Origin of the sequence: Bradyrhizobium sp. cf659, assembly GCF_900113725.1 — a bacterium.
In the GTDB taxonomy this organism is placed as follows: Bacteria; Pseudomonadota; Alphaproteobacteria; order Rhizobiales; family Xanthobacteraceae; genus Bradyrhizobium.
This window is the reverse complement of record NZ_FOQJ01000001.1, coordinates 281484-338187: the sequence shown is the minus strand read 5'-3', so window position 1 is coordinate 338187 and position 56704 is coordinate 281484. Positions and strand designations below refer to the sequence as shown.

Here is a 56704-nt window from a genome sequence, read left to right as displayed (position 1 = left end):
GCTGAGGTATTTGACCACAAATTGGCTTGCAGCGGACTGGCCGCGAAGGCCATTTTCAGCTGTCCGTTCGCGGAAACGCGCATTGCGTCGATTCACGTTATCTGCGAACGTTTTCTGGAATGGGCAAGGACTCACCGACAATGACCGCGACAGGGCTTTCCGGCCGCTCTGTATTCCTCGTCGAAGACGAGGTGATGATCAGGATGATGGTCGCGGACATGCTCGAAGAGCTCGGCTACAAGATCGCAGCCGAAGCCGGCGATATCCCCGAAGCGATGCGGCTCGCCGAAGCAACCCAGTTCGACATCGCCATCCTCGACGTCAACGTCAACGGCAAGGTGATCTCCCCGGTCGCCGACCTGATCAAGGCCAAGGGCTGCCCTTTCATCTTCGCCACCGGCTACGGCTCCTCCGGCCTGCCCGAGCAGTATCGCGACCGGCCGGCGCTCCAGAAGCCGTTCCAGCTCGACGCGCTCGGCAAGACCATCGAGGCCGCCCTTCGCGGCGGCTAGCCGCTACTTCAGGGCCGCACCCAGCGCTTCGGAAAACGCTTCGTTGGTACGGTCGAGCCTGAGCGGCGTGACCGAGACGTACCGCTCGCGCAGCGCCGCCAGATCGGTGCCCTCGGCGGGCGTATCCATCATCGCCGCGCGCTCGAAGCCGATCCAGAAATAGGGATTGTTGCGGCCGTCCCTGCGCTCGTCGATCCTGAGGAAGCCGAGATTGCGCTTGCCCTGGCGGGTGACGCGAATGCCGAGCACGTCCTCCGGCGCGCAGGACGGGAAGTTGACGTTGATGACGGTCTCCTTCGGGATGCCGGCGGCCATCACCTTGCGCAGGATGTCGGGGCCGAACTTGCGCGCGGTGTCCCACGGCGGCCGCTCGCGGGTCTCGACGCTGAACTCCTGCGACAGCGCAAACGACGGCAGCCCCAGGATGGTGCCCTCCAGCGCGCCGGCGATGGTGCCGGAATAGACCACGTCCTCGGCGACGTTGCGGCCCTTGTTGACGCCCGACAGCACGAGATCCGGCGGCTTGGCGCCCAGGATATGGCGCGCCCCCATGATGACGCAGTCGGTCGGGGTGCCGCGCACGGCGAAGTGCCGCGGCCCGACCTCGCGCAGGCGCAAGGGATCGTTCAGCGACAGCGAATGCGACACGCCGGACTGGTCGAGCTCGGGCGCCACCACCCAGACGTCGTCGGACAACGCCCGTGCGATCTCCTCCACGACCTTGAGGCCGGGAGCGTGAATGCCGTCGTCATTGGTGCAGAGAATGCGCATGCGAAAGGTCGATTCCTGAAGGGGTCTGAGCCGTCTTATCTGGCTGGGACCGATCAGGCAAACCGGCCGCCGCGCAGATCTCGTCTGTGATCTCGCTCATTGCCGCGGCGCAGCAACCGGCCGATGTCGGTTCCCGGGGCCTGCTTCCGGATGACGCCGACCTATTCGCGCCCGATGCCGGACTCGACTAGCAACGGATGCGCCATTGCGGCAGGAAGCGTGCGAGCCTGCCTTCGGCACGCAGCTTCATCGCCGGTACGACCGGACTGACGACAGGAGTCTCGATCACGCCGAGCGCCTCCAGCTCTGCAACGATCGGATCTGACGCCGGCGTCTGCGGAAAACGCTCGCGTGCCACCGTCAGCGCCTTGTCGAAATCCGCAGCATTTACGCCGGGCTTGGCTCGCCGGCTCTGCACGAGATCCTCGTCCCAGAGCCGCGCGATCTCGATGTCAAGCACGCCGCGCAGGCGCTGATCGACGGCCTGGATGCCGGTACCTGTCACCGCCCATTGTCTGCCGATCCAGAAGATATCGCGGTGCAAGGCCATGAACGGTGGTTTCGCATTGACGGGTGGCCGTCAGGATAACCGGCCGCCCGATCTTCGCAACCAAACGTTTCTGCGTCTCGGCGAGCAATACGCCTCAGTCGCGCGAGATCACCTTCAGGCCACCCATGTACGGCTGGAGCACGCTGGGGACGGCGATCGAGCCGTCCTCCTGCTGATAGGTCTCCATCACGGCGATCAGCGCGCGGCCGACCGCGGTGCCGGAGCCGTTCAGCGTATGCACGAAGCGCGGCTTGCCGTCCGGTCCGCGCGAGCGCGCATCCATGCGGCGCGCCTGGAAGTCGCCGCAGACCGAGCAGCTCGAGATCTCGCGGAACATGCCGCCATCGCCCTGCCCGGGCATCCAGACCTCGATGTCATAGGTTTTTTGCGACGAAAAACCCATATCCCCAGCGCAGAGCGTCATCACACGATAATGCAGGTCGAGCTTCTGCAACACCTGCTCGGCGCAGGACAGCATCCGCTCCAGCTCGTCCTTGCTCACTTCCGGCGTCGTGATCGAGACCAGCTCGACCTTGGTGAACTGATGCTGGCGGATCATGCCGCGGGTGTCGCGCCCGGCGGCGCCCGCCTCGGCGCGGAAGCATGGCGTCAGCGCGGTGAGCCGCATCGGCAATTGCTTCTCGTCGAGGATGGACTCGCGCGCGAGGTTGGTCAGCGAGACTTCGGCCGTCGGAATGAGACCGAGGCGCTCTGTCTTCAGCCGCTCATGGTCGGGTGAGGCGAGCAGCTCGCCCTTGATCGCCCAGAACTGATCGTCCTCGAACTTCGGCAACTGCCCGGTGCCGAACATCACCTCGTTGCGCACCAGGAGCGGCGGGTTGATCTCGGTGTAGCCGTGCTCGGTCGTGTGCAGGTCGAGCATGAACTGGCCGATCGCGCGTTCGAGGCGCGCCAGCCCTTTCTTCAGCACGACGAAGCGCGCGCCGGAGAGCTTTGCCGCCGCCTCGAAATCCATGTAGCCGAGCGCGGTGCCGAGATCGTCATGCAGCTTCGGTGTGAACGCGTAGTCGCGCTTGTTGCCGAACACGTGGTGCTGCACGTTGCCGTGCTCGTCGACGCCATCGGGCACTTCGTCGAACGGAATGTTCGGAATCGCGGACAGCTCTTTCGTGAGCTCTTCGTCGGCGGTCTTCGCGGCGGCCTCGAGCTCAGGCATCGTGGTCTTGAGCTCGGCGACCTCGGCCATCAGCTTGGCCGCGCGCGCCTCGTCCTTGGCCTTCTTGGCGTCGCCGATTTCCTTGGAGGCCGCATTGCGCCGCGCCTGCGCCTGCTCGGAGGCGAGGATCGCCGCGCGCCGCCTCTCGTCGATCGCGAGCAGCGACGTCGACAACGGCGTCAGGCCACGCCGGGCGAGACCGGCGTCGAAGGCTTGCGGATTGTCGCGGATCGATTTGATGTCGTGCATGGCCGTGGTCCTGGATCAGCGTGTAAACCTACAACGACTAACGTTGTAAGTTTGCATTAGCGCGTCTCCTAGCACGGCTGTCATCATCCGCGAAGGCGGATGATCCAGTATTCCAGGGACGCCAGCGATTCCCCGATAGGCTGCGGCGTACTGGATTCCCCGCCTGCGCGGGGAATGACACTGAGTCCCTATTCGGCCGGGTTCGCCGGCGTCGATACGTCGGTGCCGGTCGCGGCCTGCGCGGCCGCCGCCTTCTTCTCCACCATCCCCACCGCGATGATCGAGCCCTCGTAGAGCGCCAGCAACGGGATCGCGAGCGAGCACTGGCTCAGCACGTCGGGCGGGGTCAGCACGGCCGCGATCACGAAGGCGATCACGATGAAATAGCGGCGCTTCTCGCGCAGCATCTTCGAGGTGACGATGCCGATGCGACCGAGCAGCGTCAGGATCACCGGAAGCTGGAAGGCGATGCCGAAGGCGAAGATCAGCGACATCATCAGCGACAGGTATTCGCCGACCTTGGGCAGGAGCTGGATCTGCGCGGTCTCGTCGCTGCCGGCCTGCTGCATGCCGAGCGAGAAACGCACCAGCATCGGCAGCACGACGAAATAGACCAGCGCCGCGCCCAGCACGAAGAAGAACGGGGTCGCGACCAGATAGGGCAGGAAGGCCTGCTTCTCGTGCTTGTAGAGCCCGGGCGCCACGAACTTGTAGATCTGCGTCGCGACGATCGGGAACGAGATGAAGCCGGCGCCGAACAGCGCGAGCTTGAGCTGCGTGATGAAATATTCCAGCAGCGCCGTGTAGATGAATTTCGAGTTCTCGGGACCTGCGACCCACACGAACGGCCAGACCAGCACGTTGTAGATCTGCTTGGCGAAGAAGAAGCAGAAGATGAAGGCCACGCCGAAGCCGAGCAGCGCCTTGATCAGCCGCGAGCGCAGCTCGATCAAATGGTCCATCAGCGGGGCTTTGCTGGCCTCGATATCGGCGTCGCTCATGACGCTTTGGCGTCCTTGATCGCTTCGGATGGCGCGGTGTCCTGGGCAACGACCGGCGCCTGCTCGACCTCACGGGTGATGGCGAGCGGCTCGTTCACCGCTGCATGGGCTTCGGCTTCCACGAAGGTTTCCGGCATCGGGGGTTCGGGGGTTGTTGGAGTCGTCGGCGCCTCACTTGAGGTCGCCAGCGCTTCACTTGAAGTCGCTGGTGCTTCGAAGGCGGTCGTTGAGGACGCCTCGGCCGGCTTGTCGAGTGCATCGACGCGGAGCGCGTCGCTGACGTCCTTCTGGAGCGAGCTCAGCGGATTGAAGCCTGTGGCGGCTTCCTTGACCTCGTCGAAGCTCTTCTTGAGGTCGGCCATCTCGGCCTCGCGCATCGCTTCCTGGAACTGGCCCTGGAATTCGGCGGCCATCTTGCGGGCCTTGCCCATCCACTGTCCGACCATGCGCAGCACGCCCGGCAGCTCTTTCGGGCCGATGGCGATCAGGGCTACGACCCCGATCAGGACCAGTTCACTCCACCCGATGTCGAACATGAGGTCTTCCGTTCACGCCAGCCGCAACCGGCCCAATCCCTCGCGCGCAGGATCGGGGGCCGCTACCCGCGTCTCGCGTGCTCTCTGGTTCAGACGGCCTTGCTGCCGACGTCGGAGCGTGCCGCGGTCGGCGCGGCATTGTGCTCGATGGACTTGGCCGGCTCAGGCTTGTCAGCAGGCTTGTCGTCGTCCTGCATGCCCTTCTTGAACGCCTTGATGCCCTGCGCCACGTCGCCCATCAGATCCGAAATCTTGCCGCGGCCGAACAGCAGCAGGACCACTGCGATCACCAAGATCCAGTGCCAAATGCTGAGTGAACCCATCCTGCAACCCTCCAAACGCGCATGGCCGGGGACCCGGCCGATCTTCACCGGAACGTAGGCTTCGCAGGCCTCAAAAACAAGGACCAAGGCAGCGCCAATTCGCTGTTGGCGCTACGCAATCTTGCTAGTGTTAACCGGTCGCAGGGGCCCGCAGCAGGACGGGACGTCAGTCCTCGCTGCCGCCCTCGCCGCCACCCTCATTGCCGCCTTCCGGCGCCTCGGGCTCGACCGCAGGTGCCAGCGCGAGATCGAGGTCCTCGCCCGGCTCCAGCGGATCCTCGTCCTCGCGCAATTGCGGGTCATCGGACGGCGTCGGCACGCTGAATCCGGTGGGCAGGCGCGAATCCAGCAGGCCCGTGCCCTTCAGCTCTTCCAGGCCCGGCAGATCACCCAGCTGTTCCAGGGTGAACTGCGACAGGAAGTCCTCGGTGGTTCCGAAGGTCAAGGGACGGCCCGGCGTCTTGCGCCGGCCGCGCGGCTTGATCCAGCCGGTCTCCAGCAGCACGTCGAGCGTGCCCTTCGAGGTGACGACGCCGCGGATCTCCTCGATCTCGGCGCGCGTCACCGGCTGGTGATAGGCGATGATCGCCAGCACCTCGATCGCCGCGCGCGACAGGCGGCGGGTCTCGGTGCTCTCCCGCGTCATCAGCCAGGCGAGATCGCCGGCGGTGCGGAAGGTCCATTTGTTGGCGACGCGCACGAGGTTCACACCGCGCAAGGCATAATCGGCCTGCAGCTGCTCGAGCGCGGCCTTGACGTCCACGCCATCAGGCATGCGCTTGGCCAGCGTCGCGGTATCCAGCGGCTCACTCGAGGCAAACAGCAGCGCTTCCAGCAGCCGCAATTCTTCAGGACGTGCCTGGGATTCGTTCTCCATCGGCTCGGCCTCGTCTACCCGCACTTCAGCCAGGCTTGCCATGGCAGATTCTCCTTCTTGCACTTAAGCGACCGGCGCATCGGGCGCAGGAGCTGCGTCAGGGACCGGTTTGGGGCGCCCCTTCCGGAAATAGATGGGCGCGAACGCCTCTTTCTGGTTCAGCTCGAGCTGACCTTCCCGCACCAGCTCCAGCGCAGCGGCGAAGCTCGAGGCGAACACCGTCGCCCGCTGCGTCGGATCGGCGACGTGCCGGATCAGGAAGTCGTCGAGCACGCCCCAGTCATCTTGCTCGCTGATGCTGCCGACCAGCCGTTCCAGCGTGGCGCGCGCCTCGGCGAGCGACCACACCGTACGCTTGGCCAGATGCACGCTCGCCAGCACACGCGACTGGCGCTGTGCCGCATAGGCGGTGAGCAGGTCGTACAGCGTCGCGGTGTATTTCGGATGCTTGATCTCGGCGATCTGTTCGGGCTCGCCGCGCGGGAAAATATCGCGCTGCAATTGCGGCCGGTTCATCAGCCGGTTGGCGGCTTCACGAATGGCTTCCAGCCGGCGCAGCCGGTTGGCAAGCGCGGTCGCCATCTCTTCGGCGCTCGGCCCTTCCGCGCTCGGCGGCTCCGGCAGCAGCAGGCGCGATTTCAGGAAGGCGAGCCACGCCGCCATCACGAGATAATCGGCAGCAAGCTCCAGCCGGATCTTTCGCGCGGCCTCGATGAAGTGGAGGTACTGGTCGGCCAGCGCCAGAATCGAGATCTTGGCGAGATCGACCTTCTGCTGCCGCGCCAACGCGAGCAGGAGGTCGAGCGGGCCTTCATAGCCCTCGACGTCCACCACCAACGCCGGCTCACCCTCGGCGAGCTCTGCGGGCCGCCCGGTTTCAAACGATAGGATTTCTGCGGTCATGCGGATGCCGTGTTTGCCCGTGCGATCAATGCGTCCAGTTCGGCGCGTGCAGCCGCCCGGTCGAATGGCTGCGGCGCCTTGCGCGCCGCGAGCGCGGCTGTCGCCCGCTCCAGCGCCCTGCCGGACAGTTCAGGCGTCTGGCCGGCGACTTCGCGCATCTCCTCGATGTTGCCGTTGCAATGCAGAGCCATGTCGCAGCCGGCCGCGAAGAGGGCGCGCGTCCGATCGGCGATGCTTCCCGCCAGCGCGTTCATCGACACGTCATCACTCATTAACAAACCCTGGAACCCAATTGCGCCGCGAATCACCTGAGCAATCATTGTCGCAGATGTCGTCGCCGGATGGGCGGGGTCGACCGCGCTAAACACAACATGTGCAGTCATGGCCATCGGCAGGTCGGCCAGCGGCTTGAATGCGGCGAAATCGGTCCGCTCCAGTTCATCTCTGGGCGTGTCGACGGTCGGCAGCTTGAAATGGGTATCGGCGGTGGCGCGGCCATGGCCGGGAATGTGCTTGAGGACCGGCAGCACGCCGCCCTGCTCCAGGCCCTCGGTCACCGCGCGCGCGATCGCTGCGACCTTGCCGGGTTCGGTGCCATAAGCCCGGTTCCCGATGACGGCATCGGCGCCCGGCACCGGCACGTCAGCCAGCGGCAAGCAATCCACGTTAATGCCGAGGTCGGCGAGATCGGCCGCGATCAGCCGCGCACTGAGGCGCGCCGCGGTGAGCCCGAGCGCCGAATCACTGTCGTACAGATTCGCGAATACGGCGCCCGGCGGATAGACCGGCCAGTGCGGCGGGCCCAGTCGCTGCACCCGTCCGCCCTCCTGATCGATCAGGACGGGAGCGTCGGGCGCGTTCGCAACCGCTCGCAATTCTGCAACCAATGCAGCAACTTGAGCCGGCGTCGCGATGTTGCGCTTGAAGAGGATGAAGCCCCATGGGCGCTCAGCACGGATAAACTCCCGCTCGGCGGCGGTCAGTTCCGTTCCGGATACGCCGGTAATGAAGGCCCGCGTGCTCATAAGGGCCGATTAACCCTGCCCCGCGAGGGGGTCAAGGAATCGGCCGTTAATTCCTCTGGACGAAGCAGGCCGACAGGCCAGCGGACTTGAGGCTGTTGCAAGCCTGCGTCGCTTCTTCGGCCGAGCCATAGGGCCCGGCGAAGGCGCGATAGACGATTCCCTTGCCCTTGTCGGTGAGATCGACCCGCTTGATCACCGGCGAGCGCGATCCGAGCACGCTGCCATATTTGCTCTGAAGCACCCGGTACGACGCGGCGGCGCTGTCCTCGGTCTGCTGCGAGGAGACCTGCACAACGTAGCCGCCACCGCCGCTGCTGGCGGGCGCGAGCTGCGTCGGGTTGGTCGCCGCCATCCGTTGCGGCGGCTCGGCTGCGGGCGCCGATTGCGGAGCAAGCGAGAGCGGCTGGTTGGCGCTGGCATTGGCCGAGGTCGGCGGCGTGCGCGGCGCGGCCGGTGCAGCCGGTGCGGCGACCGGCTTCGGCGAAGTTGCAGTTGCGGGCTTTGCGGCAGCGGCCGATTGCGGCGCGGCGCTATCGGTCTGATCGCCCCTTACGGCCACAGTCCGGATCGCGCGCGGCGAATTGTTCGGCAGCGTGCCGTTGCTCGGAATCGGACCCGCGCTCGACGGCGGGATCGTGGACGGCGAGACGCTCGCCACCGGCGGCGGATTCGCATTCGGGTTCAGCGGCGGAAACACCACGCGGGGACCGCCCGCCTTGGCGTTGACGTCGACAGGCGCTTCCTCGCGCGGCACGATCTTCTCGGTGCCGTCGCCGACGACCATGCGATCCGGCACCTTGGCCGAGGAATCCGTCGGCGCGGGCACGATCTTGGTCGGCGTGTTGTCGGCCTTGATGATCGGCGGCTCGCCGCTGCGGGGCGAGCCGACATAGGTCTTGTAGGCGAAGGCCGCGCCGGTCCCGACCACGGCAAGCGCCAGGATCGCCGCAACCGTCATCATGCCGCCGCGCGCCTTCTTCGGCTCGTCGAGATCGGCCTCGGGATAGTCGCTCTGGAATGCGTAGGGATCGTCCGGATAGGCCGGATCGCGCTGATAGTCCTGCTCGCCCGCCTCCAGCTTGCCGTAGAGCGCATCGTCGTAGCGCGACGGATCGGGCTGCGTGTATGGCTCCTGATAGGCCTGATCCTGCTGATAAGCCTGAGCTTGATAAGGCTGATCCTGATAAGCGTGATCCTGATAGGCCTGCGGCTGATGGAAATCAGGCTCGGGCGCGGTCGGCTGGGCTGAATAGCGATGCAACGGATGAACCGCGTTTACGGAGACTGGATAGTCAGGCTCCGGCGCGGGTGCCGGCTGCGGCTGCACGTTGGCGCGCCGCATCCATGAGGGCGGCCCGGGCGGAGCCGACGGGGCCTGCTCGGCATAGTCCTGCTGGTAGTCGTCCTGGCGATAATCGTCTTCCTGATAGCCTTGCTGATGGCCTTGGGCGGGCGCCGGCACTGCCGGCGGGCGCGCAGTCGGCCGCCCCTGCGCTGCAAACGGATCGGTCTGCCCGATCAGACGGGCGAGCTCGGCCAAGGGATCATTTTCCGCCTTCCCATGCTGATCGCCGCCGCGACCATAGTCATCGGAAGGAAACGGTCTGTCCTGATATCGTTCGGCCATCGTGATGATGCGTCCCTTCGGGAAAGCCGCGCGCCCCTCGACCAAGGCACGGCTTTCGACCCACAAGGCTGTCAACCAAGTCTCAGCGGTCCGGCTTCTGCCGGTTACCCCCACAATCCCCTTAAGTAGTTCGCCCCAAACTACCGCATCTCGTCCGGGGCATGGACGCCGAGGATGGCGAGGCCCGATGCCAGGACCGAGACGACGCCCTGGACCATGGCCAGTCGCGCCTTTGTTAGATCTGCATCATTATTGATAATGAAGCGTAAATAGGGCAAATCGCGCCCCTTCGTCCAAAGTGCGTGAAATTCGCTCGCTAAGTCATAGAGATAAAAGGCAATCCGGTGCGGCTCATGGGCCACGGCGGCGGCTTCCAGCACCCGCGGATAAATTGCGAGGCGCTTGAGAAGGTCGAGCTCCACGGGGTCCGACAGCCGCTCCACCGCCGACTCGCCGAGCCAGGCGATGCGCTTGGCGGTATCATCCGGCAGGTCCGGGAACACCTCGGCCCGCGCGTTGCGGAAGATCGAGTGACCGCGGGCGTGGCCGTACTGGACGTAGAACACCGGATTGTCGCGCGACTGCTCGATGACCTTGGCGAGGTCGAAATCCAGCACTGCGTCGTTCTTGCGGTAGAGCATCATGAAGCGGACGGCGTCCTGGCCGACTTCATCCACCACCTCACGCAAGGTGACGAAGTTGCCGGCCCGCTTGCCCATTTTCACCGGCTCGCCATTACGCAGCAGCTTCACGAGCTGGACGATCTTGACGTCGAGCGCGCCCTTGCCGGAGGTCGTCGCCTTCACCGCCGCCTGCATGCGCTTGATGTAGCCGCCATGGTCGGCGCCCCAGACGTCGATCATCTCCGCAAAGCCACGGTCGAACTTGTTCTTGTGGTAGGCGATGTCGGAGGCGAAGTAGGTGTAGGAATTGTCCGACTTGATCAGCGGACGATCGACGTCGTCGCCGTACGCGGTCGCCTTGAACAGCAGCTGCTCGCGGTCTTCCCAATCCTCGACCGGCGCGCCCTTCGGCGGCGGCAGGCGGCCTTCGTAGATGTCGCCCTTGGCGCGCAGGAAGTCGATGGTCTCGGCAACCTTGTTGTTGCCGCTCTCGATCAGCGAGCGCTCGGAGAAGAACACGTCGTGGCGGATGTTGAGGGCGGCGAGATCGTCCCTGATCTCGTCCATCATCATCGCAATCGCCTTGGCGCGCACCGTCGGCAGCCATTCGGCCTCGTTCATCGCGCGGAGCTTGTCGCCAAACTCCTTAGCGAGCGCCTGCCCGACCGGCTTGAGGTAGTCGCCGGGATAGAATCCTTCCGGAATCGCGCCGATATCCTCGCCCAGCGCCTCGCGGTACCTCAGGAAGGCGGAACGCGCGAGCACGTCGACCTGGGCGCCGGCATCGTTGATGTAGTATTCGCGGGTGACATCGTGGCCGCCGAACTGGAGCAGGCTCGCCAGCGCGTCGCCGAACACGGCGCCGCGGCAATGGCCGACATGCATCGGCCCGGTCGGATTGGCCGAGACATATTCGACGTTGACCTTCGAGCCACCGCGGACGCGACCGTAATCGGCGCCCTCGCGCAGCACCGTCCGCAGCGCCTCGGCCCAGGCGGCGGGCTTCAGCGTCAGGTTGATGAAGCCCGGGCCGGCGACGTCGACCTTGGCGATCAGCGCGTCGGCCCGCAGCCGCTCGGCGATCTGCTCGGCGAGATCGCGGGGCTTTGCCTTTGCCTCTTTCGCAAGCACCATGGCGGCGTTGGTCGCCATGTCGCCATGGGAGGCGTCGCGCGGCGGCTCGACCACCACGCGCGAGAAATCGATGCCCTCGGGCCAGCTGGCATCCGCCGCGAGCGCGCGGCAGGCGGCGTGCACGCGTGCGAGCACGTCAGCGAACAGGTGCAGGGATGAGGATGTGTCGGGCATGGCCGCCGCCTAACGCAAATCCGGGGTCGAGTCAAAGAGCCGCTGATGCTCGGTCAGGGCGAAACGGTCGGTCATTCCGGCAATGAAATTGCCGATCCGCCGGGCCCGGTCGCCCTCATTATCCGCCTCCGCTCCCAGCAGCCATTCCGGCGGCAGCTCGGCCGGCGATTTCAAATATTTCGCGAACAGGTCGAACAGGATCTGTTCGGCCTCCCCCATCACCCGCATCACCCGCTTGTGGCGGTACATGTGCAGGTAGAGGAAGCGCTTGATGGCGGCCTCCTCCTCGGCGACGTCAGCGGGAAACGCGATCAGCGCCCGGCTCTGCTGGCGCACGTCCTGGGCCGATTGCGGCTTGGTGGCGGCAAGGTTCTTCTGCGCCTCCGCAAACACCGCGCCGATCAGGTGCGAGATCAGCTCGCGCACCAGCTCGGCGCCGCGCCTGACGTCTTCGAGATCGGGATAATGCGCCGAGGTTTCGGCAATGATCTCCGCCGTGAGCGGCATCACCTTGAGATCGTCGAGATCGAACAGGCCGGCGCGCAGGCCGTCGTCGATGTCGTGGGCGTCATAAGCGATGTCGTCTGCGATCGCCGCGACTTGTGCTTCGAGCGAGGCGAAGCTCCACAATTCGAGATCGTAGACCTTGATGTAGTCGGCGATGCCGACGGGAATGCCGTGCTCGCGATAGTGTCCGACCGGTGCGCCGCTGCGATCGGTCAGCGGGCCGTTGTGCTTGACGATGCCCTCCAGCGACTCCCAGGTCAGGTTCAGCCCGTCGAATTCGGGATAGCGGTGCTCCAGCGCCGCGACGACGCGCAGGGCCTGGGCATTGTGGTCGAAGCCGCCAAATTCCTTCAGGCAGGCATCCAGCGCCCGCTCGCCGGCGTGCCCGAACGGCGGATGGCCGAGATCGTGCGCGAGCGCCAGGGTTTCCGTGAGATCCTCGTCGAGCCCGAGCTGCCGGGCTAGCGCCCGGGCGATCTGAGCCACCTCGAGCGAATGGGTCAGCCGGGTCCGATAATGGTCGCCCTCGTGGAACACGAAGACCTGGGTCTTGTATTTGAGGCGGCGGAATGCGGTGGAGTGGATCACCCGGTCGCAATCCCGGCGGAACGGGCTGCGGGTCCGGCTCGGGGGCTCGGCGACCAGCCGGCCGCGGCTGCGATCGGGGTCGCAGGCATAGGGCGCGTGGGGGGCTGCCATTCCGACGGACACGGCGAATTTAGTCCCTATCCATTTGATTCTGCGTATGGTGGCACTTAACTATGCCGGATGCGGGATACCAAATGAATTGGGTATGACGCCGCCGACGATCGGAGACCAGAAATGATGACTGCCGTGACCATCAGTGACCGGGCCGCACGCCGGATTGGGGAGATCCTCAAGGGCGAAGGGTCGGGCGCGATGCTGCGCATCTCGGTCGAGGGCGGCGGCTGTTCCGGCTTTCAGTACAAGTTCGACATCGACCGCGACCGCACCGACGACGATCTCGTGATCGAGCAGGACAATGCGGTGGTGCTGGTCGACTCCGCCTCCCAGCCGTTCCTGGCGGGGTCGCAGGTCGATTTCGTCGATGACCTGATCGGCGCCTCGTTCCGCGTCAACAATCCCAACGCGACGGCGTCCTGCGGCTGTGGGACCAGCTTCTCGATCTGAGCGCCTACGCGCCGGTGATCTGCCGTTCTTCCTCGCTCCACTCAACCTCGGCCGGCATCAGCTCCGGCTGAAGCGGCGCATCGTCCGACGCCACGTGGTTTAGCGCCCGCAGCAATGCCGCGACCAGCGCGGGCTTGCGCAGCGGCTTTGCCAAAAAGTCCGACATGCCCGCCTCGCGGCAGATCCTGACGTCTTCGGGGAAGGCGTTGGCGGTGAGCGCGATGATCGGCAGGGCCTCGAAGCGGCCGCCTTGCGCGCGGATCGCACGGGTTGCGGCAAGACCGTCCATGTCGGGCATGCGCACGTCCATCAGCACGACATCGTAATCGCCCTCCGAGGCCGCCGCGACGGCCTCGACGCCGTCGGTGACGACGCGCAGCTCGACATCGAAGGCACCGAGCATCTTGCTCACGACCATGCGGTTGACGGCATCGTCCTCGGCGACCAGCACCTTCAACGGCCGGTCGAGTTCGGCGATACGCACCTTGAGCTCGTCGGCCTCGTCGCGGCCGGCCGCCTGGTCTGATACCGGCGCCTGGCTCCAGGGCAGCACCAGCGTGAAGCGGAAAGTCGAGCCCTCGCCCGGCGTCGAGGTGACGCCGATCGTGCCGCCCATCTGCTCGATGATGCGCCGGGAGATCGCAAGCCCAAGCCCGGTGCCGCCGAAGCGCCGGCTGATCGAGGCATCGGCCTGGGCGAAATCACTGAACAGCTGGCCGAGTTTTTCGGGGGCGATGCCGATGCCGCTGTCCTTGACGGTCCATTCGACGGTCGCCAGCAGGTCGCGCCGCGCCTGGCAGGTGGCCGAGATCGTCACCTCGCCTTCGTCGGTGAACTTCACAGCGTTGGACGCGAGGTTGAGCAGCACCTGACGGATGCGCGCGACGTCGCCGCGCAGTGTCGGCGGCAGGTTCGGATCGAGCTCGACCTTGACCGTGAGCCCCTTGCTCTTGGCGCTCGCGCGCACGACGGTCGCGACTGTCTCGACCAGCGCCTGCGGTGCGAAGTCGATCGCCTCGAATGCGAAGCGGCCGGCCTCGAGCTTGGACAGATCGAGGATGTCGTTGAGGATGCGCTGCAGATTGTCGCCGGACTCGCGGATCGTGGTGACGGCCTCGCGCTGCTCCGGATCGAGCTTGGTTTCGAGCAGCATGCTGGCAAGCCCGAGCACGCCGTTCATGGGCGTACGGATCTCGTGGCTCATCACGGCGAGGAAGTCCGACTTGGCGCGGCTCTCGGCCTCGGCCTTTTCCGCGCGCCAACGCTCGGTCACGTCACGGCCGAAGCCGCGATAGCCGAGGAACTGGCCGTCGCGGTCGTAGGCCGGCTTCGCGGTGAGCGACCACAGCCGCGCCTCGCCGCCGGCAACGACCTTGAGGTTCATCTCGTGCAATGGCTCGGCATGTTCCATCAGGCCGACGATGTTGTAGGCCGCGGTCTTGTCCTCGGGGCTGAGCATGTCGAGCACGTCGGCGAAATGCGAGCCCTTCAGCAGCGGAAGCGGCAGCTGCGCGACATCGGCGAAGCGCTCGGGCACGTTGACCAGGTGTCCCTCGGCGTCGGTCTGCCACAGCCAGTCGCTGGCGTTCTCCTGGAAATCCTTCAGCAGCAGCGAGATGATCTCGGTCTGGCGCTCGAGCTCGAGCTGGGCCTTGAGATTGCCGAGGAACAGGTTGCCTTGCGAGACGATGTTGCGCGCCATGAAGAACGCGAACAGCAGCAGGAACCCTGAGGTCACCAGATACGGCCCGGCGCCGCACAATAGCAGCGCGCCAGCGCAGCCGACCGTCATGGTGGCGAGATAGACGAGGCCGGCGCGCGGGAAGGTCGAGAGCGTGAAGGCGCCGCCGGACATCACGCCGACCATCAGGCAGGCCAGGATCAGCTGGCTGGTCGGTTCGATGTGGCTGAACAGTGCGAGTGGCAGCGTGGCCCAGATCGCGGCGATGAAGAATGCCTGCCGCAGCATGTGCCGCGCGGCGCGGGGCGAAGCCTCCTGCGGCGGGTTCCGATAGGACCGCCGCCACGAACGGACCGCGAGCGAAGCGGTGGCGGCGAGCGTCAGGCCCCAGATCGCAAGGAAGTCGTTCCAGCCCCTGCCCCAGAACAGGATCAGCACGATGGCGACGTTGAGCATGGTGACGGCCATCGTCACCGGGATCAGCCGCGTCACCGCATCGATCTGCTTGGCGCGGATCCGGCCCAGCTCGCGCTCGCTGAGATCGGCGGTCATGCCGTCCTCGATCTCGAAGCCGCCGAGCCAATACAGGAACGCGCCGACCAGTCCGTCGCGCGGCTCAGTTCGTTGTGAAGTCTCGACCCGCCAACCCATCCGTGGAACCTTTTCCGTATCAATGGCCTGCGGCCCGCTTAAGCCGGGTTAATTTTGTGGGAGATTTTGCGGCGTCCTTGACGGGGGCGTTTGCATTTTGTTCTAACGGGTGCCCCTGCCCGGAGCCGTCGAAATGCCCATCAGAGTAGCCACCTGGAACGTGAACTCAGTCCGGCAGCGGATCGACCTGCTCCTGACCTGGCTGAAGGAGTGCCAGCCGGACATCGTCTGCCTTCAGGAGATCAAATGCGTCGATGAGGCCTTCCCGCGCCTGGAGATCGAGGCGCTCGGCTACAACGTGGTCACGCACGGGCAGAAGACGTTCAACGGCGTCGCCCTGCTCTCGAAGCTCCGCTTCGACGAGACCAAGTCGGGGCTGGCCGGCGACGACGAGGATGCGCATGCCCGCTTCCTCGAGGGCGTGGTGACGCTCAAGCACGGGGTGCTGCGCATCGCCTGCCTCTATCTGCCCAATGGCAATCCGGTCGGGACCGAGAAATATCCCTACAAGCTCAAATGGATGTCGCGACTTCTTGAATATTCGAAGGAGCGCCTCAAGACCGAGGAGCCGCTGATCCTCGCCGGCGACTTCAACGTCATCCCGCATGCCCGCGACGTCCATAATCCGGCGGCATGGACCGAGGACGCCCTGTTCAAGGCGGAGACGCGGGAGAGTTTTCAGTCCCTGCTTGGCCTCGGCCTGACCGATGCCTTGCGGGCCGTGACCGACGATCCGGGGCTCTACACCTTCTGGGACTACCAGGCCGGCGCGTGGCAGAAGAACCATGGCCTGCGCATCGACCATCTGCTGCTGTCGCCGCAGGCCAGCGACCGGCTCGCCAATGTCGGCATCGACAGCTATGTGCGCGGCTGGGAGAAGCCGTCGGACCACGTTCCGGTATGGGCGGATCTGGATCTGGAGGCGGCGTAACGCCGCCTCCTGGAGATCACTCCCGGCGGCCCTGCACCCACTGTTCCAGCATTTGCAGGCACATGGCGCGGTCGTCGTCGGAGGCCTTGGCGAAGGCGCGGTTGTAGCTTTCCTTGATCCAGGTCTCTTCGGCGCCGGCGCTGTCACGTGCCAGGGTCAGCCACATCAGGCCGCGCGCGGCCTGCCGCGGCAGACGGTCGCCGTTGAACAGCATCTGGCCGAGCAACGCCTGGGCCTCGTGCTGGCCCTTCTGCGCGGCGAGCCCGAGCCAGCGCGCGCCATAGCGGAAATCCTCGCGCGAGGCGTCCGGCGTCTTCAGGTACAGCCGGGCGAGATCGTACTGCGCATCCGCATTGCCGAAATAGGAGGCCGCATAGGAGAACATCTCCCGCGCCCGGTCCTGGTCCGGCTTGATCTTCGAGTTCGGGATGCCGCTCAGATAGTAGCGGCCGAGCGCGACGAAGGCATTGGCCACGATCTGCGCCTGCGGCGCCGAGGGGCTGTCCTCGGCATGCGCGTTGGCGATCCGGCTGAAATATTCGAAGGCGCGCACGTCGTCCTGGGCCACGCCGTCGCCATTGGCGTACATGCGGCCGAGCTTCCACTGCGCGATCGGGTGGCCGCCCTCGGCGGCATATTGCAGGGCGCTGAGCGAGGTTTCCTGGGTCGCCGGCGGCACCTTGCTGCGCACCGCACCCGCGGCCCCCGGCAAGGTGGTCACGACAGGGATGGTCGCGTCCTTCTGGTTGACCGGCGCGCCGTCAAAGGCGAGCGCCGGCGCGACCAGCGCACTGGCCCCCAACACAAACGCAACAATGGCACGCCTAGATGTCCGCATAACACTGTTTCTCGTGCGCACCGCCCGGATGGGTCACTGCCCCCCCGACGGCTGGTCCAACCTGCTGAGCATATTTCCAGAGCGCGCCCGTCGTGTGGTTAGTCGCGCGAGCGCTCCATTTGGTCTTGCGCTGGGCAAGCTCCTGGTCGCTCAATTTTACGTTAAGGGTACCGACGTCCGCATCGATCTCGATGATGTCGCCATCCTCGAGCAGCCCGATCGGGCCGCCGATGGCGGCTTCCGGCCCGACATGGCCGATGCAGAAGCCGCGGGTGGCGCCAGAGAAGCGGCCGTCGGTGATGAGCGCAATCTTGCCGCCCATGCCCTGTCCGGTCAGCGCCGCGGTGGTCTGGAGCATTTCCCGCATGCCGGGGCCGCCCTTCGGCCCCTCGTAGCGGATCACGATGACTTCGCCTTCGCGGTAGGTGCGCTTCTGGACCGCCTCGAAAGCATCCTCCTCCCGGTCGAAGCACCTGGCCGGACCGGTAAACTTGAGGTTGGACATTCCCGCGACTTTCACGATCGCACCTTCTGGCGCCAAATTGCCCTTCAGACCCACCACACCGCCGGTGACGGTGATCGGCTTGTCTGCCGGGTGCACCACGTCCTGGTGCGGATTCCACTTCACGCTCTTGAGGTTTTCGGCGATCGTTCGACCGGTGACCGTAATGCAGTCGCCGTGGAGAAATCCGTTGTCGAGCAGCGTCTTCATCAGAAGCGGGATGCCACCTACTTCAAACATGTCTTTGGCGACATAACGGCCGCCCGGCTTCAAATCCGCGACATAAGGTGTCTTTTTGAAGATTTCGGCGACGTCGAACAGGTCGAACTTGATGCCGCACTCGTGCGCGATCGCCGGTAGGTGCAGCGCAGCATTGGTCGAGCCGCCGGAGGCCGCGACAACGGCGGCGGCGTTCTCCAATGCCTTGCGGGTGACGATGTCGCGCGGCCGGAGGTTTTGGGCGATCAGGTCCATCACCTGCTCGCCCGCGGTCATGCAGAAGGCGTCGCGGATTTCATACGGTGCCGGCGCACCGGCCGAGTAAGGCAGCGCCAGGCCGATGGCTTCCGAGACGGTCGCCATGGTGTTGGCGGTGAACTGCGCGCCGCAGGCCCCCGCCGAGGGGCACGCCACGCGCTCGATCTCGTCGAGATCCTCGTCCGACATGGCGCCGACCGAGTGCTTGCCGACGGCCTCGAACATGTCCTGCACGGTGACCTGCTGCCCGCGGAAGTTGCCGGGCAGGATCGAGCCGCCATAGATGAAGATCGAGGGCACGTTGAGGCGCACCATCGCCATCATCATGCCCGGCAGCGACTTGTCGCAGCCGGCAAGGCCGACGAGCGCGTCATAGGCATGGCCGCGGACGGTCAGCTCGACCGAGTCGGCGATGCATTCGCGCGACGGCAGCGAGGAGCGCATGCCGTCATGGCCCATGGCGATGCCGTCGGTGACGGTGATGGTGCAGAATTCGCGGGGGGTGCCGCCGGCCGACGCGACGCCCTTCTTCACCGCCTGCGCCTGGCGCATCAGGGAGATGTTGCAGGGGGCGGCTTCATTCCAGCAGGAGGCGACGCCGACGAAGGGCTGGTGGATCTGCTCGGTGGTCAGACCCATGGCGTAGAAGTAGGACCGATGGGGCGCGCGCGCAGGGCCTTCCGTCACGTGACGGCTCGGCAGCCTCTGCTTGATGTTGCTCTTCGCGTCCATCGCAAACCAGTTTCCCCGGCCAACCCTTTCAGACCCGAAAAATCAGACCCAAGATTTGAATCGACCTTGGGATTTCCCGTCGCCTCGAGGACCGCCGCTACCCTTGAAACATTAGAGTGATTTTATTCATGTTCGGGTGTGGCTAAAAAGCGGCGGTGATGCGAACGGCTGGCGATGAGGGCTTAATCCGGAAGGAGTGTTGCGTGGATGGCACATTCGTTACCGGGAAGACACGGGTCGGCTTACCGAGATACCCTCACGAAGATGACAATCCACAACTTCAGATTTTACGGCGGTGCGGCGCGCCCCGGCGCGGTCTCGTGGAGGGCGCGTGCCTCAACTGAGTCGCGCCCTCAGATTGCCAGCCCCGTCACGCTGAGGTCGAGCAATGGGACGCAGCGCGTCCCATTGAGAGCCTCGAAGGATGCACGGCCGAGATGCAGCCGGGCCGTCCCCTTCGAGGCTTGCTCTGCAGCGTTACGCGCAGCAGAGCGCGCGCCTCCAGCGACAACGGCTTCGCCGTTGCGCGGGGGTGACGGTGATGGAGTGGCGCACGCTCTTCCCACACCGTCATTGCGAGCGCAGCGAAGCAATCCAGAATCCCACCGCGGAAAGACTCTGGATTGCTTCCGCCTTTGCTAAAGCTTCGGCGGACAAGTCGCTGCGCTCGCAATGACGGAGTATGAGGCATCGACTTCGTCCTCCAAATACAACTGTCATTCCCCGCGAAGGCGGGGAATCCAGTACGCTGCGACCTCTCGGCTGAACCAAATCTGTCTCGGAGTCCTGGATCGCCCGGTCAAGCCGGGCGATGACAGCGAGCAGTTGGATGCAGACACGCCTTCGCAGCCTCGCGGCGCAATTCGCCCGAGCTTTGCTTCATCTCCTCACCCTCTTGTCCAAGAGGGCGCAGGGAAGGCCGGGTGCTGACCTGGCACCCGCGGTCTGCTGCGCGAAAGGCACACGCAGAAAACCGCACAGCAGCATACAGGTGTAGCCAATCACTCGGCCTTCCCTGCGCAGTGGTTGGACGGCTTATGCCGTGCTCTCCCGGGAGCCGAGTTCGTTCTGGCCTCCCTCGCTTTTGCGGAATTCGCCGGCATCGCGCCGGTTGACGCGACTGCCGCCTCCGCAAGAGCTTGACCGTAGCAACGACGGCCAGGACCACACGGTTTTGCCGTACGCACGGCCCGCCATTTCGCCGCGGTTTTTCCAGCCCTGTCGACCGAGCCGGAAACCTGCTGGCGAGACGAACCTGACAGCGCCGCTCGTCTGGCGCGAAGCCTTGGGGCTCACGGAGAGCAATCCGCCCTGCCCTTGGCCTCTCGCGCCCGACGCTGCCGCGTCCACCGCAAGCCCGGCTCGCGAAAATGACGACCACATGATCGCCCCTCAAGGATGAGCCGGGATGGGCGACACATACGACAAATCCGAATTTCGGTAAAATGGAATATTTCTGTGAAAGGGGATTGACCGATCGCGGGGGTGTCTTGCCCGTCGGGCAACGCAAGGTCTCGTAGCCCGGATGAGCGAAGCGACATCCGGGGCCTTGCCACCAGCCATAGCGGTCCCGGGTATCGCTGCGCTCACCCGGGCTACGTGAAAGCGGAATGCCCCAGCGCTCAGGCCGACATCGCCCCCTTGCGCCCGAACGGATCGACCAGGCGGACGATCTCGCAGGCGGCGACGAGGCCGGCGAGCCAGACCGCGCTGGTCAGCCCAATCCGCGCCACGATGGCCGCGGTGAAGGCCCCCTCTCCGCCGAGGACCGGCGTCGCGGCAAGCAGCACGAGCTCATAGGCCGCGTAGGCGGCGACGAATGTGATCGCCAGCATCAGCGGCGTGCGGCCCTGCGGCAGCATACGAAGGATCGCCGATGAGGCTGCGGTCGCGACGAGCGCAGCGGCGCCAATGACAAAGCCCCAGGCGATCGTGCTGCCATCGATCGGATAGTGCAGCGCGCCGAAGCCGATGCTCTGGTTCACGAGCCACGCGCCGGTGACGACGAGCAGCGCCTGACGCAGCGGCAGCATTGCGGCCGCAACGACGGCGAAGGCCGCAAACGGCGTCGCGCAGGCCAGCGCGAAGCTCGCGAGTGCGCATGACACCGTCAGCAGCGCAAAGCCGAACATCGGTGCAAGGCGCGGCGCGACCGGATGGAGCCGGAAGCGGTCGGCGTGTGGCGGCAGGATAGTGACAGTCATGGAACGATCTCCTTGTGGGATTGTAGCACATCTTTGCGGGAACGCGGCAGCACGTCTGGCTCAGTGAAGGGCCTCCATGGGGTCTTCGGTCTCGGGAGGATTGCGCGGGTCGTACATGGCAAGCCAGGCGGCGAGTGCCGGCGCGCGCGGTTCCAGCTCCATCAACTGCCGCACGGCCACCCGAATGGTGGCGCGCGCCGTGCGATCGGATGGGACCGTCACCGTCTCAGGTCCCCGGCCGGCCGCCACGGCCTCGACAACACCTCGCTTGAATGCCGTCAGTTCCGGCAGCCCGTAGCGTTCAAGCACGGCCTGAAAGGCAGCATGATGGTCCGGCTGAAACGCGCGCTTGCGGCCGAGCTGATCGCGGAGCGGATGGGCCGGATAGAGATGCGCGCAAGGACTCCAGCCCTCGGGCAGCGGCTCGGTCGCAGCATGGGTGCGGCCATGCGCGAGCAGTTTTGGCAGGACATGGGTGTGCGGACCGTCAGGGCTTCGCCCGCCCGACGGCGGGATCGGCTGGAACACTTCGGCCCGTCCCAGCCTGCTGATGAAAACGCGGTGCGGATTGGCGGCGAGGATGATCCGCATGGCATCGCTCTGCTGCGCGAACACGGATTGTCCCGCGCGGCGCCTCAATGCGGCGACGACGTCGGCGTCGCCGACCCGGATGCAGGCGTCGATCTGCAATGCGCCAAGGCCAAGATCGAACAGGATGCCATCGCGATCCCGTCGGCGCAGCGCCTCGCGGTCTGGACCGATTTCGGCCAACTCTGTGCGCCTGCTCATGGCACTTGCCTCGTGCGGGAGGCAGAGTGCGACGCGATGGCTCCAGCTCTCGGTGGTCGGCGACTCCGACGCAATCAGGCGCAGGTCCGGATGGGAGACGATGCGTATCCCGCCCTTGTCCGTCGCGACACTGGTCCTGTCGCGAGACCGCTCGATCTCGAAGGCCTCGCCGGGCTCACGCGTGAACTCGGCGATGACCCCGAATGAGCCGATGCTCCAGCCGGCCTCGGCATCGGCAAGCTGGCCTGCGAGCAAGTCCATGAGCGGATCGGCTGTCGTCATGTGATGGCTCCCATGATCCCTGCTATCTTACGCCAAAGCTCGCCATGCGGATGCCGCCGAACACACCGAGCCCGGGCGCGAGGAAGCCGGTCGGATTCTGGTAGTGCGTGTTGAAGAGATTATCGACCCGCGCGAACAGCTTGACCTGGTCGTTGAGTGCATAGTCTCCGCGCAGATTGACGAGCGTGTAGCCGGGCGCCGTGATGCCCGACACCGATCCGTCCCGCGTGACGTCGCGCCAGTCGCTGACGTGGAGCACGGTCGCCGACAGCGTGAGCGGATCGATCGGTTTCCAGGTCGCGGTCGCGCTCCACTTTTCCTTCGGCCGGCGCAGCAACTGCAATCCGGTGCCGGCATCGACGGCGCGGGTGAAGGTGTAATCGGCGCGGATACCAAAACGCTCGGTGATTTGCGCCCAGACGAAGCTCTCGGTGCCCTCGGTCGTGGCGAGATTCACGTTCGCGTAGGACGTGAAGGTTGCGTTGGTGGTGATGAGGTCGGTGATGCTGTTGTGGAAGTAGGTCGAGCCGAACCTGATGCGGTTGTCGAACAGCGGCTGCTCGAAGCCGAAATCGTAGCCTTCGCTCTGCTCCGGCTTCAGGTTTGGATTGCCGAAGAAGCCGAAATCGGGAAAGTTCTGGTAGAGCTCGCTGAGCGTCGGTGCCTTGAAGCCGGTGCCGTAGCTCGCCTTCAGCTTGGTCTCGGTCACGGGCACGATCAGCGCCGGCGCGACGCGGTAGGTCGCGTGCTCGCCGAACTGGTCGTTGTGATCGTTGCGGACATTGGCGACCAGGAAGAAGCGCTTTGCGAATTCCGACTGCAATTCGATGAAGCTGGCCTTGTTGCCGTTCTCGGCCGCAAAGCCCGTGGTGTCGATCCGCTCGGTCTGCTGCTCGGCGCCGAACACCAGATTGTTGCCCCGCGCGAGCGCGACGACGCTGTGCCAGTCATATTTGATGCGTTCGCCGGTCGTGATGGTCGAGACGAGGTCGGCCGGGCCGATATCGTCGCTGCGCAGATTGGCGTAATTCACAGCGAAATAGCTCTTGATGCGGCCGTCGAGCACCGACCAGACCGCCTCGTCGCGATTGAAGAGCTGATGCACGCCGTGCCGGCTCTGCGTCGCGTTCGGCACGCTGGGAAAGCCGCCGTCGCCGGTGAACAGCAGCGTCGCATCGGTGTAACGGACCACGCTGTTGACCGACCAGTTCTCGTCGATGTCGAGCCCGAGCTTGGTCGAGTAGGTCATGTTGTCGTAGTTGTTGCCGTTGGCCTTCCGTCCCGGCGGCAGCAATTGCAGCGGCGTGACCGGGACGTCGCCGGCATGGAAATGCGCGACGCTGAGCGCATAGTTGAAATTGTCCTGCGCGCCGCTGAGGCCCGCGGTCTGGTTGAAGGTGTTGAACGATCCGGTCTCGATCGAGGCGGTCGCGCGCGGCGGCCCCTCGCCTTTCCGGGTCATGATCGAGATCACGCCGCCGATCGCGTCCGAGCCGTAGAGGCCGCTCTGCGGACCTCGCAGCACTTCGAGCTGCTGGATGTCGGCGGTCAACAGATGCGCGAAATCGAAGGCGCCGTTCGCCGTCGAGGGATCGCCGACATCGATGCCGTCGACGAACACCTTGGTGTGATTGGAGTTGGTGCCGCGCATGAACACCGAGCTCTGTCCGCCCGGACCGCCGGTCTGGACCACGTTCAGCCCCGGCACGGTGTTCAGCACGTCGGGAACGGTGCGATATTGCTGGGTCTGGATGTCCTTCTCGGTCACGACGGTGACCGAGATCGCGACCTGCCCTGCCGGCGTCGCAACGCCGGTCGGGCTGATCACGAGCGGCGATGCAAGGCTTGGTGCTGCGGACGTGGCGACGACCGGCGGCGCCGGCTGGCGCGCCTCGCGCTGCTGGCGTGACCTCGGCCGGGAGGGCGGCGACTGCACGGCGCCTGCCGGCGGCTTGGGCGATGCAACCTCGACCGGAGGTAGCAGATCCGGTGACGCCGATTGCTGCGCGAAGGCGGTGGACGGATCGAGTGGGTACAGGGAGACGAACGCGAACAGGCCGGCGCTGAGGCGCCTGGCGGCAGAGACAATACGGGACACAATTGTAACCTCGGTATGACGTCAGTGGCACGTCACAGCGAACGAGGCTTTACGGCGGAGCGATCGATTGCTCCGGTGAAGCTAATGCCTGTACTCCCCGACCGACATCTTCGCGTGTGACCACGGCTGACGGCAGGTCTCCTGGCTCGCGGGTCGTTACCTTACGTCGCCTTCCCAGGACCGAGATTCCCAGTGGCATATGACGAAAGATTCACCGCTTACAGTTGCGGGGGCAGCCGTGGCGTTGGGACAATCCCGGCGTCGGGACAATCTCGCACCACGTTCCCTTTTGATCTCCGTGAGGAGAACCGTCACTGATCAATCTAGGGGGCGAGCATATGGAGAGTCAATCGACCGCTGGAACGATGAGCTGCAAACGCGAGGCAAACACAATCAGACAGGCTTCCGCGCCGCGCGCGTCGTGACCACCGCCCGCTCGCCGGCATCGACGAGCTGACCGATGCCGGTCCGGCCTGCCAGCGCGCAGCGGATGATGTTCTCGGCGACCGACCTGCGGAACGCATGATCCTCGCCTGCGGGCCGATTGCGGCAAATCCGATCCAGCGCCAGCTTCATGTTGATCCGTGTGCGGGTGTCGAAATGCTCGCTGATCATTCGCGCGGCCTCGATCGATGATGTTGGGGCGGAAGCGTCCGACGATCGGCCGGGTTCCCGAACGGGATCGGGCAATGTGCCGGCCGTCTAGGTACGGCCTCTCGGGCGCTGCGTCTGGGCCCAGGCCGCAGTGACGTCGCGCGGCGGGATGTCGATGCGCCTGATCGGCGTCAATTCGCCTGATGCGGAGATGATCGCGGTCTCCTCGCGGCGACAGCGCGGGCACACGAAGCGGACCTCGCTCGGGGACGTCGACCAGCTCGAGCGTTTGACGTTGGCCGCCATCGGCCATGCGTCGCACTGCGAGCACGACACCAGAAACCGGCCGGGATCGAGCATACCCATTCCAACGGACTCCGCGTCCTGCCTGCTCCTACCAATGATTATGTCAGGGGAATCGTTCCGGTGTCCCGACACCGTCAGCCCCTCGATGCCCGAGGGACCGGCGATCCCCAGCCCTCAGGCTTCTCCAAACCGCTGGCCGCTCAGTGCGCGCCCTTGAGCGTGCAGGACGTGGTACAGGTGACCGTGTTGCCATGGTCGCACGCCTTGCAGGCGGCCACACACTGGTTCATGTCGCGGGGATTGTAAGAGCTGTAGTTCCGCACCGGGCAGGCTGCGGTCGAGCCGGTGATGTCCTGCTCCTGATTGCAGGCCGCCGTCATGAGCGCGAGGATGATCACCGCAAGAAGACGCATGGGATTGCCCCGTAAGACACCGGCAAAGCAACATCAGCGGGACGCGCTGCATCGCAGCGAGCCCCGGCATTCCCACCGCGAGCCATCGCGAATCGCGACGCTCACGCCCTCAAAGGATGCGTGTCAAATGTTAAGAACGGATTGCAGCCGCCTTCAGGCCGCAGCCTTGGCCGCGACGGCGGCCCGCGTCTCGCTCGCCAGCTGGTAGTAGCGCTCGGCGAGCTTGAGATAGAATTCGCGCTTGGTGCTGTCGGTGGCGAGCTTGGCGATCAGCTCGCATTCAGCCGTGAGCGTCTCGAACCGCTCCAGCCTGTCCTCAAGTTCTGTCATCGGCGTGTCCCCATCAAACGCCTCAAGGGACGACCAACCTAAGCCCGGGAAATAGGTCACGGCGAACATCGTTATCGAGTAGAATCATTTTTTCCCGCGCGGGGCTTACTTCTGCTCCAGCCGCCAGGCGCCGTCCCACCCCTCGTCCGGCGGATTGGCCTCGAATTGCGCGATGCGGGCGAGCAGCGTGCGCGAGGGACCGTCGCCGGGGACGGCTTCGAGCGCCGCGTTGAAAGCGGCGCGGGCCTCGTCGAAGCGGCGGGCGCGATAGGCCGCGAGACCTTCGGCATAGTGCGTGCGCAAGTCGTCCTGCGCGGCGGTGAGCGTGCCGGCCCTCGCCATCACCTCGAAGATCGCCTGCGGCGCGCTCTGGCCGGCGACCGCCAGACGATCGATCTCGCGGAATTCGAGGCGCTCGCCGATCGCATCCGCCGTCGCCTGCGCGATCAGGATGCGGGTGCCGTAGACCTTGTTGACGGCCTCGAGCCGCGAAGCGAGGTTCACGGCATCGCCCATCACGGTGAAGCTCATCATCAGCTCGGAGCCGATGCTGCCGGTGAGAACCTCGCCGGTGGCGATGCCGATGCGCAGGTCGCACGGCGCGGGCATGGCGCGGATGCCGAGCAGATCGGGCAATTGCTTCTGGAGCGCGGGCACCTGGTCGGCCATGTCGATGGCGGCACAGCCGGCCAGGAGTGCGGGCTCGTCCTCCTCGATGAAGGGCGGGCCCCAATAGGCCATGATGGCATCGCCGATATATTTGTCGATGACGCCGCGATTGCTCCGGATCGGGACCGACATCACCGTGAAATAGTGGTTCATCACCTTGACGAGGCCGCGCGGGGTCATGCCCTCGCTCATCGAGGTGAAGCCGCTCATGTCGCAGAACATGATGGTCATCACCCGGCGCTGGCCGTCGATGGCAACCTCCGGCCGGTCGATCAGGCCCTGCACCACCTTGGGATCGATGTAGCGGCCAAACGTCTCGCGGATGCGCTCGTTGTGGCGCAACTGCTCGATCATGCGGTTGAAGGCGGCCGCGAGCTCGCCGATCTCGTCCTGGGTCGAGACGGCGATGGTCTTGTCGAAGCGCCCGGCCTCGACCTCGCGTGTGCCGGCGAGCAACAGCCGCACCGGCCGCGTGATGCCGCCGGACACCAGCAGCGCAAAGGCAAATCCGACAGTTGCGGCGAGCAAGGTCACGATGCCCGAAATGACGATTGCCTGCCGCTGGTGACCGATCACCTGCGACGTCGCGGCGAAGACCTGCTTCAGCATGTCGGCGCGGATTGCATCGATCTTCTGGTTGAACTGGTCGCGGACGGCGTCGATGTGCTCCAGCGTGCCGCGAGCCTCCGGCATCTGCTTGGCATCGACCTGCTTGAGGAGCTTTGCGTGGTCCTCGTTCATGTCGCGGCGCAGCTCGCTGACCGCGGTTTCGATGCGGATCTCGATCCGCGCCAGCGCGGCATTGTCGGACGGCGTCCTCGGGTCGTCGATGATCACGTTGATGAGCTTGCGTGCGCCCTCGGCCTCCTCCTCGATCTTGCGGTCCGCCTCCTCGAACTCGCGCAGGCGCGCCGTATAGGCCTCCTCGTCCGAGGACGGCTGCATCCTCATCATGATCATCCGCCGGAGCGCGACCGACCGCTCCAGCGAGCGGATGTTGGCGCGCGCCAGATCGCCATAGGCCGGGATGTAGCGGTTGGTCAGCTCGTCAAGAAGGACTCCGACCTGGCTCGACATCACCATCGACAGGATCGAGGTGACCAGCATCAGGACGATCAATCCGAGGGCGATGCCGACGATCTTGCGCCGGATCGACTGGTTGAAAATCGGCATAGGCTCGGGGCAAAGGCTGAAAGGACAGGTCGGGGAACTCAATACACCGGATTTCAGCCCGGGAACACGCGCAATCTGGCCCTCACGACGTCCTGGACCGTGCGCAACCGTCGCGCGAGCCCTATTCGTTAACAAAGGTTAAAGGCCGGCTCTATCCCCCGTTGCAAGAGTTCCCGTGCTCCATCCGTATTTTGCCGCATTGTTGCGACAGCGTGACAAATGCGAAACGATGCCGTGGCATCGTTTTCGACGCGACTTTGATTCTCGAGCCGCATGTCGTCGCGGACTTTGGTTTGTACTGGTTTCGCAGGGGGGACCACGGAATGAACCAGTGCCTACGCTCGCTCGCGTGTGTCGTTGCCGTGGCCGCCTTGGCTCTCCTTCCGACGGAGCTGGCGGCGAAGAACAGTCACAAACCGTCCGCGTCGAAGAAGACGCATGAGGCGAAGGCCGGCAAGCAGCGCCATGCCGCGGCGAAATCGCGTCACGGCAAGCACGCCGAGGCGAAGCGCAAGTCGAAGAAGCAGGACGACGAGCCGTCAGACAAGCCGGCGCTCCCGCCGCTGACCGGCGACCTCGCCGCACTCAAGGACGCGATCGATCTCGCGCGCAAGGGCAAGACCGATGACGCGGGCGCGGCGCGCGACCGCATCGCTGACCCCGCCGGCCAGAAGCTCGCCGACTGGTTCATGCTGCGCCATTCCGAGAGCACCGCGAATTTCAAACGCTACGCCGCCTTCCTCGCCGCCAATCCGGACTGGCCGAGCAGCGCGCTTCTGCGCCGGCGCGCCGAGGCGCGGCTGTGGCAGGAGAAGACCGACGCGGCCACCGTACACAAATTCACCATGGACCGCCCGACCAGCGCCAAGGGCAAGTTCGCGCTCGCCCGCGTGCTGCTCGCCGAAGGCGACGCCGACAGGGCTGCCCGTCTCGTCCGCGAGGCCTGGCGCACGGACGAATTGTCGGAGCGCAGCGAGGAAGATTCCTACGAGGCGTTCCGCGATCTCCTCACCGCCGACGACCATCGCGCCCGCATGGACAAGCGGCTCGGCGCCAAGGACTATGCCGGCGCAAGGCGCGTTGCAAAACGGCTCGGCGAGGACGCGCTCGCGATCGTCAAGGCCTGCGCCGCCGTCACCGGCAAGGCCAACAAGGCCAAGGATTATCTCGATGACGTGTCGACCGAGGCGCGCCGCGATCTCGGCTATGTGCTGTGCCGCGCGCAATGGCATCTCCAGAAGGACCGCATCGACGACGCGGCCGAGGTGATTTTGGCCGCCGCGCCCGACACCATGGCGGCGCAGGACACCGACGCCTGGTGGCGCGAGCGTCGTTTGCTGGCGCGAAAACTGCTCGACCAGGGCAAGTCCAGGACCGCTTACGACGTGGTGCGCGCGGCGGCCGTGCCGGCGATGGAGGTCTATCGCGTCGACTACCACTTCATGTGCGGCTGGATCGCGCTGCGCTATCTCGACGATCCCAGGACGGCGATGATGCACTTCGCCGCGATCGACGAAGGCTCGGCCAATCCGCTCGCGCTGTCGCGCGCCCATTACTGGCGCGGCCGCGCCGCGGAAGCGATGGGGGCGACGGCCGACGCGCGCCAGAGCTATCAAGCGGCGGCGCGCTACCCGACCGCCTATTACGGTCAGCTCGCCCGCGCCAGGCTCGGCCTCGACCGCATCGAGCTGCGCCCGCCCTCGCCCGTGCTGGCCGCAGCCGACACGCAGGCCCTGGATGAGCGCGTGCGCGCGGCCGACATGCTCTATGGTGTCGGCGAGCGCGACACGGCGTTCTACTACGCCGAGGATTTTGCCAAGGAGAGCACCGACGTTGCCGCCCTCGAAGGCCTCGGCGAGCTGGCCGGACGGCGCAACGATGCGCGCGTCATGCTGGAGGTGGGCAAGTCGGCGCTGGCGCGCGGGCTCGCACTCGACCATTACGCCTTCCCGACCATCGGCATCCCCGAGCACAAGCAGGTCGCGCCCGCGATCGAGACCAGCGTGATCTATTCGGTGGCGCGCACCGAAAGCTCGTTCGACCAGCGCGACAAGTCGCCCGCCAATGCGGTCGGCCTGATGCAGGTGACGCCGGAAGCCGGGCGCGACACCGCAAAGCGCTTCGGCCTGACCTATGACTGGGACAGGATGGTCTCCGATCCCGTCTACAACACGCAGATGGGGGCAGCCGAGCTCAGCGCGCTGTTGTCGGAATATCGCGGCAACCAGATCATGACCTTCGCCGGCTACAATGCCGGCCGCGGCCGTGTCCGCGAATGGGTGCAGGCGCGCGGCGACCCCAGGGATCCCAAGGTCGATCCGGTCGACTGGGTCGAGCGCATCCCGCTGTCGGAGACGCGCAATTACGTCCAGCGCGTGATGGAGAACGTGCTGGTCTACCGTGCGCGGTTCGAGAGCAGCGGCATGGTCGCCGCGAAATCCGAGCAGCGCGTCACGACGCAGGAAGTGAGCGCGGCACCAACGGCATCGGCCGCAGCCCCCTCGCCCTAGCCTCGCGACCGCCGGGGCTGGACGCGGCGTGGGGCTGGACGCGGTGACTGCGGCCGACGATTCTGCGCGGCCTGCGTCGTTCAGCTAGCCGTCACCTCCTTCCGTGGTCAGAAGGTCGTGGGCGCGCAGATATGCCTCGGTCAGCGAGCGCGAGAGCGCGCCCATCTGCATCATCCAGCTCCAGCTCGAGATCGCCGTCAGCACCGCCATCGCCTCGAGCGTGCTGCGGTAGGGCCACAGCAGTTCCATGGCCGTCTGCTGATCTCGACGGTAGCAATCCTGGTCGCAATAACGCTCTTGCTTGGACACGTGCCGGACGTAACTCGAACCCAGCGGCCGGGCGCACGCGCTGCAGACGGCGCCGTGGCAGGGACGTTCCTGATTGACGAGCATGAATCTCAATGCCGTGTCCTCTCCTGCCGGCAGGCGCGCCCCCGCCGATGCGTCTCGCCCACCTGTCTGCTCAAGATGCCGCGCGCGTACGTCCCCCGATCAACGGTGCTGCTTCGTGATGAAGCGCGTAGCATTCGTAACCGCAGTAGGGCAGCAGCGTCCTGACATCGCGCAAGTAGCTGCCGCTGATCTCCTCGCAGCACCATAGACAGAACGTCTTCCGGAAAGGGGTCCGGCCGTTCACCAGTATGAACCTCACGTGGCACCTCCGAGCGCGAAGCAGTAGACCGTGTCGACCAGAGAGGCGGATGGCGGCGGGGCGCAAAGATGGTTGCGGCCGTCGGGATTATCTCTGTGTCGCTCCACCTTCTGGGACGGGATGAGGATGTACTTTCCGTCTTCCCGGCGCCGTGCGTAGATCCTGCCGTCGACGTACCGTATCTCTGTCGGATAGCAATCCGCGCTGTTGCAGCAACTCAGCACCGGATTGTCGGGCATGTGCCAGCCCGAATAGAACTTCTCGTGCAGGAGCTGATCCTGGGGCGGATGATGACGATGTGCATCCTGTCCAGGCTCCTCGGCCTCCGCTCCGGTCATCGACGAAAGCGACAGCGCGATCGTCAAGAGGAGCTTGCAAGCACGGTTCAGCACGCGGCCTCCCGTTCAGAACCGCGGACTTCACGCCGCCTGAAATCGAAACAGCCATCGGCGGTCGCGCTCGCGGCGCGCCCTGAAGCGATCGAGACACCTTCTGGAGCACAGCGGCGTTCGCCAGGAATAATATCGGATCAGGCCAAACTTGCCGTTACAGACAGCGCAGCCCTTTACAACGGTACCGCGCTCGGAGTGTTCAGGGCTATCGCACATCATGCTCTCCTCCTGTCTTATGATTGTGGCTGCGCTCGTGCGCTGGTCCACGGCCATCCACGCTCGTTATTGAAAATGCGGCCTCTCAATCGCGACCCGCCAATCATGCGGCAACTCGGAGCAACGGACGCAGAGCTTGACTCTATGAGCAGCACATCGAGCTAATCGCCAGCTTGTGCCTTGCATATCGCGTCCCCTCGATTGGTCGTGAGATTAATCCGCACGCAACGGACCGCTCAATTGTACGGAAGTAAATGTGCGCCATGATTAGGGATGCGCGAGCTATACGTAGGTTTGTCCCGTAGTTTTCCGGCCCTTCGCAGCGCCTTCAACGAGACGGCGCAAAGCCGGCAGGCTGCACGGCGACCGCGAGTTTCGGTGAGCTGATTCCACTTTAGTCGGAAGGAATTGCTCCCCTTGTTGCAAAGTGCTCTACTTGCCTTGGCCCCAGCGAGCCGGGACGCCTGCGATGATGCCTGGCCAGATCGCGAAATTTGGGAATTCGGCCGCACAATTCCTGCTCGGCGGCCTTGCGGCGCTTCGATCGTTCGGCAATGGCGAGAAGGACGAGCCCGCGGTCGCAGACGACTCGCGGCAAGACGCCGTCGATCTGCGCGACGCCGTGAGGCAGTGGCATGAGGTGTTCGAGCACAATCCGGTCATGTATTTCATGGTCGATCCGGCCGGAACAGTGCTCAACGTCAATACGTTCGGCGCCGCACAACTGGGCTACACGGCGGCTGAGCTGATTGGCCAGTCCGTGCTCAACGTCTTCTTCGAGGAGGACCACGACTTCGTCCGCCGATGCGTGGCGCAGTCCCTGGAAACCCTGGACCAGTCGCATACCTGGGAGATTCGCAAGTTCCGGAAGGACGGCTCAGTCCTTTGGGTCCGTGAAAACGCCAAGGCGATGCTGCGCGGCGACGGAACGCCGATCGTGCTGGTTGCCTGCGAAAACATCACCCAGCGCAAGGAAGCGGAGGACGCCCTGCGGCAGAGCGAGGCCTACCTCGCCCAGGCGCAGGAACTGAGCCGCACCGGCAGCTTCGGCCTGAACGTCGCGACAGGCGCGATCGTCTGGTCAAGGGAGACCTTTCGCATCTTCCAGTGTGACCTGGCGGTGAAGCCGACCTTGGATTTTGTCTTCCAGCGCATCCATCCGGAGGATCGCGACGCGGTCAGAAGGACCCTCGATCGGGCCTCCCGACGCGCAGAGGATTTCGACCACGAGTATCGCCTGCTGATGCCGGATGGATCAGTCAAATACCTCCATTCCGTGGCGCGCGCGCTGAGACATGGATCCGGGCGCATCGAGTTCGTCGGGGCCGTCACCGATGTCACGGTTGCAAAGGAGTCCGAACAAAGGCTGCGGCGCAGCGAGGCCTATTTGGCCGAGGCCCAGCGGCTCAGCCATACCAGCAGCTGGGCCTGGGATGTGCGCCGTCAGGAGTTTGCATACCGATCGGCCGAACTCTACCGCCTGTTCGGATTTGAGCCGAACCAGATCGATGTACCGGCACGGGCTTTCCAGGAACGTATCCTCCCCGAGGATTTCCAACGGATCGTCGAGGTCGAACGTCAGGCCCTCCGGCGAAAGGAACCCTTCGAAATCGACTTTCGCATTGCGCGCCCAGACGGCTCGATACGACGAGTCCATACCGAGGGACATCCCGTCGTCGGCAGCGATGGCGAAGTGATGGAAATCATCGGTACCCATGTGGACGTCACCGAGCAGGTCGCCGCAAAGGAAGCGCTTCAAAGGGCATTTGACGAGCTCAAGGCATCCGAGCAGCGATTCCGCGACTATGCGGAAACCGCATCGGACTGGTTTTGGGAGACCGGGCCGGATCACCGTATCACGCAGATGTCGGAACACGCCGATCCGGCCAGTGCTGCGCCGACGGCCCTGATCGGCCTGACGCGTTGGGACATTCCGCCCGATGCCGAGCTCGAGCCCGGAAAGTGGGAGCAGCATCGCGCGACGCTCGACGCCCACCTCCCGTTCCGCGACCTAGTTTACCACGGCAGGGATCGCAACGGCTCTCCAATTTACGTGCGCACCAGCGGCAAGCCCTTGCATGACGCGGACGGTCATTTTCTCGGCTATCGAGGCGTCAGTAGCGATGTAACGGCGGCGATCCGCGCCGAGCAGGCTGAAGAAGCGCTGCGCAAAGCACAAGCCGAGCTCACCCATGTCACGCGCGTCACGACGCTCGGCGAACTCACCGCCTCGATAGCCCACGAAATCACCCAGCCTCTTGCCGCCGTGATCTCCAATGCGGACGCCTGCATGGCTTGGCTCGATCGCGAACCCGCCGACTTGAAGGCCGCGCGCCGTTCCGCCGAATGGATTGTCGAGGACGCCAATCGAGCCAGCGAGGTGATCCGCCGGATCAGGGCGCTCGCGAAGAAGACCGAGATCGAAGTAGTTCCACTCGACATCAACCAAGTCGTCAGGGAGGCGGTGGCGCTCGTTCGGCGCGAGCTCGCGACCCATGGGGTGTCGGTGCGAATGGAGCTGGCGTCCAACCTGCCGAGGATTTGCGGCGACCGGATCCAGCTCCAGCAGGTGCTGATCAACCTGGTGATGAACGGCATCGAAGCCATGCAAGCCAATGTCGACCGCCCGCGCGAACTGGCGATCCGCTCGGGCCGGACGGACGACGACGACGGCGACTGCCTGCTTCTCACCGTGACGGACCGCGGTGTCGGCCTCGGCAAGGACGTCAAGGAACGCATCTTCACTCCCTTCTTCACGACGAAATCGGGCGGTCTGGGAATGGGACTCTCGATCTGCCGATCGATCATCGAGGCTCACGCGGGCCGGCTTTCGGCCTTTCAAAATGAGGGGAGCGGCGCAACACTCCAGATCGCCCTGCCCTTGCCGCACAAGGACACGTCGTGACCGACCATACCAAGCAGGGCCAGGCGAGCGCAGGTGACCCGATCGTCCTGATCGTCGATGATGATCCGTCGATGCGCCGCGCACTGACCAATCTCTTTCAATCGGTCGGCCTTAAGGTCGAGGCCTTCAGTTCAGCGGCGGAGATCATGGAATCCAAACCGCCTGCGGTCCCCAGTTGCCTTGTGCTCGACATCCGCCTGCCAGGATCGAGCGGCCTCGACCTCCAGGCGGACCTCGCCAAGGCCAATATTCACACGCCCATTATTTTTATCACCGGTCATGGCGATATTCCCATGACCGTGAGAGCCATGAAGAGCGGTGCCGTCGATTTTCTGACCAAGCCGGTGCGCGACCAGGACATGCTGGATGCGGTGCAGGCGGCGATCGAGCGGGATCGCAGGCGGCGCGAAGCGGAGAAGTCGATCTCAGGCGTGCGATCCCGTTTCGAGGGGCTGACAGCGCGCGAGCGCGACGTCCTCGCCCTGGTTGCATCCGGCCTGATGAACAAACAGGTCGCCGCCGAACTCGGACTGGCCGAAATCACCGTGAAGATCTATCGCGGGCAGATCATGCGGAAAATGGAGGCGAAGTCATTGGCCGATCTCGTCAGAATGACCGACGCGCTCGGAATCCCGCGCAATAGGGGTCATCTGCAAACCTAAGTATGCTTTCCAATCTCGCTCCAGGGGCCCACTTTCCGTAAGCGGCTGAACCGCGGCCGGCGGCTCCCCGTGCAGGAGCGATCATATTGTCAGTGCCTTCGATCATTTCCGTCATTGATGATGATCCCTCCGTTCGCCTTGCGACGAACAACCTCCTGACGTCGCGAGGATACACGGTCTACACCTTTGGTTCCGCTCACGAATTTCTCCAATCCGCCGAACTGGACACGACCTCTTGCGTGATCGCGGACGTGCAGATGCTGGCCATGAGCGGTGTCGAGCTGTTGACGCATATGCGCAGCCTCGGGCGCATCACGCCCTTCATCTTCATGACGGCTTTTCCCGACGACGCCGTGCGCGACCGCGCGCTGAAGGCCGGCGCGTCCTGCTTTCTCGCGAAGCCGTTTTCCACGCCGGCTCTGCTTCAATGTCTGGAGGCGGCCCTGTCGGGGTCCGGTGAAAGCAAGATGTGACCCGGCCGCGCCTGCCCCTGATCGCTCCTCAGGCCGCGGCGACTTATCGTCGTGACGACATACGTAGGGGCGAGGCGCTCAATCCACCTTGATGTTGGCCGCCTTGATGATCGGCCACCACTTCGCGATCTCCGCCTTCTGGCGGGTGCCGAGCGCTTCGGGCGTGAGCTGATCCTGCGGCGTCATCTCCAGGCCCTGGCTTTCGAGCTGCTTCTTCACGGCGGGATCGTTCAGGGCTTCCACGGCCGCGGCGTTGAGCTTGGCCACGATCTCCTTCGGCGTGCCCTTCGGTACCCACATGCCCGACCACAGCGTCATGTGGAAGCCTTTCAGCCCCGCCTCCTCCGCGGTCGGGATGTCGGGCGCCGAGGGCAGGCGCTTGTCGTCGGTGACGGCGTACGCACGGATGGTGCCGGCGCGGACCTGGTTGATGGAGTTGGAGGTCTGGTCGACGATGACGTCGATCTGGCCGGCGATGAGATCGTTCAGCGCAGGCGCGGTGCCGCGATACGGCACGTATTGCAGCTTGATGCCGCTGACGCTTTCGAAATAGACGCCGGCGATGTGGCTGCCGGAGCCTGCACCGGCCGTACCGGCGGTGGGGGACGACGGGCGCGACTTCAGCCAGTCCAGCAGCTCCTTCAGCGAGGTCGCGGGCACCGCGTTCTTGCTGACCACGATCATCGGATTGCTCGGCAGCAGCACCACCGGCTCGAGATCGGCAACGAGGTCGTATTTGAGCTTATAGACGGCGCCGTTGGCCACATGAGTGCCGAGATGGCCGAACGAGATTGTGTAGCCGTCCGGCGGTGATTGCACGGCGCGGCCGACGCCGATCGAGCCGCCGGCGCCGGTGACGTTCTCGACCACCAGGGGCTGGCCGAGCGTCGTCCGCATCCGTTCGGCGAGCACGCGCGCCATCGCATCCGACGGGCCGCCGGCCGCGAAGGGAACGATGATGGTGATGGGATGCGAGGGATAGTCGTCGGCGCGCGCAGCGCCGGCGAGAGCGAGAATACCGATCAGCCCGGCCCAGACGGCCTTCGCCATTGTGTCCTCCCCAGCAATGTCATTGTTGTTTTTCTTTACCTCTCCCCGCTTGCGGGGAGAGGTCGAATTGCGAAGCAATTCGGGTGAGGGGGTACAGGTCTCACGAATATCTCATTCGCGGAGAGAGGCCCCTCACCCCAACCCTCTCCCCGTAAGAACGGGGAGAGGGAGAGATTTCTAGAACTGCGAGAAGTCGATTGGCTTGTGCCGATCCAGCGTGCGGGTGACCGGCGGCAGCGGGTATTTCAGGCCGGTCGCGCAGTTGAACAACATCACGCGGTCGGTCTTGCTGACGCGGCCATCGGCAAGGCTTTCCTTGTAGGCGGCGTAGGTCGCGGCGCCCTCGGGGCACAGCAAAAGCCCCTCCTCGCGCGCGACCTCGCTGAGCGCCGCCGAGATCTTGTCGTCGTCGACTGCGATGGCAAAGCCCTTGCTCTCGCGCACCGCGCGCAAAATCAGGAAATCGCCGATCGCCTGCGGCACACGGATGCCCGACGCGATGGTGTGGGCGTCCTCCCAGCGCGTCGCATGCTCGGTGCCGGCCTCGTAGGCCCGCACCATCGGCGCGCAGCCCGAGGCCTGCACCGCGACCATGCGCGGACGTTTTGAGCCGATGAAGCCGATCTTCTCAAGCTCGTCGAAGGCCTTCCACATGCCGATCAGGCCGGTGCCGCCGCCGGTGGGATAGAAGATCACGTCGGGCACGTCCCAGCCGAGCTGCTCGGCGAGCTCGAGGCCCATCGTCTTCTTGCCTTCGATGCGGTACGGCTCCTTCAGCGTGGACGTGTCGAACCAGCCGACCTTCGCCTTGCCCTCGCCGACGATCTTGCCGCAATCGTCGATATAGCCGTTGACGCGGTAGACGGTCGCGCCCTGGAGCTCGATCTCGCTGACGTTCACCTCGGGCGTGTCGGCCGGGCAGAAGATCGTGGTCTTGATGCCGCAGGACGTTGCATAGGCCGCAAGCGCCGCACCGGCATTGCCGTTGGTCGGCATCGCCATGTGCTTGATGCCGAGCGCCTTGCCCATCGACACCGCCATCACGAGGCCGCGCGCCTTGAACGAGCCGGTCGGCAGCCGCCCCTCGTCCTTCACGATGATCTCACCGCCGCCGAGCTTCTTCCCGAGCTTCGGCAGCCGGATCAGCGGCGTCGTGACCTCGCCGAGCGAGACGATGTCCTTGCATTTGCGCACCGGCAGCAGTTCGCGATAACGCCACACGTCGGCGGGGCGCTGGCTGAGTGCGTCCTTGGTCAGAGCCTTCTTCACACCGGCGAGGTCATAGCGCACCAGCAGCGGCTTGCCGGCTTTCGAGAGGTTGTGGACCTGGTCAGCGGCGTAATGGTCGCCTTCCATCGCGCATTCGAGATGGGTGACGAAGGTCGGGCGTTCGATGGTGAGGTTGTCGTTGTCGTGCATGGGTGATTTCCTTCTTATTTTGCAAACGGCTCTCTCCGCTCGTCATTGCGAGCGCAGCGAAGCAATCCAGAATCTTTCCGCAGAGGCAGTCTGGATTGCTTCGCTTCGCTCGCAATGACGGCGGTGGGCGGCGATGGCGCCCGTCAGATATTCAACACCCGCCCGTACGCATCCAGCACGGCTTCCTTCATCATCTCCGACAGGGTCGGATGCGGGAACACCGTGTGCATCAGCTCTTCTTCCGTGGTCTCCAGATTCATGGCGACGACGTAGCCCTGGATCAGCTCGGTGACTTCCGCGCCGACCATGTGGGCGCCGAGCAGCTGGCCGGTCTTCTTGTCGAAGATCACCTTGACCAGGCCCTGGTCCTCGCCGAGCGCGATGGCCTTGCCGTTGCCGACGAAGGGGAAGCGGCCGACGCGGATCTCGCGGCCGTTCTCCTTGGCCTTGGCTTCGGTGAGACCGACGGAAGCGACCTGCGGGTTGCAATAGGTGCAGCCCGGGATCAGGTTCTTGTCCATGGGGTGCGGATGCAGGCCCTTGATCGCCTCGACGCAGACCACGCCCTCATGCTCGGCCTTGTGCGCGAGCATGGGGGGACCTGCGACGTCGCCGATGGCGTAGATGCCGGGCACGTTGGTCTTGCCGTAGCCGTCGATCACGATGCAGCCGCGGTCGGTTTTGACGCCGAGCTTTTCGAGGCCGAGATTCTCGATGTTGCCGACGACGCCGACCGCCGAGATCACGCGCTCGAACTCGGTGGTGACAGGCTTGCCCTTGCCGTCGTCGATGGTGGCGACGACGCTGTCGGCCTTCTTCTCCAGCTTGGTCACCTTGGTCGAGGACATGATCTTGATGCCCTGCTTCTCCAGGCGCTTGCGGGCAAGGCCCGCGATCTCCGCGTCCTCGACGGGCAGGATCTGCGGCAGCACCTCGACCACGGTGACGTCGGAGCCCATGGTGTGGAAGAACGAGGCGAATTCGATGCCGATCGCGCCGGAGCCGACGACCAGCAGCGACTTCGGCATCTTCTCCGGCACCATCGCCTCGAAATAGGTCCAGATCAGCTTCTTGTCGGGCTCGAGCCCCGGCAGCACGCGCGGCCGCGCGCCGGTCGCAACGATGATGTGCTTGGCCTGGTAAGTCCCCTCGCCCAGCGCACCCTTCGGGCCCTCGACGTCGGACTTCTTCACGGTGACCTTGCCGGGCGCGTCGATCGAGGCGGCGCCCCAGATCACGCTGACCTTGTTCTTCTTCATCAGGAAGCCGACACCGTCGTTGAGCCGCTTGGAGACGCCGCGCGAGCGCTGCACCACGGCCTTCGGGTCGAACGAAACCTTCTCAGCCGACAGGCCGTAGTCCTTGGCATGCTGCATGTAGTGATAGATTTCGGCAGAGCGCAGCAGCGCCTTGGTCGGGATGCAGCCCCAGTTCAGGCAGATGCCGCCGAGGTAGGATTTTTCGACGATCGCGACCTTGAAGCCGAGCTGGGCGGCGCGGATCGCGGTGACATAGCCGCCGGGACCGGAGCCGATGATGATGATGTCGAAGGATGTATCGGCCATGGCGGCTCCCGTTCAACTCAAGCGGTCGTTGCGCCGCGGGCGCGGCGGTTGAGGATGTAAGTTCTGATCAGCCATTCCGCGAGAATGACCGCTGCCATGACGGCGAAGATGGTGAGCGCGATCGGCGCCCAGATGTTGCGCGACAGCGCTTCGCCGGCGAAGAAGGCGGCTTCAACGATGTCGCGGCCGGGCGGACTGAGCGTGAGGATCAGCGAAATCAGCATCGAGATCCAGGGCCAGCGCGTCCTCATGCGCCATCTCAGACCATCATCATGACGGGATTTTCGATCAGCTGCTTGAACGCGCCGATCAGCTCGGCACCGAGCGCGCCGTCGATGGCGCGGTGATCGCAGGACAAGGTCACGCTCATCATGTGCGCGATCTCGATCTTGCCGCCGCGCACGACGGGGCGCTCCTCGCTGGTGCCGACCGCGAGGATGGTGGCATGCGGCGGGTTGATCACGGCGGTGAAGTGGCTGATGCCGTACATGCCGAGGTTGGACACGGCGGTGGTGCCGCCCTGGTATTCCTCCGGCTTCAGCTTGCGCGAGCGGGCGCGCGCGGCAAAATCCTTCATCTCGTTGGAGATGGTGGAGAGCGTCTTGGTCTCCGCTTTCCGGATGATCGGCGTGATCAGGCCGCCGGGCATCGCCACCGCAACGCCGACGTCGGAATGATGATGCTTGACCATGCCGCTCTCGGTCCAGCTCACATTGCAGTTCGGGATCTTCTGGAGCGCGACCGCCATCGCCTTGATGACGAAGTCGTTGACCGAGATCTTGTAGAGCGGCTTCTTCTCCTTGTCCTTCGGAGCTGCCGCATTGATCTCCTCGCGCGCGGCGAGCAGCTTGCCGATGTCGCAGTCGATGGTGAGGTAGAAATGCGGGACGTTCTGGATCGACGCGGTCAGGCGCTGCGCGATCGTGCGGCGCATGCCGTCATGCGGGACGATGTCGTAGGAGCCCGGCTCGAACAGCGACAGGATCTGCTTGTCCGACATGGTCGGCGCGATCGCGGGCGCGCCTGACGGCGCCGCGGCGGGCGCCTTGAGGCCCTTGCCGGACTTGGCCTGCTCGACGTCGCGGGCGACGACACGACCGTGCGGGCCGGTGCCTGATACCATCGACACGTCGATGCCCGCGTCCTTGGCGAGGCGACGCGCCAGCGGCGATGAGAACACGCGGCCGCCATGGCCGTTGCTCTGAGCAGCCGGTGCGGCAGCCTGCGGCGCAGGTGTGGCGGCGGGCGCCGGAGCAGCCTTGGGGGCGGCAGGCGCCGGCGCTGGCGCAGCAGCGGGAGCTTCAGCAGCCTTCGGAGGCGCGGCCGAAGCGCTGGGCTTCGCAGCACCTGCGGCCTTCACGTCCTCACCCTCCCCGGCCAGCACGGCGATCACGTCATTGACCGGGACGTCCTGCGTGCCTTCGGGCACCAGGATCTTGGCGATCGTGCCCTCGTCGATGGCCTCGACCTCCATGGTCGCCTTGTCGGTCTCGATCTCGGCGATGACATCGCCGGATTTGACCTTGTCGCCTTCCTTCTTCAGCCACTTGGCGAGGTTGCCCTTCTCCATCGTCGGCGAGAGAGCGGGCATCAGGATGTTGATGGGCATGCTGACCTCAAGAAGAACTTTTCAAAACGTCGTCTCCGACAGCGAAGACGAACAGACCAGGTTTAGTTGCCGATGTCGCCTTGCCACAGGCGCTCATTGGCCGGGATAGATCGCCAATTCTTCATCATGGTGATGGAGCGGTCGTCGGCAAGGTCGATCCAGGGGATGCCGAACTTGTCGAGAATGTCCTTCGAGCCCGGGAAGGTGACGGATTCGCCGATCACCACCAATTGGACCTTGAACAGAGCGAGCGCGCCGGCACACATCGAGCATGGCGACAGCGTGGTGTACATGACGGTGTCGTGGAACGACATCACGCCGGCCTCGCGCAGGCAGCTCATCTCGCCGTGCAGGATGACGTTTTTCTCCTGCACACGGTTGTTGTGGCCGCGGGCAATGATCTTGCCCTCCCGCGTCAGCACGGCGCCGATCGGCAGGCCGCCCTGCGCGATCGAGGCCTCCGCCTCGCGGATCGCCTCCAGCATGAAATCGAAGTGATAGGATTCGATCGCCACTGTCAGTGCCCCTTCCCGCGCGGCGTCGTGGTGCCGGTGTCTGTGGGACGCTCGATCTCGGCCTGAAACATCTCGAGGATCCGGTTCAGGGCGTCCTCCTCGGTATATTCGCTCTCGCGCGCATAGGCGCGCGCGGCGTGACGGGCAAGATCGACGAGCAAGAGGCCCCACATGTCGGGTTCCTCGAAGGCACGCTGGAACGCCATCGACAGCCCGCCGTCCAGCACGAACACGCGCAGGATCTCGACCGCGTCCTCGCGGGTCATGACGTCGGGTGGCAGTGGCTGCTCCTTCGGGCCCGCCATGGTCTACCTGTAGCAGACGGCTTTGGCGGCCTCGACGACTTCCGCCGCCGAAGGCAGCGCGAGCTTCTCCAGATTCGCGGCATAGGGCATCGGCACGTCCTTGCCGGAAACGCGCGCGACCGGCGCATCCAGATAGTCGAACGCGTTCTCCATGATCCGCGCGGCGATCTCGGCGCCGACGCCGCTCTGGGCCCAGCCCTCTTCCACCGTGACGGCGCGCCCCGTTTTCTTGACCGAGTTGACGATGGTCTCGGTGTCCATCGGACGCAGCGTGCGCAGGTCGATCACCTCGGCCTCGATGCCGTCCTTGGCGAGCTCGTCGGCCGCCTTCAGCGCATAGGTCATGCCGTTCGACCAGGAGATGATGGTGACATGGCTGCCGGAGCGCACGATGCGCGCCTTGCCGATCGGAATCACGAAGTCGTCGAGCTTGGGCACTTCGCCGGTGTGGCCGTAAAGCACCTCGTTCTCGAGGAAGATCACCGGATTGGGATCGCGGATCGCTGCCTTGAGCAGGCCCTTGTAATCCGCGGCCGAGAACGGCGCGACGACCTTGAGACCCGGGACGTTCGAATACCAGGACGAATAGTCCTGGCTGTGCTGGGCGGCGACGCGCGCGGCGGCGCCATTGGGCCCGCGGAACACGATCGAGCAGCCCATCTGGCCGCCGGACATGTACAGCGTCTTGGCCGCGGAGTTGATGATCTGGTCGATCGCCTGCATGGCGAAGTTGAAGGTCATGAACTCGACGACCGGCTTCAACCCGGTCATCGCGGCACCGACGCCGATGCCGGCAAAGCCGTGCTCGGTGATCGGCGTGTCGATCACGCGCTTGGCGCCGAATTCCTGGAGCAAGCCCTGGGTGACCTTGTAGGCGCCCTGATACTCGGCAACCTCTTCGCCCATCACGAAGACGTCGGCGTCACGGCGCATCTCTTCGGCCATGGCATCGCGCAGCGCCTCGCGGATGGTCTGCGTCACCATCTCGGTGCCGGCGGGCACTTCCGGATCGGGCTCGGCGACGGCTTGCGGCGCGGGCGCAGCCTTGGGCGCGGGTGCCTCGGCCTTTGCGGCGGCAGGGGCTGCGGATTCAGCGGCCTTCTGCTGCGGGGCCGGCGCGGGCGCCTTGGCGAGATCAGCGGCGCTCTCACCGTCGGCAAGAATCGTCGCGATCGGCGTGTTGACGGCGACGTCGGCGGTGCCTTCGGGGATCAGGATCTTGCCGAGCGTACCTTCGTCGGTCGCCTCGACCTCCATGGTCGCCTTGTCGGTCTCGATCTCGGCGATGACATCGCCGGACTTGATCGTCTCACCCTCTTTTTTCAGCCATTTGGCGAGGTTGCCCTTCTCCATCGTGGGCGACAACGCGGGCATCAGCACTTGAATTGGCATATCGACTCCAAAAGAAAGCTTGCGCGCGTTCAGCGGTAAATGTCGGTCCAGAGCTCGGCGGCATCCGGCTCGGGATCATGCTGGGCGAAATCGGCGGACGCGTTGACGATGTCGCGCACCTCGGCGTCGATCGCCTTGAGGTCGGCCTCGCTCACCTTGGCGGCCAGCAGGCGGTTGCGCACCTGCTCGATCGGGTCCTGGTCGTGGCGGACCTTCTCGACCTCCTCGCGCGTGCGGTATTTTGCAGGATCGGACATCGAGTGGCCGCGATAGCGGTAGGTCTGCATTTCAAGGATGAAGGGGCCCTTGCCGGCGCGGCACCACGCGGCCGCCTCGTCGCCGGCGGCCTTCACGGCGCGGACGTCCATGCCGTCGACCTGTTGGCCGGGGATGTTGAACGACGCGCCGCGCTTGGAGAAGTCCTGCTGCGCCGAAGCGCGCGAGACCGCGGTGCCCATGGCGTAGCGGTTGTTCTCGATGACGTAGATCACCGGCAGCTTCCAGAGCTCCGCCATGTTGAAGCTCTCATAGACCTGGCCCTGGTTGGCGGCACCGTCGCCGAAATAGGTGACGCTGACATTGCCGTTGCCGCGATAGTTGTTGGCGAAGGCGAGACCCGTGCCGAGCGAGACCTGGGCGCCGACGATGCCGTGGCCGCCGTAAAAGTGCTTCTCCTTGCTGAACATATGCATGGAGCCGCCCTTGCCCTTGGAATAGCCGCCGCGCCGGCCGGTGAGCTCGGCCATGACGCCGTTGGCCTCCATGCCGGTGGCAAGCATGTGACCGTGATCGCGATAGCCGGTAATGACCTGATCGCCCTCTTTCAGGGCCATCTGCATGCCGACCACCACGGCCTCCTGGCCGATATAGAGGTGGCAGAAGCCGCCGATCGCGCCCATGCCGTAGAGCTGGCCGGCCTTTTCCTCGAATCGCCGGATCAGGAGCATGTCGCGGAGCGCCTTCAGCTCCTGCTCCCTGGTGAATTCCGGGGGCGAACCGCCGTTGGTCTTGTCCTGTGGAGCGCTTGCGGCGGCTTTCTTGGGTGCGGCCATGGGAATTCCGGGTCAGAGAAAACTTTCGTCCTCTCTAACCCAAGTCAAACACCCTTGGAAAGCACCGCGGCGGCATGGCACGACTTTCATTATGCCGCACTGCAACGTGGCCGAAATATTGGAAAATCTTTGGCGCTGATCAGGCAACAAATCTAACGCCGCGCCGGCCGGGTCCCGTTTGCCGGAACGAGCGGCGCCAAAACGGCGCCGCCCGCTCCTGTCCGATCAGAAGAAGCCGAGCTTCTTCGGGCTGTAGCTGACCAGGAGATTCTTGGTCTGCTGGTAGTGATCGAGCATCATCTTGTGGGTCTCGCGACCGACGCCCGACTGCTTGTAGCCGCCGAACGCCGCATGCGCCGGATAGGCATGGTAGCAATTGGTCCAGACTCGGCCGGCCTGGATCGCCCGGCCGAAGCGGTAGCAGCGGTTGGCATCGCGGCTCCAGACACCGGCGCCGAGACCGTAGAGCGTGTCGTTGGCGATCGCGAGCGCTTCGTCATCGGTCTTGAAGGTCGTGACCGAGACGACGGGGCCAAAGATCTCCTCCTGGAAGATTCGCATCTTGTTGTGGCCCTCGAACACCGTCGGCTGGACGTAGAAGCCGCCGGAAAGATCGCCGCCGAGATCCGCACGTCCGCCGCCGGCCAGCACCTTGGCACCCTCCTGCTTGCCGATGTCGATATAGGAGAGGATCTTGGCGAGCTGCTCGCCCGAGGCCTGCGCGCCGATCATGGTGTCGGCCGCACGCGGGTCGCCCTGCTTGATCGCGGCGACGCGCTTCAGCGACCGCTCCATGAAGCGGTCGTAGATGTCGGCGTGAACCAACGCGCGGCTCGGACAGGTGCAGACCTCGCCCTGGTTCAGCGCGAACATGACGAAGCCTTCGATCGCCTTGTCGAAGAAGTCGTCGTCCTCAGCGGTGACGTCCTTGAAGAAGATGTTCGGCGACTTGCCGCCGAGCTCCAGCGTGACCGGGATCAGGTTCTGGCTGGCATATTGCATGATCAGCCGGCCCGTCGTGGTCTCGCCGGTGAAGGCGATCTTGGCGATGCGCGGGCTCGAGGCCAGCGGCTTGCCGGCTTCGAGGCCAAAGCCGTTGACGATATTGAGGACGCCGGGCGGCAGCAGGTCGCCGATGATCTCGGCCCAGACCATGATCGAGGCCGGGGTCTGCTCGGCGGGCTTGAGCACGACGCAATTGCCGGCGGCGAGCGCAGGGGCGAGCTTCCAGCAAGCCATCAGCAGCGGGAAGTTCCAGGGGATGATCTGGCCGACGACGCCGAGCGGCTCGTGGAAATGATAGGCGATGGTGTCGTGGTCGATCTCGCCGATCGAGCCCTCCTGGGCGCGGACGACGCCGGCGAAATAGCGGAAGTGATCGATGGCGAGCGGGATGTCGGCCGCGCGGGTCTCGCGGATCGGCTTGCCGTTGTCCCAGGTCTCAGCGATCGCGAGGCGCTCGAGATTTTCTTCCATGCGGTCGGCGATCTTGTTCAGGATCGCGGCACGCTCGGCGACGCTGGTGCTCCCCCAGGCGGCCTTGGCGGCATGCGCCGCGTCGAGGGCGGCTTCGACATCCTGCGCGTCGGAGCGCGCGATCTTGCAGACGATCTGTCCGTTCACCGGCGAGGCATTGTCGAAATACTTGCCGGAGATCGGCGCGACGAACTTGCCGCCGATGAAATTGTCATAGCGCTCGGCGAAGGGAACTTTGGTGACGTTGAGGAATTCCACCTTGTTCATTGATCACTCCCGATGTTTGCTGTTTGTGCAATTCGTCGCGTGGTCGCGACTTGCGCCGACGATGTATCGGGAGGCGTTTGCTGTCAGCCCGGGCGGGAGCGATGGAAGAGCGGACCTGTCGCAGAACTGCGACAGGTCCGACTGAGGCAAGTGCAAGGTGGAGCACACACGGCTTCCACATCGTCTTTGCGAGCGCTGCGAAGCAATCCAGAGTCCCTCCGCGGAAAGATTCTGGATTGGTTCGCGGAGCCTGTCATCGGGCCGCGCTTTGCGCGGACCCGTTGGCTCGCAATGACGGCTGAGGAGACTGCGGCCCTCAGTGGTTCAGCTCGAACCGCTTCAGCTTCCTGTGCAGCGTGGCGCGGCTGACGCCGAGGGCTTTGGCGGCCGCCGAAACATTGCCGCTCGCACGCAGCAGCGCCCGCTGCAACACCGCACGCTGACCGCCAGCGAGGTGGTCGCGCGCCGTATCGCCGCCGAGAAGATCGGCCGCGGGCACGGGCCGCAACGCCCGGCCGGGCGCGAGCCCCAGTCCCACCCGGGCGGAGCGGGTCGCGCCGATCACGAGGTCGTCCGCATCGACCGCGACGAGGCCGCCGCACTGGCCGTCCGCAGCTTGCGTCAGCACGATGCGGGCATGGGCGAAAGCCCGGCGGAACAAGTCGGCCTCGATGCGCCTTGCCGCCTCGCCCGCCGCAAGCGCGATCAGATTGGAAAACGCGTCGGTCCGGTCGGCGCGGCAGGAGGAGACGTCGAGCACGCCGGCAAACGCCCCCTCGTGGTCGTAGATCGGAACGGCGGTGCAGCTCAACAGCGTGTTGCGCGTGAAGAAGTGCTGGTCGCGGTCGATCGTCAGCGGCCGCTGTTCGACCACGCAGGTGCCGATGCCATTGGTGCCCTCGTGCTCCTCGCTCCAGAGCGCACCGGTCCACAGGCCCCAGGATTGAAAGGTGGTGTCGTCCGCCGGCGTGCCGCGACGATCGACCGGCACCCCCTCGCCGTCGGCCAGCAGCACGCAGCAGCCGGCGGCGCCAACCGCCTGGTAGAGCCGGTCCATCGCGCCTTGCGCAGCGGCGAGCAGCGGCGCGATACGCTCGCGCGCCTCGCGGAGTTCCGCGTCGGTCAGCCGCTGCGGCAGGCCACGGCCTGAGGGATCGAGATGATGCAGTCGGGACGAACGGCGCCAGGAGGCCACGAGCGCGGAGCGAGCCGCCTGGCCTGATGCAATAGCGGCTTCGACACGAGCCGCGTGATGCTGGGGCATTGACCCATTCATCACCGTTTCCTCCGGGTGGCAATTTACGACGTGCCGGCGCGGCCTGATTGATCTCGGTCAATCTTGGGGAGCGGTTGCGCCGCACAAGCCATGCCCTCGCCGGCGCCGTTGCGTCAAGGCGGCAAAGCGACTGCGGTCTTGCGACTTTTGGCGTGATGGAGAAGGAGGCGGCCGGGCTCGGGCCGGCTTTCGATCCCAGTTTCGAAACCCGCGCAAACGCTAGTTCGGCGGGATCATCCGAACGAGATCGCGCGGATTGACGTAATCGAGCTGGAAGCGCGCCCGCTCGTCCAGCATGTCGGGATCGATCCTCGCGGAACGCAGCAGCGACACGCGCTGCTCGCTCCTGGCGCGCTCGCGCTTGAGCTGGGCCAGCTCGCTCGTGAGCGCGATGATCTCCTGGTCGAGTTCCTGGCGGGCGTTGAGGCCGTATTTGCCGGTATAGGCGTTGACGCCGAAATAGCCGACGATGGCGGCCGCCATCGCGTAGAGGGCGAGACCGGTCAGAATCGATTTGAGGCGCGCGCGGGAGACCATCTTCGGAAGATGGGGGAGTTTGGTTAAGGGAGCGCTAATGCGCCCTGCCCGCGCCACCAATCGTCATCGTCATGCCCGGCCTTGTGCCGGGCCGGGCATCCACGTTCTTCGTCGTCGCAAGCAAGAACGTGGATGGCCGGGACATCTGGCGCGAAGACGCGCTTCGCGCTTTTGCCCGGCCATGACGGAGAGCGCGTCCTCAGCCGTGATGCTTGGCCACGTGTGCTGCGAAGGCGTCGATATAGGCCTGGAGCACGGTCTTGAGCGAGTCCTTGGCCAGGTTACCCTCCGCATCGAAGGCGTCGCCAACCGCGTTCAGGTAGGTCTCGGGCTGCTGCATGATCGGGCCGGCAATGCCCGGCAGGATGTTCTGGAGCGTCTTGGCCGCGCTGACGCCGCCGAGCGGACCCGGCGAGTTCGAGATGATGCCGACCGGCTTGCCGTTGAACGAGCTCTTGCCATAGGGGCGCGAGGCGACGTCGATGGCGTTCTTCAGGACGCCCGGAATGGCGCGATTGTATTCGGGGGTGACGAACAGGACGCCGTCCGACTTCTGGAGCTTTTCGCGGAAGGCCAGCCAGTCCGCGGGCGGCGCGCCCTCGAGGTCCTGGTTGAAGAGGGAGATGCCCGCCAGCGTGATGACCTCGAGCTTGAGCGAGGCCGGCGCGAGCTTGGCGAGCGCATTGGCGATCTTCAGCGAAAAACTGTCCTTACGCAGGCTGCCGGCGATAACAACGACATTATAGGCCATGGGGGTCCTCGAAAACTGGAGCAGGAGTGCCGGGGCGGCACTTAAGCGATCTCGCCCAATCAATGCAAGTGCATGAACCAATCCGATTTGGAAACGCTGCGTTTCGCAAAAGCACCCGTCGCCCGGATGGAGCGAAGCGTAATCCGGGCTACGATTCCAGTGTGGATCCGGCCAAAGCAATCAGGCCGCCAAGCGGCGGCCTGATCTTTCGTGCAAATCTGTATCGATCAGATCGTCGGATTCCAGGCCGACGGGATCAGGCGATATTTGGCGCCGTCCTTCTCGACATGGCCGACCGAGGGGAAGGTGAAGTGGAAGCCGATCACGGTCGCCTTCTCGGCTGCCGCCATGTCGTAGAATTTGTGGCGCGTCTGCTGCGCCATCGCGGCGTCGGTGTCGAACATCACGTGCCAGTCCGGATTGCGCAGGAAGAACTCCGGAATGTTGGTGACGTCGGACTGGATCAGCACCTTGGCATCGCCGGACGCGACCGCAAACGAGGTGTGGCCGGGCGTATGGCCGGGCGTCGCGATCGAGGTGATGCCGGGCGCGACCTCCTTGCCCCACTCGTACTTGGTGACCTTGGATTCGAGGCCGGCGAAGGTCTTCTTCACGTTGGCGAAGTAGTTCTTCATCATCGGGTTGGACTCTGCCTTGGCGGCGTTGTCCTCGCTGGTCCAGAACTCCCAGTCCTTGCCCGGCACCATGATCTCCGCATTCGGGAAGGCGAGCGCGCCGTCGGCGAGGCGAATGCCGTTGGTGTGGTCGGGATGCAGATGCGAGAGCAGCACGACGTCGATGCTCTTGGAATCGATGCCGGCGGCCGCGAGATTTTGCAGCGTGCGGCCGACCGCGCCCTTGCTGGGCTCGAGATTGGCGACGCCGTTGCCGGTGTCGATCAGCACCAGCTTGGAGCCGGTGTTGATGAGCTGCGGATTGAACGGCACCGTGACCATGCCCTTGGGCATGTAGGCCGCCTCGCCCGCGGCGAGCGCCTCATCCTTGGGCGCGTTGACGACGAACTTGTCCGGCATCGGGAAGGTGCGCGCGCCGTCATTGATCGAGGTGCACTCTAAGCTGCCGACCTTGTAGCGATAGAAGCCGGGTGCCTGGGTCCCGGCTTGCGGCATTGAGGCATTGGCAATGGTCGGTCGAAGTCCGGTGGCGGCAGCCGCGCCGATGGCGGCAGCGCCTGCGAGCAGATGACGGCGATTGAGATCGGTCATGGAGAGGTCCCCTTCTGAGCCCTTGCGGTTTTCCGCTTTCAATGGCGGCGGAATAATCTCCCGCTTCGCTCAGAAGGCAAGACCTTCTTTCGGTGACGTGCCGTCGCACATCACGATAATTTATTCGAGGCGTCGGGGAATTTTTCGCCCGTGGCCTGTCCGCGCCAGTATCGCTTCGGTGCATGGCCGTAGACTCGCTTGAAGGCGTGCCCGAAGGCGCTCTCGGACGAGTATCCAAGCTGCGTGGCGGTTGCCGCAACGGTCGCTCCACGTCGCAACTGATCGCGTGCAAGCCGCATTCGCCATCGAAGCAGGTAGTCGAGCGGCGCCAGCCCCACCAGCGACTTGAACCGCTTTGAAAACGCGGATCGCGACATGGCGATCGCTACGGACAATGCGTCCAGGGTCCAGGGATGAGCGGCGTCTTCGTGCATCAGCCTGATGGCCTTGCCGATCCTGGCGTCGACCAGCGCGTTGATCCATCCAAGACCCTCGCCGGCACTCTGATCCAGCGCCGCGCGGAGCACCTGGACGAGTAGGACGTCGGCAAGCCTGTCGGTGAGTACGGCCGCTCCGATTCCCGTCCCCCTGATTTCAAGGTCGAGAATCCCAAGCGTGGAATGAATGACGGATGCCGACGGACTGCGCGATGGTATCAGCAGAAAGCGAGGGAGCGCATCGAGCAGCAATCCGGCGTCCGATGCTTCGAAACCGAAACTGCCGGCAAGCAGGACGGTATCGCTGCCCGCGTGACGCGCGACATCCGACTGCGCCCAATCGAACGCCGCAATGCCGTCTTCGGGAGCAAGGCGTTCGTCGTTGGCCAGAACATAGGCCGGCGCATTGGCCAGAAGAAAACAGTCGCCGGCGGCAAGCCGATGCCGGGCTTCGTCGCCGAAATCGATCCAGCAATCACCTCGGATGACCGCGCCGAACTTCAGGGAGGGTTTTGCGGGGAACCGATACGACCAATTGCCGCCCGCCTCGAACCTCGTGCAACGCGCGGCGCGAACGTCCAGGAGTGAGAAGACCTGAGACAAAGGGTCCGAGGCTTTGTCCAAGGCCTGATCCAAGCGTTTGGACGCGTGGTTGTCCGAGTGTCTGTCCAAGGCTTGATCCGATCTCGACGATTTTCGAGCACTTCGAGCATAGATTATCCTCGCTTCCGATGCGAAGTACATCTCGCAACGAACTGCATGGAACATCTATGACGGGCATCGCGGGCAAGGTCATCGCCATCACGGGCGCCAGCAGCGGAATTGGCGAGGCCGCCGCCCGGCATCTCGCCGAACGTGGCGCCATCGTGATCCTCGGCGCACGGCGCGCCGACAGGCTGGAGATGCTGGCCGCGAGCATCACGTCAACGGGCGGAAAGGCGTCGTGCCTCGTCACCGACGTCAGGCGACGCGAGGATGTCGCCGGGCTCGTCGGACTCGCAACGGACCGATACGGGAAGCTGGACGTCCTGATCAACAATGCGGGGATTGCCCCGATTTCGCGCCTGGACGATCTGAGGGTCGACGACTGGGACGACATGATCGACGTGAACGTGAAGGGCGTGCTCTACGGGATCGCCGCGGCCCTGCCCGTCTTTCGTCGTCAGGGCTTCGGCCATTTCGTCAACACCCTGTCGACCGCCGGCATCAAGATCGTTCCGACAATGGCCGTCTATGCGGGGTCGAAGAATGCCGTCAGGGCGATTTCCGAAGGGCTTCGTCAGGAGGCCGGCCCGTCGCTTCGGGTGACGACCATCTCACCCGGTTATGTCGACACCGAACTGCCGTCCTCCATGACGGATTCCGCATTACGGGAGCAAGGGCAGGCAAGCATGAAGGCGATGGCCATTCCGGCGAGCGCCATCGCGGAGGCGATGGCCTTCGCGATAGCGCAGCCGGATAGTGTGGACGTCGGCGAGATCGTCATTCGCCCCACGGCCCAGGCATAGATTCGATCAGGCCTGGACGCAGTCGCGCGTCACGACTTATTCGGGTTGATGAGGAATTTTTCGCCGGTGGCCCGTTTGGCGTACACCGCGATGTTGGCGGGATCGAGCGCCTCGGGAAGCGAGACCACCTTGGTGTAGTGGCTGGCGAAGGTGGTCTTCAGTTCATTCACGACGCGCTGGCGCAACCGTCCGATATCTGCCGGACCGATCTTCTGGAGGAACGGGGTCAGCAGCCAACCGCCGACGCCCCAGGCCATGCCGAAACCGCGCGGCAGTTCGATCGGACGGATATCGAGCGCGCCGTAGACATAGACCTGCTTGTGCACGCTGGAGCCGTAGCGGCTGTATTCCTTCGCGGTCTTGTTGATCGCGATTTCCATGCAGTTGAGGATGTCGCCGGCGAGCTTGCCGCCGCCGATGGCATCGAACGCGATGGTGGCGCCGGTCTCGACCAGCGCGGCGGTGAGATCGTCGAGGAAGCTCGGCGCGCTGGAGTCGACGACGTATTTGGCGCCGATCTTCTTCAGGATCTCTGCCTGCTCCTTGCTGCGCACGATGTTGACGAGCGGAATGCCGTCCTTGATGCAGATCTTGTTCAGCATCTGCCCGAGATTGGAGGCGGCCGCGGTATGCACCAACCCCTTGTGGCCTTCACGCCGCATGGTCTCGGTCATGCCGAGCGCGGTGAGCGGATTGACGAACCAGGATGCGCCCTCCGCCGCCGTCGTGCCGTCAGGCAATGGCTGGCAGTCCCTGGCCTTCAAGGTCCGGTATTGCGAATACATCGCGCCGCCGATCATCGCGACGGTCTTGCCCATCAGCGCCTTGGCAGCATCCGACGAGCCGGTCTTGATGACGACGCCGGCACCTTCATTGCCGACCGGCAGGGATTGGTCGAGCCGCGCCCCCATCGCGCGCATCGCACCATCAGGCACCTTTGCCGTGATGACGGGCGCCTGCTTCGTGCCCGAGGCCTTCGCCGTGCTCATGTCGGCGGCGCCGACGAGCAGGCCGAGATCGGACGGATTGATCGGCGCCGCCTCGACGCGGACGACGACCTCGTCCTCGGCGGGCTCGGGGGTCGGCACGTCGAGAAGCGAGATTTCCAGCTCGCCACTCGCCTTGATCAGCGAACGCAGTTGCAGTCCGGTGTTGCCATCGCTCATGTCGATCCTCCCTGTCCTTGTCGAAGCGCTGGCTTATGCCAGCGCCTTCAGTGCCGCCTTGCCGCCATAGAGCGCCTGCTTGCCGAGCTGCTGCTCGATGCGCAGGAGCTGATTGTATTTGGCGGTGCGGTCGGAACGCGCCAGGGAGCCGGTCTTGATCTGACCGCAGTTCGTGGCGACGGCGAGGTCGGCGATGGTGGAATCCTCGGTCTCACCGGAGCGGTGCGACATGACGGAGGTGTAGCCGGCCTTGTGCGCCATCTCGACGGCGGCGAGCGTCTCGGTCAGCGTGCCGATCTGGTTGACCTTGATCAGGATCGAGTTGGCCCGGCCCGCCTTGATGCCTTCGGCGAGGCGCTTGACGTTGGTGACGAAGAGATCGTCGCCGACGAGCTGACACTTCTTGCCGATGAGATCGGTGAGCTCCTTCCAGCCGTCCATGTCGTCTTCCGACATGCCGTCCTCGATGGTCACGATCGGATAACGCGCAACCAGGTCTGCAAGGTACTTGGCCTGCTCGGAGATCGAACGGGTCTTGCCCTCGCCTTCATAGACGTATTTGCCGCCCTTGAAGAACTCGGTCGAGGCGCAGTCGAGGCCGATCACGATGTCGCTGCCCGCCTTGAAGCCGGCCTTGCCGATCGCGTTCATGACGAATTCGAGCGCGGCGTCCGCCGACGGCAGGTTCGGGGCAAAGCCGCCCTCGTCGCCGACATTGGTGTTGTGGCCGGCCTTCTTCAGCTCCGACTTCAGCGTGTGGAAAACCTCCGCGCCGTAACGCAGGCCCTCGGCAAAGCTCGACGCGCCGACCGGCAGGATCATGAACTCCTGGAAGTCGATCGGGTTGTCGGCATGCACGCCGCCATTGATGATGTTCATCATCGGCACCGGCAACAGCCGCGCCGAGGTGCCGCCGACGTAACGGTAGAGCGGCATGTCGAGCGAGTTCGCGGCCGCCTTGGCGCAGGCGAGCGAGACGCCGAGGATGGCGTTGGCGCCCAGCCGGCTCTTGTTCGGTGTGCCGTCGAGATCGATCATGATCTGGTCGATCTGGGCCTGCTGCTCGACATCGAGGCCGCTCAAGGCCTCGAAGATCTCGCCGTTGACGGCGCCGACCGCCTTGGTGACGCCCTTGCCGAGATAGCGGGCCTTGTCGCCGTCGCGCAGTTCCACCGCCTCATGGGCGCCGGTGGAGGCGCCTGATGGCACCGCGGCGCGGCCGAGCGCGCCATCTTCCAGCACGACGTCGACCTCGACGGTGGGATTGCCACGGCTGTCGAGGATTTCGCGGCCGATGATGTCGATGATGGCGGTCATGATGTTGCACTTCCGTTCGTTAGGTTTGATCGGTTCGCCGCGGGTCTTACACGGAGCGCAAGCAAATGTGAACGCTTGGACGGCGTGCTTCGACTGACGCGCGAGGTGCCCGAGACTAAACTTGGCGGCATCTGGTCCGCGCGTCCAACCTCAATCCTAGACAGTCGGGGTAACGCCATGAATCGCCGCCAGTTTCTCGGCTCCAGCGCCGCCCTCCTCGCCGTTCGCCCATCTTTTGCGCAGGAGGGCCCGTTCCGGACGAAATATTTCCCCATCAGTGCCGGGATCGGCCTGCACGACCTCGCGCCGGCTCCCGACGGCACGGTCTGGTTCACCGCGCAGGGCAAGGGCATGCTCGGCAGGCTTGATCCGAAGGATGGCACCTTCAAGACCGTCAGCCTCGGCCAGGGCGCCGCGCCGCATGGCGTGACGATCGGCCCCGATGGCGCGCCCTGGATCACCGAGGGCGGCCAGAACGCGATCGCGCGGGTGGACCCGAAGGACCTCAAGGTCACGCTGTTCCGCCTGCCCGAAAAGTTCGCCTCCGCCAATCTCAATACCGGCGTGTTCGACAAGGAAGGCACCTACTGGTTCACCGGCCAGTCCGGCTATTACGGCCGGCTCGCGCCCAAGTCGGGTGAGATGAGCGTGTTCCGGGCGCCCAAGGGTGTCGGCCCCTATGGCATCACGGTGACGCCCAAGGGCGACGTCTGGTACGCCTCGCTCGCCGGCAGCCATATCACGAAGATCGATCTTGCGACCGGCAACGCGAGTGTGGTCGAGCCGCCAACGCCGAGCCAGGGATCGCGGCGCGTCTGGTCGGATTCGAAGAGCCGGATCTGGGTCAGCGAGTGGAACAGCGGCCATGTGTCGGTGCACGATCCTGCTGACGGCTCCTGGAAGACCTGGAAGCTGCCGGGCGAGCGTCCCCGCACCTACGCGGTCTATGTCGATAACAAGGACAAGGTCTGGCTGACCGATTTCTCCGCCAATGCCATCGTCCGCTTCGATCCCGCGACCGAGCGGTTCAGCGTCTTCGCCAGCGACAAGCCGAACGCCAATGTCCGCCAGCTCGACGGCAGGCCAGGCGAGCTCTGGGGCTGCGAGTCCGGCAACGACCGGATCGTCATGATCCAGACAATCGCCACTGGTTGACGGCAGCTCCAATTGCGTCCATCCCGGCATCCGCAAAAGGATGTGACGACGATGGCGAAAAAATCCCTCCAGCTCGGCCGCGCGGTCGAGTGGCCGCACACACCGGAAGAAGCCCAGCTCGACCGCGTGCCCAATCCGCAAAAGGGCACCGACTATCTGGTGCGCTTCACCGTGCCGGAATTCACCTCGCTGTGCCCGGTCACGGGACAACCGGATTTCGCGCATCTGATGATCGACTACGCACCCGGCCCATGGCTGCTGGAGTCGAAGTCGCTGAAACTCTACATCGCGAGCTTCCGCAATCACGGCGCCTTCCACGAGGACTGCACGGTGATGATCGGCAAGCGCATCGCCGCGGAGATCAAGCCGAAATGGCTTCGCATCGGCGGCTACTGGTATCCGCGCGGCGGCATTCCGATCGACGTGTTCTGGCAGACCGGCCGCGTGCCGAAGGGCCTGTGGGTGCCGGAGCAAGGCGTCGCGCCCTATCGCGGCCGGGGTTAGTTGGAGACGAACGACAATGAAATCGACATCGGCAACATTCCGTAACCTTGCCTTGGGCCTTCTGGGCCTCCTGTGGCTCACCGGCGCGTCCGACGCTGCCGAGGTCCGGGTGATGATTTCCGGCGGTCTGACGGCTGCCTATCAGGCACTCGTGCCGGAGTTCGAGAAAGCCACCGGCCACAAGGTGCTGACGGCGTTCGGGCCTTCGATGGGCACCACCACCAATGCGATCCCGGTCCGGCTGGAGCGCGGCGAACCGGCCGATGTCCTGATCATGGTGGGCTATGCCCTCACCGACCTCGCCGGCAAGGGTAAGGTCGTTGCCGGCAGCCAGGTCGATCTGACCAGATCGCCGATCGGGATCGCGGTGAAGTCGGGCGCGCCGAAGCCGGACATCAGCTCGACGGAGGCAGTCAAGCGTGCGCTGCTGGCGGCAAAGACAATCGCTTACTCGGATAGCGCCAGCGGCGTCTACGTCTCGACCGAGATGTTCGACAAGCTCGGCATTGCCGATGTCATGAAGGACAAGGCGCGCAAGATCCCGGCCACGCCGGTC

53 protein-coding genes and 1 riboswitch (1 of these 54 running past the window's edge) are annotated in these 56704 nt (G+C 64.9%); of the genes, 11 read left to right on the top strand and 42 right to left on the bottom strand.

Annotated features, from left to right (window positions below; genetic code table 11):
• Positions 1-140: 140 nt before the first annotated feature.
• Complete coding sequence (locus BM118_RS01650) at positions 141-512, top strand: response regulator (RefSeq protein ID WP_027546599.1); 372 nt, start codon at positions 141-143, stop codon at positions 510-512.
• 3 nt (positions 513-515) lie between these two features.
• On the opposite strand, the gene surE is transcribed toward BM118_RS01650, so the two are convergent.
• The 12 genes from surE to BM118_RS01585 all read right to left on the bottom strand — a co-directional run bounded on the left by surE (position 516) and on the right by BM118_RS01585 (position 12700).
• Positions 516-1283: a 5'/3'-nucleotidase SurE gene (gene surE / locus BM118_RS01645; RefSeq protein WP_177233941.1), complete on the bottom strand. Its 768-nt coding sequence runs from the start codon at positions 1281-1283 to the stop codon at positions 516-518.
• Positions 1284-1470: 187 nt separating this feature from the next.
• The gene (locus BM118_RS01640; protein WP_092181326.1) at positions 1471-1833 is read right to left on the bottom strand and encodes a hypothetical protein; all 363 of its coding nucleotides are present in this window, start codon (positions 1831-1833) and stop codon (positions 1471-1473) included.
• A gap of 94 nt (positions 1834-1927) precedes the next feature.
• Positions 1928-3259 (bottom strand): serine--tRNA ligase, encoded by a 1332-nt coding sequence (gene serS, locus BM118_RS01635; RefSeq protein ID WP_092181323.1) that lies wholly within the window; start codon positions 3257-3259, stop codon positions 1928-1930.
• Between the two features lie 188 nt (positions 3260-3447).
• Positions 3448-4260, bottom strand: a complete 813-nt coding sequence (tatC, locus tag BM118_RS01630; RefSeq protein WP_092181319.1) for a twin-arginine translocase subunit TatC — start codon at positions 4258-4260, stop codon at positions 3448-3450.
• Positions 4257-4796 (bottom strand): Sec-independent protein translocase protein TatB, encoded by a 540-nt coding sequence (gene tatB, locus BM118_RS01625; RefSeq protein WP_092181316.1) that lies wholly within the window; start codon positions 4794-4796, stop codon positions 4257-4259. The genes tatC and tatB overlap by 4 nt, the downstream gene beginning before the upstream one ends.
• An 89-nt stretch (positions 4797-4885) precedes the next feature.
• Positions 4886-5119: a twin-arginine translocase TatA/TatE family subunit gene (locus BM118_RS01620; RefSeq protein WP_011087519.1), complete on the bottom strand. Its 234-nt coding sequence runs from the start codon at positions 5117-5119 to the stop codon at positions 4886-4888.
• A gap of 166 nt (positions 5120-5285) precedes the next feature.
• A complete protein-coding gene (gene scpB, locus BM118_RS01615; RefSeq protein ID WP_027546593.1) occupies positions 5286-6038 on the bottom strand; it encodes an SMC-Scp complex subunit ScpB in 753 nt (250 codons plus the stop codon).
• 21 nt (positions 6039-6059) lie between these two features.
• On the bottom strand, positions 6060-6899 hold the full coding sequence (locus tag BM118_RS01610; RefSeq protein ID WP_092181313.1) for a segregation and condensation protein A: 840 nt from the start codon (positions 6897-6899) through the stop codon (positions 6060-6062).
• On the bottom strand, positions 6896-7924 hold the full coding sequence (gene nagZ, locus BM118_RS01605) for a beta-N-acetylhexosaminidase (RefSeq protein WP_092181310.1): 1029 nt from the start codon (positions 7922-7924) through the stop codon (positions 6896-6898). The genes BM118_RS01610 and nagZ overlap by 4 nt, the downstream gene beginning before the upstream one ends.
• A 46-nt stretch (positions 7925-7970) precedes the next feature.
• Positions 7971-9551, bottom strand: a complete 1581-nt coding sequence (locus tag BM118_RS01600; RefSeq protein ID WP_092184184.1) for an SPOR domain-containing protein — start codon at positions 9549-9551, stop codon at positions 7971-7973.
• Between the two features lie 140 nt (positions 9552-9691).
• A complete protein-coding gene (gene argS / locus BM118_RS01590; protein ID WP_177233940.1) occupies positions 9692-11482 on the bottom strand; it encodes an arginine--tRNA ligase in 1791 nt (596 codons plus the stop codon).
• Between the two features lie 9 nt (positions 11483-11491).
• A complete protein-coding gene (locus tag BM118_RS01585) occupies positions 11492-12700 on the bottom strand; it encodes a deoxyguanosinetriphosphate triphosphohydrolase (RefSeq protein WP_092181307.1) in 1209 nt (402 codons plus the stop codon).
• 111 nt (positions 12701-12811) lie between these two features.
• On the opposite strand from BM118_RS01585, the gene erpA reads away from it, so the two are divergent.
• Complete coding sequence (erpA, locus tag BM118_RS01580; RefSeq protein WP_092181304.1) at positions 12812-13141, top strand: iron-sulfur cluster insertion protein ErpA; 330 nt, start codon at positions 12812-12814, stop codon at positions 13139-13141.
• A 4-nt stretch (positions 13142-13145) separates the two neighbouring features.
• Here erpA and BM118_RS01575 read toward each other — a convergent pair whose 3' ends face one another.
• Positions 13146-15473, bottom strand: coding sequence for an ATP-binding protein (locus BM118_RS01575; RefSeq protein ID WP_092181301.1), 2328 nt, complete (start codon positions 15471-15473; stop codon positions 13146-13148).
• Positions 15474-15606: 133 nt separating this feature from the next.
• Here BM118_RS01575 and xth point away from each other — a divergent pair, with 133 nt between their 5' ends.
• On the top strand, positions 15607-16404 hold the full coding sequence (gene xth, locus BM118_RS01570; RefSeq protein WP_177233939.1) for an exodeoxyribonuclease III: 798 nt from the start codon (positions 15607-15609) through the stop codon (positions 16402-16404).
• Between the two features lie 16 nt (positions 16405-16420).
• On the opposite strand, the gene BM118_RS01565 is transcribed toward xth, so the two are convergent.
• The 10 genes from BM118_RS01565 to BM118_RS01515 all read right to left on the bottom strand — a co-directional run bounded on the left by BM118_RS01565 (position 16421) and on the right by BM118_RS01515 (position 27811).
• Positions 16421-17242 (bottom strand): tetratricopeptide repeat protein, encoded by an 822-nt coding sequence (locus BM118_RS01565; RefSeq protein WP_092181296.1) that lies wholly within the window; start codon positions 17240-17242, stop codon positions 16421-16423.
• The gene (gene ilvD, locus BM118_RS01560; protein WP_092181293.1) at positions 17229-18953 is read right to left on the bottom strand and encodes a dihydroxy-acid dehydratase; all 1725 of its coding nucleotides are present in this window, start codon (positions 18951-18953) and stop codon (positions 17229-17231) included. Before ilvD ends, BM118_RS01565 begins: the two co-directional genes overlap by 14 nt.
• Positions 18954-20575: 1622 nt before the next feature.
• Positions 20576-21157 carry a hypothetical protein gene (locus BM118_RS01545; protein ID WP_092181290.1) on the bottom strand — a complete coding sequence of 194 codons (582 nt, stop codon included), beginning with the start codon at positions 21155-21157 and terminating at the stop codon, positions 20576-20578.
• 60 nt (positions 21158-21217) lie between these two features.
• Positions 21218-22228, bottom strand: coding sequence for a DUF6925 family protein (locus tag BM118_RS01540; RefSeq protein WP_092181287.1), 1011 nt, complete (start codon positions 22226-22228; stop codon positions 21218-21220).
• A gap of 22 nt (positions 22229-22250) precedes the next feature.
• Complete coding sequence (locus BM118_RS01535; RefSeq protein ID WP_441299748.1) at positions 22251-24329, bottom strand: TonB-dependent receptor plug domain-containing protein; 2079 nt, start codon at positions 24327-24329, stop codon at positions 22251-22253.
• Positions 24330-24440: 111 nt separating this feature from the next.
• Positions 24441-24654, bottom strand: a riboswitch (cobalamin riboswitch).
• Positions 24655-24719: 65 nt separating this feature from the next.
• Complete coding sequence (locus BM118_RS01530) at positions 24720-24941, bottom strand: hypothetical protein (protein WP_092181281.1); 222 nt, start codon at positions 24939-24941, stop codon at positions 24720-24722.
• 87 nt (positions 24942-25028) lie between these two features.
• Positions 25029-25286, bottom strand: coding sequence for a hypothetical protein (locus BM118_RS41085; protein ID WP_177233938.1), 258 nt, complete (start codon positions 25284-25286; stop codon positions 25029-25031).
• Between the two features lie 140 nt (positions 25287-25426).
• Positions 25427-25639 carry a hypothetical protein gene (locus tag BM118_RS41080; RefSeq protein ID WP_177233937.1) on the bottom strand — a complete coding sequence of 71 codons (213 nt, stop codon included), beginning with the start codon at positions 25637-25639 and terminating at the stop codon, positions 25427-25429.
• A 153-nt stretch (positions 25640-25792) separates the two neighbouring features.
• A complete protein-coding gene (locus BM118_RS41075) occupies positions 25793-25969 on the bottom strand; it encodes a hypothetical protein (protein WP_177233936.1) in 177 nt (58 codons plus the stop codon).
• Between the two features lie 105 nt (positions 25970-26074).
• Positions 26075-27811: an adenylate/guanylate cyclase domain-containing protein gene (locus BM118_RS01515; protein ID WP_177233935.1), complete on the bottom strand. Its 1737-nt coding sequence runs from the start codon at positions 27809-27811 to the stop codon at positions 26075-26077.
• Between the two features lie 323 nt (positions 27812-28134).
• Here BM118_RS01515 and BM118_RS01510 point away from each other — a divergent pair, with 323 nt between their 5' ends.
• Positions 28135-30321, top strand: a complete 2187-nt coding sequence (locus BM118_RS01510; RefSeq protein WP_177233934.1) for a lytic transglycosylase domain-containing protein — start codon at positions 28135-28137, stop codon at positions 30319-30321.
• Positions 30322-30405: 84 nt separating this feature from the next.
• Here the strand turns inward: BM118_RS01510 and BM118_RS42110 are convergent, their stop codons facing one another.
• Together BM118_RS42110 and BM118_RS01500 are read right to left on the bottom strand one after the other, a co-directional pair.
• Positions 30406-30570, bottom strand: a complete 165-nt coding sequence (locus BM118_RS42110; protein WP_244550031.1) for a hypothetical protein — start codon at positions 30568-30570, stop codon at positions 30406-30408.
• Between the two features lie 399 nt (positions 30571-30969).
• Entirely contained in the window at positions 30970-31365 is a 396-nt protein-coding gene (locus tag BM118_RS01500) for a hypothetical protein (RefSeq protein WP_244550030.1), read from the bottom strand.
• Positions 31366-32050: 685 nt separating this feature from the next.
• Here BM118_RS01500 and BM118_RS01485 point away from each other — a divergent pair.
• From BM118_RS01485 to BM118_RS01475, 3 genes are all read left to right on the top strand, one after another.
• A complete protein-coding gene (locus BM118_RS01485) occupies positions 32051-34486 on the top strand; it encodes a PAS domain S-box protein (RefSeq protein ID WP_177233933.1) in 2436 nt (811 codons plus the stop codon).
• Complete coding sequence (locus BM118_RS01480) at positions 34483-35148, top strand: response regulator transcription factor (protein ID WP_092181269.1); 666 nt, start codon at positions 34483-34485, stop codon at positions 35146-35148. The genes BM118_RS01485 and BM118_RS01480 overlap by 4 nt, the downstream gene beginning before the upstream one ends.
• Positions 35149-35234: 86 nt before the next feature.
• Positions 35235-35621 (top strand): response regulator transcription factor, encoded by a 387-nt coding sequence (locus BM118_RS01475; protein WP_177233932.1) that lies wholly within the window; start codon positions 35235-35237, stop codon positions 35619-35621.
• 78 nt (positions 35622-35699) lie between these two features.
• Here BM118_RS01475 and BM118_RS01470 read toward each other — a convergent pair whose 3' ends face one another.
• The 15 genes from BM118_RS01470 to BM118_RS01400 all read right to left on the bottom strand — a co-directional run bounded on the left by BM118_RS01470 (position 35700) and on the right by BM118_RS01400 (position 51122).
• The gene (locus tag BM118_RS01470; protein ID WP_177233931.1) at positions 35700-36671 is read right to left on the bottom strand and encodes a tripartite tricarboxylate transporter substrate binding protein BugD; all 972 of its coding nucleotides are present in this window, start codon (positions 36669-36671) and stop codon (positions 35700-35702) included.
• 177 nt (positions 36672-36848) lie between these two features.
• Entirely contained in the window at positions 36849-38090 is a 1242-nt protein-coding gene (locus BM118_RS01465) for a threonine synthase (protein ID WP_092181260.1), read from the bottom strand.
• A gap of 143 nt (positions 38091-38233) precedes the next feature.
• On the bottom strand, positions 38234-39655 hold the full coding sequence (gene lpdA / locus BM118_RS01460; RefSeq protein ID WP_092181257.1) for a dihydrolipoyl dehydrogenase: 1422 nt from the start codon (positions 39653-39655) through the stop codon (positions 38234-38236).
• A 17-nt stretch (positions 39656-39672) separates the two neighbouring features.
• Positions 39673-39906 (bottom strand): hypothetical protein, encoded by a 234-nt coding sequence (locus BM118_RS01455; RefSeq protein ID WP_092181254.1) that lies wholly within the window; start codon positions 39904-39906, stop codon positions 39673-39675.
• An 8-nt stretch (positions 39907-39914) separates the two neighbouring features.
• Positions 39915-41264 carry a pyruvate dehydrogenase complex dihydrolipoamide acetyltransferase gene (locus BM118_RS01450; RefSeq protein WP_092181250.1) on the bottom strand — a complete coding sequence of 450 codons (1350 nt, stop codon included), beginning with the start codon at positions 41262-41264 and terminating at the stop codon, positions 39915-39917.
• 62 nt (positions 41265-41326) lie between these two features.
• Entirely contained in the window at positions 41327-41779 is a 453-nt protein-coding gene (locus BM118_RS01445) for a nucleoside deaminase (RefSeq protein ID WP_092181246.1), read from the bottom strand.
• A 2-nt stretch (positions 41780-41781) separates the two neighbouring features.
• Positions 41782-42084 (bottom strand): DUF5076 domain-containing protein, encoded by a 303-nt coding sequence (locus BM118_RS01440; protein ID WP_092181243.1) that lies wholly within the window; start codon positions 42082-42084, stop codon positions 41782-41784.
• Positions 42085-42087: 3 nt separating this feature from the next.
• Entirely contained in the window at positions 42088-43476 is a 1389-nt protein-coding gene (locus BM118_RS01435) for a pyruvate dehydrogenase complex E1 component subunit beta (protein WP_092181239.1), read from the bottom strand.
• Positions 43477-43505: 29 nt separating this feature from the next.
• Complete coding sequence (gene pdhA, locus BM118_RS01430) at positions 43506-44528, bottom strand: pyruvate dehydrogenase (acetyl-transferring) E1 component subunit alpha (protein WP_027548265.1); 1023 nt, start codon at positions 44526-44528, stop codon at positions 43506-43508.
• Positions 44529-44753: 225 nt separating this feature from the next.
• On the bottom strand, positions 44754-46271 hold the full coding sequence (gene adh / locus BM118_RS01425) for an aldehyde dehydrogenase (RefSeq protein ID WP_092181235.1): 1518 nt from the start codon (positions 46269-46271) through the stop codon (positions 44754-44756).
• A 316-nt stretch (positions 46272-46587) separates the two neighbouring features.
• Entirely contained in the window at positions 46588-47547 is a 960-nt protein-coding gene (locus BM118_RS01420; RefSeq protein ID WP_177233930.1) for a helix-turn-helix domain-containing protein, read from the bottom strand.
• Between the two features lie 219 nt (positions 47548-47766).
• Positions 47767-48084, bottom strand: coding sequence for an FtsB family cell division protein (locus BM118_RS01415; protein ID WP_011087554.1), 318 nt, complete (start codon positions 48082-48084; stop codon positions 47767-47769).
• Between the two features lie 199 nt (positions 48085-48283).
• Positions 48284-48835, bottom strand: a complete 552-nt coding sequence (locus BM118_RS01410; protein ID WP_092181229.1) for an NADPH-dependent FMN reductase — start codon at positions 48833-48835, stop codon at positions 48284-48286.
• Between the two features lie 227 nt (positions 48836-49062).
• Positions 49063-50061 (bottom strand): MBL fold metallo-hydrolase, encoded by a 999-nt coding sequence (locus BM118_RS01405; protein ID WP_092181227.1) that lies wholly within the window; start codon positions 50059-50061, stop codon positions 49063-49065.
• 110 nt (positions 50062-50171) lie between these two features.
• Complete coding sequence (locus tag BM118_RS01400) at positions 50172-51122, bottom strand: AraC family transcriptional regulator (protein WP_244550029.1); 951 nt, start codon at positions 51120-51122, stop codon at positions 50172-50174.
• A gap of 146 nt (positions 51123-51268) precedes the next feature.
• On the opposite strand from BM118_RS01400, the gene BM118_RS01395 reads away from it, so the two are divergent.
• Entirely contained in the window at positions 51269-52006 is a 738-nt protein-coding gene (locus BM118_RS01395; protein ID WP_092181224.1) for an SDR family oxidoreductase, read from the top strand.
• Positions 52007-52035: 29 nt separating this feature from the next.
• Here BM118_RS01395 and BM118_RS01390 read toward each other — a convergent pair whose 3' ends face one another.
• Both BM118_RS01390 and eno read right to left on the bottom strand, forming a co-directional pair.
• The gene (locus tag BM118_RS01390; RefSeq protein WP_092181221.1) at positions 52036-53172 is read right to left on the bottom strand and encodes a zinc-binding dehydrogenase; all 1137 of its coding nucleotides are present in this window, start codon (positions 53170-53172) and stop codon (positions 52036-52038) included.
• 33 nt (positions 53173-53205) lie between these two features.
• Positions 53206-54489, bottom strand: a complete 1284-nt coding sequence (gene eno / locus BM118_RS01385; RefSeq protein WP_092181218.1) for a phosphopyruvate hydratase — start codon at positions 54487-54489, stop codon at positions 53206-53208.
• A 177-nt stretch (positions 54490-54666) separates the two neighbouring features.
• On the opposite strand from eno, the gene BM118_RS01380 reads away from it, so the two are divergent.
• The 3 genes in view from BM118_RS01380 to BM118_RS01370 are tightly spaced (at most 51 nt apart) and all read left to right on the top strand, a layout consistent with a single transcriptional unit that may run on beyond the window.
• Complete coding sequence (locus BM118_RS01380) at positions 54667-55644, top strand: Vgb family protein (protein WP_092181215.1); 978 nt, start codon at positions 54667-54669, stop codon at positions 55642-55644.
• Positions 55645-55695: 51 nt separating this feature from the next.
• A complete protein-coding gene (queF, locus tag BM118_RS01375) occupies positions 55696-56148 on the top strand; it encodes a preQ(1) synthase (RefSeq protein ID WP_177233928.1) in 453 nt (150 codons plus the stop codon).
• A 16-nt stretch (positions 56149-56164) separates the two neighbouring features.
• Positions 56165-56704 carry the 5' portion of a substrate-binding domain-containing protein gene (locus BM118_RS01370; RefSeq protein WP_092181209.1) on the top strand. The gene runs 258 nt beyond the window's last position, so the window shows 540 of its 798 coding nt (coding positions 1-540); it begins with the start codon at positions 56165-56167; its stop codon lies beyond the right edge, outside the window.

Bases quoted from the DNA above. Each gene is read 5' to 3' on its own strand.
- eno (WP_092181218.1), bottom strand. From the start codon at position 54,489: ATGACCGCCATCATCGACATCATCGGCCGCGAAATCCTCGACAGCCGT.
- BM118_RS01415 (WP_011087554.1), bottom strand. From the start codon at position 48,084: ATGGTCTCCCGCGCGCGCCTCAAATCGATTCTGACCGGTCTCGCCCTC.
- BM118_RS01575 (WP_092181301.1), bottom strand. From the start codon at position 15,473: ATGGGTTGGCGGGTCGAGACTTCACAACGAACTGAGCCGCGCGACGGA.
- BM118_RS01380 (WP_092181215.1), top strand. From the start codon at position 54,667: ATGAATCGCCGCCAGTTTCTCGGCTCCAGCGCCGCCCTCCTCGCCGTT.
- BM118_RS01510 (WP_177233934.1), top strand. From the start codon at position 28,135: ATGAACCAGTGCCTACGCTCGCTCGCGTGTGTCGTTGCCGTGGCCGCC.
- surE (WP_177233941.1), bottom strand. From the start codon at position 1,283: ATGCGCATTCTCTGCACCAATGACGACGGCATTCACGCTCCCGGCCTC.
- BM118_RS01515 (WP_177233935.1), bottom strand. From the start codon at position 27,811: ATGCCGATTTTCAACCAGTCGATCCGGCGCAAGATCGTCGGCATCGCC.
- BM118_RS41085 (WP_177233938.1), bottom strand. From the start codon at position 25,286: ATGGGTATGCTCGATCCCGGCCGGTTTCTGGTGTCGTGCTCGCAGTGC.
- BM118_RS01450 (WP_092181250.1), bottom strand. From the start codon at position 41,264: ATGCCCATCAACATCCTGATGCCCGCTCTCTCGCCGACGATGGAGAAG.
- erpA (WP_092181304.1), top strand. From the start codon at position 12,812: ATGATGACTGCCGTGACCATCAGTGACCGGGCCGCACGCCGGATTGGG.
- BM118_RS01470 (WP_177233931.1), bottom strand. From the start codon at position 36,671: ATGGCGAAGGCCGTCTGGGCCGGGCTGATCGGTATTCTCGCTCTCGCC.
- BM118_RS01440 (WP_092181243.1), bottom strand. From the start codon at position 42,084: ATGGCGGGCCCGAAGGAGCAGCCACTGCCACCCGACGTCATGACCCGC.
- adh (WP_092181235.1), bottom strand. From the start codon at position 46,271: ATGAACAAGGTGGAATTCCTCAACGTCACCAAAGTTCCCTTCGCCGAG.
- BM118_RS01540 (WP_092181287.1), bottom strand. From the start codon at position 22,228: ATGACGACAGCCGATCCGCTCATGGACTTGCTCGCAGGCCAGCTTGCC.
- BM118_RS01610 (WP_092181313.1), bottom strand. From the start codon at position 6,899: ATGACCGCAGAAATCCTATCGTTTGAAACCGGGCGGCCCGCAGAGCTC.
- BM118_RS01545 (WP_092181290.1), bottom strand. From the start codon at position 21,157: ATGACTGTCACTATCCTGCCGCCACACGCCGACCGCTTCCGGCTCCAT.
- BM118_RS01465 (WP_092181260.1), bottom strand. From the start codon at position 38,090: ATGCACGACAACGACAACCTCACCATCGAACGCCCGACCTTCGTCACC.
- BM118_RS01420 (WP_177233930.1), bottom strand. From the start codon at position 47,547: ATGAATGGGTCAATGCCCCAGCATCACGCGGCTCGTGTCGAAGCCGCT.
- argS (WP_177233940.1), bottom strand. From the start codon at position 11,482: ATGCCCGACACATCCTCATCCCTGCACCTGTTCGCTGACGTGCTCGCA.
- BM118_RS01485 (WP_177233933.1), top strand. From the start codon at position 32,051: ATGATGCCTGGCCAGATCGCGAAATTTGGGAATTCGGCCGCACAATTC.
- pdhA (WP_027548265.1), bottom strand. From the start codon at position 44,528: ATGGCCGCACCCAAGAAAGCCGCCGCAAGCGCTCCACAGGACAAGACC.
- BM118_RS01565 (WP_092181296.1), bottom strand. From the start codon at position 17,242: ATGCGGACATCTAGGCGTGCCATTGTTGCGTTTGTGTTGGGGGCCAGT.
- BM118_RS01530 (WP_092181281.1), bottom strand. From the start codon at position 24,941: ATGATCAGCGAGCATTTCGACACCCGCACACGGATCAACATGAAGCTG.
- BM118_RS01455 (WP_092181254.1), bottom strand. From the start codon at position 39,906: ATGAGGACGCGCTGGCCCTGGATCTCGATGCTGATTTCGCTGATCCTC.
- tatB (WP_092181316.1), bottom strand. From the start codon at position 4,796: ATGTTCGACATCGGGTGGAGTGAACTGGTCCTGATCGGGGTCGTAGCC.
- BM118_RS01620 (WP_011087519.1), bottom strand. From the start codon at position 5,119: ATGGGTTCACTCAGCATTTGGCACTGGATCTTGGTGATCGCAGTGGTC.
- scpB (WP_027546593.1), bottom strand. From the start codon at position 6,038: ATGGCAAGCCTGGCTGAAGTGCGGGTAGACGAGGCCGAGCCGATGGAG.
- BM118_RS41080 (WP_177233937.1), bottom strand. From the start codon at position 25,639: ATGCGTCTTCTTGCGGTGATCATCCTCGCGCTCATGACGGCGGCCTGC.
- BM118_RS01600 (WP_092184184.1), bottom strand. From the start codon at position 9,551: ATGGCCGAACGATATCAGGACAGACCGTTTCCTTCCGATGACTATGGT.
- BM118_RS42110 (WP_244550031.1), bottom strand. From the start codon at position 30,570: ATGGAACTGCTGTGGCCCTACCGCAGCACGCTCGAGGCGATGGCGGTG.
- nagZ (WP_092181310.1), bottom strand. From the start codon at position 7,924: ATGAGCACGCGGGCCTTCATTACCGGCGTATCCGGAACGGAACTGACC.
- serS (WP_092181323.1), bottom strand. From the start codon at position 3,259: ATGCACGACATCAAATCGATCCGCGACAATCCGCAAGCCTTCGACGCC.
- BM118_RS01640 (WP_092181326.1), bottom strand. From the start codon at position 1,833: ATGGCCTTGCACCGCGATATCTTCTGGATCGGCAGACAATGGGCGGTG.
- ilvD (WP_092181293.1), bottom strand. From the start codon at position 18,953: ATGGACGCGAAGAGCAACATCAAGCAGAGGCTGCCGAGCCGTCACGTG.
- BM118_RS01410 (WP_092181229.1), bottom strand. From the start codon at position 48,835: ATGGCCTATAATGTCGTTGTTATCGCCGGCAGCCTGCGTAAGGACAGT.
- BM118_RS41075 (WP_177233936.1), bottom strand. From the start codon at position 25,969: ATGACAGAACTTGAGGACAGGCTGGAGCGGTTCGAGACGCTCACGGCT.
- BM118_RS01395 (WP_092181224.1), top strand. From the start codon at position 51,269: ATGACGGGCATCGCGGGCAAGGTCATCGCCATCACGGGCGCCAGCAGC.
- BM118_RS01390 (WP_092181221.1), bottom strand. From the start codon at position 53,172: ATGAGCGATGGCAACACCGGACTGCAACTGCGTTCGCTGATCAAGGCG.
- BM118_RS01405 (WP_092181227.1), bottom strand. From the start codon at position 50,061: ATGACCGATCTCAATCGCCGTCATCTGCTCGCAGGCGCTGCCGCCATC.
- xth (WP_177233939.1), top strand. From the start codon at position 15,607: ATGCCCATCAGAGTAGCCACCTGGAACGTGAACTCAGTCCGGCAGCGG.
- BM118_RS01435 (WP_092181239.1), bottom strand. From the start codon at position 43,476: ATGCCAATTCAAGTGCTGATGCCCGCGTTGTCGCCCACGATGGAGAAG.
- tatC (WP_092181319.1), bottom strand. From the start codon at position 4,260: ATGAGCGACGCCGATATCGAGGCCAGCAAAGCCCCGCTGATGGACCAT.
- BM118_RS01650 (WP_027546599.1), top strand. From the start codon at position 141: ATGACCGCGACAGGGCTTTCCGGCCGCTCTGTATTCCTCGTCGAAGAC.
- queF (WP_177233928.1), top strand. From the start codon at position 55,696: ATGGCGAAAAAATCCCTCCAGCTCGGCCGCGCGGTCGAGTGGCCGCAC.
- lpdA (WP_092181257.1), bottom strand. From the start codon at position 39,655: ATGGCCGATACATCCTTCGACATCATCATCATCGGCTCCGGTCCCGGC.